A 55,837-nucleotide genomic window follows, 5' to 3' on the forward strand; every position below is an offset into this window, starting at 1 on the left:
CGGCCTGCCGCTTGAGCTTGTCGGCGCCGCCCATCTGCTGCACCATCCGGGCGCGTTCGGCGATCTGCTCGACCTCGGGGGACCAGTCCTGCTCCGACACTTAGCACTCCTTACGAAAGGGATGCCTCGTTCGTACCAGACCGGTCCGCCGGGTGCCTAGTGCGTCTCGCGGCGATGTTCCACGCCGCCCGTAGAGCACGGTGCCTCGTCCTGCATCTGGCAGAACGAGACACCGTGAGCCTGACGGCGCTCACCGGCTTCCTGGTGACGGCGCGCTGCCTTGTTCCCTCGTCGGCGGTCTGGACGTATGACGATCCGGTCCCCAGCAGCGCGCTCCCCAACGGCGTGCGTGAGAAAGAAGTTAGCCCACGATCGCGCATCGGGAAAGATTTCGGGTCGAGTGACTTTGTCGGTCGAAACACACCGCGATCTCCGTCGGATCGGGGGCCGTTGCGAAGACCCTGGTTAGAGGCGGATCTCGCCGCGCTCGGCCTTGGCCGCGATGTCGCTGCGGTAGTGGGCGCCCCGGAGATGGATCCTCGCGATCTGCGCGTAGGCCGCGGTCCGGGCCCCGGCGAGATCCGCGCCGACGGCGACCACGCTGAGCACGCGGCCGCCGGCGGATCGGATCTCCCCGTCGACCTCCGTGGTGCCGGCGTGCAGGATCAACGTCCCCGGGACCGGCGGCTCGTCGACGGTGATCGGGTCGCCGGTGCGCGGTGCCGCCGGATAGCCGTCGGCGGCGAGGACGACGGTCACGCTCGCGCCGGCGTGCCACTGCAGCGGCGGGTGGGCGGCGAGCTCGCCGTCGGCGGCGGCGCCGAGCAGCGCGCCGAGCGGGGTCTGCAGCATCGCGAGCACCGACTGGGTCTCCGGATCACCGAAACGCGCGTTGAACTCCACGACGCGGGTGCCCCGCGAGGTGAGCGCGAGCCCGACGTACAGCACCCCGGCGAACGGCGTGCCGCGGCGGCGCATCTCGTCGACGGTCGGCTGGGCGACGCTGCTCACGACCTCGTCGACGAGCCCGGTCGGCGCCCACGCCAGCGGCGTGTAGGCCCCCATTCCGCCGGTGTTGGGCCCGGCGTCGCCGTCGCCGACCCGCTTGAAGTCCTGGGCCGGCTGCAGCGGTACGACGGTGCGACCGTCGGTGATGCAGAACAGCGACACCTCCGGACCGTCGAGGTACTCCTCGACGACCACCTTCGAGCCGGCGTCCAGGCAGGCGCGCGCGTGCGCCATCGCCTCGTCGCGGGACCCGGTCACCACGACGCCCTTGCCGGCGGCCAGGCCGTCGTCCTTCACGACGTGCGGGGCGCCGTACTCCTCCAGCGCCGCCGCCACCTGCTCGGGGGTGGTGCAGGTGCGCGAGCCGGCCGTCGGGACGCCGGCGGCGGCCATGACGTCCTTCGCGAACGACTTCGAGCCTTCCAGCCGCGCGGCCTCGGCCGTCGGGCCGAAGCACCGCACCCCAGCGGCGGCCAGCGCGTCGGCGGCGCCGGCGACCAGGGGCACCTCGGGGCCGATCACGACGAGGTCGGCCGTCTCCGCGACGGCGAGCGCGGTGATCGCCGCCGGATCGCTCACGTCGACCGGCCGGGTCGCGCAGGCGGCCGCGATCCCGGCGTTCCCCGGAGCGCACACGATCTGGCTCACCGACGGGTCGCTCTGCAGGGCCGTGACGATCGCGTGCTCGCGCGCGCCGGATCCGATGACGAGAACCTTCACTGCTGATCACTCCATGCGCCGGTTGCCGAGCCTCGTGCGGCCGCGGTCCCTCGGGCACAGCCTCGCCCAGCGTACTGGGGCGCCCCGCCGGCCCGGACCGGGCGGGGGCGCGCCGGTCGCCCGGTGGGGCACACTGACGGCATGGGCAACCCGCTGCTGAGGGGTCCCGGTGCCGACCCGACGATCATTGCGCACCGCGGCGCGAGCGCCGACGCTCCGGAGAACACGATGCCGGCCTTCGAGCTGGCCTTCCGCTTCACGTCCTGGCTGGAGACCGACGTCCAGCCGACCGCAGACGGCGTCCCGGTGCTGCTGCACGACGCCGACCTCGACCGCACCACCGACGGGATGGGCCCGGTGCGCGAGCTGGCGTACGCCGACCTGCAGGCCCTCGACGCGGGATCGTGGTTCTCCCCGCACTTCGCCCGGACGCCGGTCCCCACGTTGCGGGGGCTGCTCGACGCGCTCCCGCACGACGGTCACGTGCTGCTGGAGATCAAGGGCCCGCACACCGACGCCCAGCTGGGCGCCGTGCTCGAGGTCGTCGAGCGCAGCGGCGTCGACGAGCGGGTTCTGCTGCAGTCCTTCGAGCGCGAGGCGCTCGCCCGGCTGCACGCCCTGCGCCCGGAACGCCCGCTCGGGCTGCTCACCGGGGCCTGGGACGACGACCCGGTGGCCGAGTGCCGGCGGTACGGCGCCGTCCTCTACAACCCCGACCACCGGTTGCTCGAGGGCCGCGACCTGCAGCGGCTGCACGCGCACGGCATCGCATCTGCGCCGTACACCGCCGACGCGCCCGCCGACTGGTCGCGCCTGCACGCCCTGGGCGCCGACGCGATCATCACCGACCGCCCGGGCGCCCTCGAGGACTGGCTGGCCGAGCGCCCCTGAACGCACTTCGGGCCGCCACTCCCGAAGGAGTGACGGCCCGAAGGGACGCGTGAACTAGTTGATCACGGTGATGTTCGACGCCTGCAGGCCCTTGGGGCCCTGCTCGACGTCGTACTCGACCTTGTCGTTGTCGTTCAGCGAACGGTAGCCGGCCGAGTTGATCGCGGAGAAGTGCGCGAACACGTCGGCCGAGCCGTCGTCAGGCTGGATAAATCCGAAGCCCTTGTCGGCGTTGAACCACTTGACGGTGCCAGTAGCCATGAAAATCCTGTCTTCCTTCGTACGTCGGAACCCGCCTTTCGGGCTCCTCGTGCAGCTGGTGATGCTTGTGTACGTCTTGCAGGAGAACAGCGCACCCGTCGGGCGTTACCGCTGAAACAACAAAACCGAAACCTCAACAACTACCGAGAACGCTACCGGTAGTGGTCAGGTGCGCGCCATGCCGGTGCGATGTTTCACATCGAGGTCGTACGCTGACCAGAGCGAACACCCTGGCCGGCGAGGAGGTGCAATGGGCGACGAACGCTCCCGCGACTTCGTGCAGTCGCTGGCCAAGGGACTCGACGTGATCGCCTCGTTCACCGCGGAGCGCCGCCGCCAGACGCTCAGCGAGGTGGCCCGCAACGCCGGCATGACCCGCGCGTCGGCGCGCCGTTTCCTGCTGACCCTCACCGAGCTCGGCTACGTGGAGCGCGACGGCGACCGCTTCTCGCTGCGCCCCACGGTGCTGCAGATCGGCCGCGCCTACCTGTCGATGCTGACCATGCCCGACATCGCCGAGCCGCACATGCGCGCCCTCGCGTCGTCGCTGGGCGAGGACGTCGGTCTGGTGGTGCTCGACGGGCTGGACGGCGTCGTGGTGGTCGAGTGCGAGCCCGGCCGCGCGGCCGACAACTTCGTGCACGTCGGCGAGCGGGTGCCCGCGCTGGCGTCCGCGTCCGGGCGCGTGCTGCTGGCGCAGCTGCCCGAGGACGAGCTGCGGGCGCGGACCCGCGGCCAGCTCGTGCCGCAGCTGACGCCGTCCACGCAGCGCGACCTGAGCGCGGTGCTCGAGACGGTCCAGGCCATCCGCCGCACCGGCTACGCGATCGTCGCCGACGAATACCGCCGCGGCGTCCAGTCGGTCGCGATGCCGGTGTACGCCGGGATCAACCAGCACCCCGCCGCGCTGGTGGTGTCCGTGCGGTCACGGTCGGTGACCCACGACGAGCTGGTGACGAAGGTGCTGCCGCAGCTGCAGCACACCGCGCACCGGATCGAGGCGGACTACACCCGCACCCTCGACGATCGGCTCTCCGCGCCGTCCGGCCGCCAGCGCGCCTGACGCCGCAGCCGCTCGGACGGCGCCTAGGGGGCCGCGGCTAGACGAGATCTCGGACGACGACGTTCTCCTCGCGGCCCGGGCCGACGCCGATCACCGACATCCGCGCCCCGGAGAGCTCCTCGAGGCGATGCACATAGGCCTGGGCGTTGGCCGGCAGCTCGTCGAACGTGCGGCAGTGCCGGATGTCCTCGAACCAGCCGGGCATCTCCTCGTAGATCGGCTTGGCGTGGTGGAACTCCGTCTGGGTCATCGGCATCTCGTCGTGCCGGACACCGTCGACGTCGTACGCCACACAGATCGGCACGGTCTCCAGCGAGGACAGCACGTCGAGCTTCGTGAGGAAGAAGTCGGTGAGGCTGTTGACGCGGGTGGCGTACCGCGCGACGACCGCGTCGAACCAGCCACAGCGGCGGTCGCGGCCCGTGGTGACGCCGACCTCGCCGCCCTGCTTGCGCAGGTACTCGCCGCTGTCGTCGAACAGCTCGGTCGGGAAGGGGCCGGACCCGACACGGGTCGTGTACGCCTTGAGGATGCCGACGCTGCGCTCGATCGCGCGCGGCCCGAGGCCGGATCCGGCGGCCGCGCCGCCGGAGGTCGGCGAGGACGACGTGACGTACGGGTAGGTGCCGTGGTCGACGTCCAGCAGGGTGCCCTGCGAGCCCTCGAGCAGGATCCACTCACCGGCCTCGTGCGCCTGGTTCAGCAGCAGGCGGGTGTCGGCGATCAACGGCTTGATCTGCTCGCCGACCGCGAGGGTCTCCTCGACGACCTGCTGGGGGTCGAGGGCCTTGCGGTTGTAGATCTTGGTGAGGATCTGGTTCTTCAGCTCGAGCGCCGACTCGACCTTCTGCGCCAGGATGCTCGGGTCGAGCAGGTCCTGCACGCGGACGCCGATGCGGGCGATCTTGTCCTGGTAGCACGGCCCGATGCCGCGCCCGGTGGTGCCGATCTTGGCCTTGCCCAGGTAGCGCTCAGAGACCTTATCGATGGCGATGTGGTACGGCATGATCAGGTGCGCGTCGGCCGACAGCCTGATCCGCCCGACGTCCACGCCGCGGTCGGCCAGGCCCTGCATCTCCTCGACCAGCACATGCGGGTCGACGACGACGCCGTTGCCGATCACCGGCGTACAGCCCGGCGTCAGGATGCCGGAGGGGATCAGGTGCAGCGCGTACTTCTCGCCGTCCGGCGTCACGACCGTGTGGCCGGCGTTGTTGCCGCCCTGGTAGCGCACCACGTGCGTCACCTTGCCGCCCAGCAGGTCGGTCGCCTTACCCTTGCCCTCGTCGCCCCACTGCGCGCCGATCAGCACGATTGCCGGCATGTGCACCTCACATCACCATCGACTACGGCGGATGCGTGGCGCTCCGCCGCGGTACAGCCTACGGCAGCGCCGCCTGTAGGTTTGCACCGCGAAAGATCTGCGCGAGAAGGGCCGTGCCACATGCTCACCGTCGTCGAGGACCCGTTCGCCGCACCGTCGCGCCGGTCCGGGGAGACCCGGGTGATCCGGTGGACCGCGGCGCCCGGCCGCGACGAGGTGCGCGCGGCGGTCAAGGCCGCCGGTGACGAGGGCCTCGCGGTGAGCGGTTCGCTGGCCTCGTTGAGCCTCCTCGTCGAGGGGCTGCGGCGCGCGGGCGCGCTGCCCGGCACGCCCGTGGCATTCCTGCCCGGCCCGAGCGCCGACGCCGCGACCCACGACCTCGCCGATCTCCTGGCGCTGCCCCGCACACTCGACGAGGCGCTCGCGAGCGCACCCACCGAGCTGCCGCTGGCCCGCAACGACATCGGTGGGGTGCTCCTGCACGAGGCGAGCTTCATACCCGCCGCGGGTCGCACCTTCGGCGTCCAGGCGTACCACGACGACGAGCGGATCGCGGACGGCACGGTCCGGCGCATCGACGTCCGGATCGACTATGCGGCGCAGGCCCGCCTGTTGGCGACCGTGACGCCGCCGAGCGGGCGGCGCCGGACGTCGACCACCGCCGGACGGGCCGTGCAGCTCGCCACCGACCCCGTCGCGATGGTCGTGGACGGGCGCGCGCCCGAGGAGGTGGACGGGCGCACCTGGTACGTCGACGACCGTGAGCACTGGCTGCTGCGCGGCGCCGTCCGGCCCGCGCTCCGCGAGCCGGACGGCGCTCGCGCGGCCGGCCCCCGGTGGAATCCCTTCCGGCGCCGGTAGCCGGCGCCGAGGCGGCGCTGGTCGTTGGTCGGATTCCCCGAATGCAGCGGGAACGCTGCATCGCGGGAATCTCACCGAGAGGACGTGGACGCGGCGACGCCATGCGCACCTCGACGGCCTGGGCGAAGATGTACAGGTGAGCGTCTCCGAATCCCGCGAGGTCGAGCGCAAGTACGCCGTCCCGCCCACCGCCCAGGTCCCGGACCTGCACGCCGTCCCCGGCGTGGCGCGGGTGCGCCACCTCGCTCCGGTGACCCTGCGCGCCCAGTACTTCGACACCGCCGACCTCGCCCTGCTGCGCGAGCGGATCACGCTGCGCAAGCGGAGCGGCGGAGCGGACGAGGGATGGCACCTCAAGCTGCCGGGGAGCGGCTTCCGGCGGGAGCTGCACGCCCCGTTCAGCGCATCCGACGACGTCCCTCAGGATCTCGCCGTGCGGCTGCACGCCGTGCTGCGCGGCCGTCCGGCCGAGCCGCTGGTGCGGCTGACGACGGTACGGACGATCCACGAGCTGCTCGACGAGGAAGGCGCGGTGCTCGCCGAGCTCTGCGATGACGAGGTCACCAGCGCGCCCGACATCGCCGGGCCGGACGCCGCCCGATGGCGTGAATGGGAGGTCGAGCTCGGCAGCGGCCCCGAGGACCTGCTGGATGCCGTCGAGCCGTCGTTGCTCGCTGCCGGGGCGTCCACCGATGCGGGCCCCTCGAAGCTGGCTCGGGCACTCGGCGAGCGCACTCCCCCGGCCCGGCCCGGCCCGCCCGAGCTCGGCCCGTCCCCCACGGCCGCCGCGGTCGCCCGCGACTACCTGCGCCAGGAGAGCGACCGGCTGAAGTCCCGCGACCCGGGCGCCCGGCTGCACGAGCACGATGCCGTCCATCAGATGCGGGTGGCCGCACGGCGGCTGCGCTCGGTGCTGTCGTCGTACCGCGCCATCGTCGGGCGAGAACGCTCGCGCGCGCTGCGCGGCGAGCTCAAGGCGCTCGCCGACGTGCTCGGCGGAGCCCGGGACAGCGAGGTCATGCTGGCCCGGCTCGACGAGCTGCTCGACGAGCAGCCGACGCGGGGTGTCCGCGGCCCCGTACGGGCTCGGATCGACGCCGCGTTGCACGAGCGGTACGACCGCGCCCACGACGCGGCCGTCAGGTTCATGAGCTCGGCGCGGTACTACCGGCTGCTCGACACGCTCGACGCGTTGGTCGATGACTGGCGGCCCGCCGGCGGCGACATCCCGGCCGACGACCTGGCCGAGGTCTTCGCGCGCGACTGGAAGCGGCTGCGGGCCGCCGTCCGCCTCGCCGACGAGCTCGACGACCCCGACGAGCACCAGGCGGCGCTGCACGACGTCCGCAAGGCGGCCAAGCGGGTGCGCTACGGGATGGACTCGGCGGTCGGCGTGCTGGGCAAGGACGCCAAGCGGATCGCGAAGTCGGCCTCGCGGATCACCGAGCTGCTCGGCGACCACAACGACAGCCTGATCACCGCGCAGCTGATCGGCGACCTCGCCGACGAGGCGTTCGCGCGCGGCGAGGACACCTTCACCTACGGACGGATGCAGGCCGTCGAGGAGTCGAACGCGGCACTGTCCCGCGACGCGCTGGCCGACGCCCTCGGCGAGCTCAGCCGGCGCCGGCTGGCGGGCTGGAAGAAGCTGTAGCTAGCCGAGGTGGCTGCGCGCCTCCGGGTCGCTGTCGTCGAGCAGCGTGCTGAGCCGCTCGACCTCGTCGTGCTCGCCGATCGCGCTGGCCGCCTGCGCGAGGTAGTAGAAGCAGCGCAGGACGCCGCGGTTCGGCTCGTGCGACCACGGCACGTGCCCCCAGCCCTTCCAGCCGTTGCGCCGCAGCGCGTCCAGGCCGCGGTGGTAGCCGGTGCGCGCGTACGCGTACGCGGCGATCGGGTCGTCACCGGCGAGCGCCTCGGCGGCCAGGTCGGCCCACGCCGCCGAGTCGGTCGGGTGGGCCGCCGCGATCGCTCGCGGCTGGGCTCCGGACGCGCGCATCGCCTCCGCGCCGGCGTCCGCCGGCAGGAGCACGGACGGCGGCTGGGCCAGGAGATCTTCACCGATAGGCATGCCCGCAATCCTTCCACGCCCCCGGTCGGCCGGCGCCGCGGACAGACGAAAGCGGGCTTCGTCGCCCAGGGCGGGGAAGTTTCCCCGCCTTGAGCGTCGAAGCCCGCTTGTGCGCCTGCGCTACTTGCCGGCGACGTCGTTCTTGAACGCGGTCGCGGCCTTGAAGCCGGGAACCGTCGTGGCGGCGATCTGGATCTCGTCACCGGTCTGCGGGTTGCGGCCGGTGCGAGCCGAACGCTCGCGGGGCTCGAAGGTGCCCAGGCCAGCGATCTGAACCTTGGCACCACCGGCGACAGCGCCACGGATGGCGGTCGCGACGGCCTTGATCGCGCGGTCGGCGTCCGCCTGGCTCAGGCCGGTCTCGGTGGCGACTGCGGCGACGAGCTCGTCTTTATTCATGTCAATTCACCTCAGGGTGCTAGTGGGATACCTCGGCCACGGTAGCCGGTCCACGCGGGGAAACCGCGGATTCGGCGTGTCCGGACGGCCATTTGTGTCCTCGGCGACACAAAAAACTCCCCAGGGCGCGGCAGCTTCCTCGTCTACCGCGACCTGGGGAGGTGCTTCAGAATACTATGCGTGGTAGCTCCCGCTCCAGGCCGCGGCCCACGTGAGCGGCCCGATGTAGCCGACCTGCTCGAGGCCGTTCTGCGCCTGTACGGCGAGGACGACGGCCGCGGTGTTGGGCCCGAAGTACCCCGTGCTGCTCAGCGGGGCGCCCTTGGCCACCATCTGCGCCTGCCACTGCCGCAACGCCTCGGAGTAGACGCCCTTGCGCAGCTGGCCCGGGTAGCCGGGCGCGGACGACGAGGCCGTCGTGGTCCCGGAGGCGCTCTGGCCGTTGTACGTGCCGGTGAACGCCGCCGCCCAGGTCTGCGGGCCGATGAACCCGACCTGCTCGAGGCCGTTCTGCCGCTGGACCTCCAGCACCAGCGCCTGGGTCAGCGGTCCGAAGTAGCCGGTCGCGGGGACGCCGGCGCCGCGGGCCGCCATCTGCTGCTGCCACACCTTGATCGCGGCGCTCGACTGCCCGTAGCTCAGCTGGCCCTGGTAGCCGGGGTTGTCGGAGGTGGAGGACTGGTTGGAGGCCGCACCGCCGATGCTGATGTCGCCGGTGACGCCCGACCGCGCGTCTGCGTCGTTGCCGAAGCCGAGGATGCTCGCGCACTCCCACGGCTGCCAGCCACGCATCCGGTAGAGCATCAGGGCGCGCGCGTCCTGCTCGGACGGCGATGCCTGGTGGGGGTATCCGCTGCCGCCGACCGAGCGCCAGGTCGCGAGGTCGAACTGATAGGCCCCGTAGTAGCCGTTGCCGGTGTTGATGGAGTAGTTGTTGCTCGACTCGCACTTGCGCAGCGCGAGCCACTGGTCGGAGCTGGGGTCGGCGACCGCGGTGCTGCCCGGCAGCAGGGCGGGTATCCCGACGACGACGGCCGCGCCGAGCGTGGCGACAGCGAACAGCTTCCTGGATCCGCGGCGAACCGCCGCGGCGGGAGTCCATGAGGGCACGATCTTTGCCTTTCCCGCGCGTACAGCACGGGCGAGGCGGCGCTCGCCAACGAGCGCCGTCCGGGGCCCCGGACACGGGCAGGCGATGCGACTTCCCCATCTCACGCCTGATTGCGACCGGTGTGCTGCTTCCGTCCTCGTTCACGTGTGCATATCCGTCGGACGCCGAACGATCCGGGACGGAATGCTGCGTCGGAGTCGTGCGGCGGGCCCCAGGGGGAGCTGTCGGCCGTATTCCACCGTATTGACGCGCCACAGCGTTCACAACAGAAACACCAAACCCGCCATTATCAACCACCTCATCGCTCCCACCCATGTAACGACACGCCGGTAGGCGCTACGTAATCACACGAATGTCGTTCCGCAGGTCAGAGGCGCGGCCGACGCCACGACCGCCGCCGTGGACGTCGGCGCGCCGGGCGGCTGTGATCCACGCCACATTCAGCCGGCAACGGGGCTGCTGCGGCGTACTTCGGTACGGAATCGCCGCCGGATCCGTACCGGAGTGCGCCGCGAACGCGAGCCGGCGGGCTACCGGCCGGCGACGGTCCGGGTGACCCCGATGCGACCGGGACCGTCGGTCTTCGCCCGGGCCCGCTCGAACGCGCGCTCGCGCTGCTCCTCGAAGCGGCTCGCCTGCTCGTCCAGGTCCTGCATGAAGGCGGCGAGCGCCTCGCGCGCCCGCTCCCCCTCCGGGCCGAGGTCCGTGCGCTGGAAGACCCGCCACTTGCGCAGCACGGGGGCCAGCACCTCGTCGCGGTGCTGGCGGAGGTCATAGATGCCCGCCTTGGCGATCGCCACCGACTTTCGGGCGAAGCCGGCCATCCCGGCGCCGGGCATCTCGAAGCCGGTCACCTCACGGGCGACCGCCTGCATCGTGGCATCGGGGAAGTGGTCGAACGCGGCGCTGACGAGATTGCGGTAGAAGACCATGTGCAGGTTCTCGTCGGTGGAGATCCGGGCCAGCAGCTGGTCGCAGATCGGATCCTCGGTCGCCCGCCCGGTGTTGCGATGCGATACGCGGGTGGCGAGCTCTTGGAAGGAGACGTAGGCGATCGTCTCCAGCGACGTCTTGGCTCCCGAGTCGTAGCCGGCGGTCATGTGCGCGAGCCGCTCGACCTCGAGCGCGACCGGGTCGACACCGCGGGTCACCACCAGATAGTCGCGCATCGCCGTGCCGTGCCGGGCCTCCTCCGCCGTCCACCGGCCGACCCACTGCCCCCACGCACCGTCGCGACCGAAGTTGGTGGCGATCTCGAAGTGGTACGACGGCAGGTTGTCCTCGGTCAGCAGGTTGGTGACCATCGCCGTCTGGGCGATCGGGTCCAGCGTGGACTGCCCCGGCTCGTAGTCCTGGCCGCCGAGGAAGGCGAAGTTACGTCCGTCGTCCCACGGCACGTAGTCGTGCGGGTTCCAGTCCTGCGCGGCGCGCAGGTGCCGGTTGAGGTTCTCCTCGACGACGGGCTCCAGCGCGTGCAGCAGGTGCTTCGGGTCTTCGGTGGGTTCCACGGCAGTACTCCTCGCTTCGCCGACAGCGGCAGTCCCACGCTACCGCCGCCGGGCGGCCCTCCGGCGAGGTCGGCGGTATGCCGCTACCGCTCCTCACGCCGCTCACGCGGCGTGCGCAGCACCCACCGCGCCACGACGTCGATCGCGAGCCCGAGGGCGCCGATCACCACGATGAGGGCGGTGATGTGGTGATAGGCGAGCTGGTCCTTCGCGTTCAGGATCTGGTAGCCCAGCCCGCTGGTCACGCCCAGCATCTCCGCCGGCACCAGCACCACCCAGCCCAGCGCCACCGCGCCACGGATGCCGCCGAGCACGTGCGGACGGACCGAGGGGGCGGTGACGGTGCGCAGCAGCTCCCAGCGGGTCGCGCCGAGCGCGCGGGCGACGGCCCGGTGACCCGGGTTGACCGCTCGTACGCCGGCGAGGGTCGCCAGCACGATGGGCCACACCGTGGTCAGGGCGACCAGGGTGATCACCGGCAGGTCCCCGATGCCGACGAGCACGATCACCAGCGGCGCCCAGGACAGCGGCGAGACCATCCGCAGGAAGCTCACGACCGGCCGGGTGGCCCGCTCGAGCCGGCCGACCGACCCGATCGCGACCCCGAGCAGCACGCCACCGACGACCGCGACGAGCAGCCCCGCGACCAGCCGCAGCACCGACGCCGCGGCGTCGTCGAGCAGCACGCCCGAGCGCCACAGCTCCACCAGGCCCGACCACGTCCGGGTGGGCGAGAACTCGCGCACCAGCGGTCGACCGGCGAGCAGGACGTCGGTGACCAGGAACCACAGCCCGATCGCGGCCGCGGTACCCAGCACGGCGTACCACGCCGCCGGACCCGGGCGCCGGGTGGCGCGCGCATCCGCCTCGGGGCCGGGCGCGGACGCCCGCCGGACGTCGGGACCGCCGGACAGCCCGGGTGCGGTCGTCGCGGTGCTCACGGTTGGATCAGCTCCTGACGGGTCAGCTTGGTGGCGGGGATCGTGCCGCCCCCGAGGGCCTGCTTGACGAACCGGTCGTCGACCAGCTCCTTGTGCACGGACTCCCCGGTGACGCCCTGCAGGAAGCCGGTGTCGCCGTCGATGGCCGTCGAGCGCATCGATTCGACGAGGGCCGAGGTGTAGCTGGCCAGGGGCAGCGCCGAGAAGCCGAGCCGCTCGCCGTGCCAGTCGGGGTGCTTGGTGACCGAGGTGTACGCCGCCGGGTCGCGGCTGAAGACCTTCTGCACCGGCGCCGCGGGCTGCGGCAGGTACTTGCCGTCGGCCAGCAGGCCGCCCATGTCGCCGCGGTGGCCGTCGATCCACTGCTGCGCCTGGACGAGCGCCGTCCCGATCGCCTGCGCGGTCTGCGGGTCGGACTCGATCAGGTCCTCGCGCAGCACGATCGCGCAGCAGGCGTGCTCCTTCCACACGTCACCGAGGAAGCGGTGCACGCGACCGACGTCCTTCGCCTCGGCGACGGCGCTGAACGGGTCGGCCACGACGTACCCGCTGACCTGGCCGGACGCGAGCGCCGGAACCATGTCGGACGGCGCCATGACGGCCAGCTGCACCGAGCCCTCGGACGCCGAGGGCGCCTGCCGGACGACCGGCTTGAGGCCGGAGGCCAGCAGCATGCGCTGCAGGACGATGTTGTGGATCGACCACCAGTAGGGAATCGCGACCGTGGTGCCCGCGAGCTGCTCGGTGGCGGTGATCGACTTGCCGACGGTCAGCGCGGACCCGTTCACGTGCCCCCAGCCGATCACCTTGAGCGGGATCTTCTTGGCCAGCCGCAGCTGGACGGCGAGCGGCATGAGGACGTGCGCGACGTCGACCTCGCCGATGGCGAAGGCCTGCGCGAGCGCCTCCCAGGAGCGGAACATGACGGGGGCGGGCGAGGTGATGCCTTGCCGCGCGAGGAACCCCTTCTCGTGCGCGAGCAGCAGGGCGGACGCGTCGGTGATCGGCAGGTAGCCGATGCGGACGGTCTTCTTGCCGCCGCTGGCCAGGGCCGGGGCCGCGGCGTCCCAGCCGCCCTTGAGCGCCAGGCCGCCGACCACGCCGGCCGCGGCCACCCGCCCGGTGAGCCGCAGCGCGCTACGGCGCGACAGGGTGTGCTCAGGCATCGACCAGCTCTCCTCGCGTCGGCGCGGCCGAAGCCGGCAGGTCGAACGCTGCGCGGATCGTGTCGCGCAGCGTCTCCCGGGCGGCGGTCTCGTCCGCGACCGTCCACCGGTGCTCGATGCGGCCGCCGTCGATCAGCACGATCTGGTCGGCCAGCAGCACCGCCTCGTCGATGTCGTGCGTGACGATGACCGAGGTCAGGTTCTCCCGCCGCGACTCCTCCCGCAGCCAGCCCTGCAGCGAGGACCGGGTCGCGGGATCGAGCGCGCTGAACGGCTCGTCGAGCAGCAGCAGCTCGGGCTCGACGGCGAGCGCCCGCCCGAGGGCCACCCGCTGCGCCTGGCCACCCGAGAGCTGATCGGGGTAGCGCTCGGCCAGCTCGGCGATCTCGAGCAGCTCCAGCAGCCGCGGGACCCGCTCGGCGTTCGCCGCGCGGTTGCGCCCGTAGCCGAGCCCGAGCGCGATGTTCTCGCGCACCGTCAGCCAGTCGAACAGCAGCGCCTGCTGGTAGACGACCGCCTGGCGCTGCGGGCGGCCGTCGGCGGCCAGCTCGATCGTGCCGGCGTCCGGCACGATCTGGTTCTCCAGCACCTTCAGCAGGGTCGACTTGCCGGCGCCGCTGCGTCCGAGGACGGCGACGCAGCTGCCCTGCTGCACGGTCAGGTCGATCCCGGTCAGCACCGGCGTACCGCCGAGGGTGACCTCGACGCCTACGAGGTGAGCGACGCTAGTTCCCATCGCAGCTGTCCTTCCGAAGGGGATTGCACGGGCAGGAACGCGGCCTCGCGGAACCGGCGCGCGGTGCCGCTGGAGGCGACATAGCCGCGGCCGCCGGCCAGCGCGGCCTCGAGGCGGGTCGCCTCACCGGCCGCCAGGCTGGCGTCGAGGCGCAGGCGGACGAACTCGACCAGCGGCGCGGCGGCGAGGTCGTCGGTCAGCCGGCGCCAGCGCTCGGTGACCTCCTCGACCTCGCGGCGCACCAGGTCGAACCGGTCGCGCAGGCCCTCGTTGCCGGACCGCTCGACGGTGGCCGCGGACTCCTCGAGGGAGCGGCGGGCGATGCCCACGCAGAACGACGACTGCAGCGCCAGGAAGGTCGGCCGGAAGGCCCGTGCCGTCTCCGCGAAGTCCCAGCTCAGCACGGCGTCCCGCGGGATCCGCACGCCCTCGAGGACGACGGACGCCGACGCGGTGGCGTTCAGGGCGAGCAGGCCGTCGACGTACCCCACCCGCACGCCGGGATCGCCCACCCGGAACCAGGTGATGATCCGACGCTCGTCGTCCAGCAGGACCGGGATGACGACGACGGCGCCGTCGACGAGGTTGGAGGCCCACCGGATCAGCCCGTCGACGACGAGCTCGTCGCCGTCCAGGCGCCCGGTGACGCCGAGCGGCTCGATGCCGGCCAGCGCCTTCAGGCCCGAGGCCATCGCCGTGGACCCGATCGCGTCGCCGGTGCGCAGCAGCGCGACGGTCGCCTCGTTGAGCGGCGTCCGCTCGCCGCGCGCGAAGTAGTCCAGGACCATGCGGTGCGCCCACAGGCTGAACGCGCTGCTCATGCACTCCTCGGCCAGCAGCGCGATGAGGCTCGCGCTGCCGCCGATGCGGGCCGATACCGCGACCGGGCTGTCGATGGAGTCCACACCGAGGTCGAGCAGCTCGCGACGGCCGAGGTCCCGCAGGATCTCTGAGGTCGGCACCGCACCGGCGTCCACGTCGCGGACGCTGGTGGCGACGCGCTCGCGCACCTCGTCGGCCTGCGCCGCGATCTGCTCGAAGCCGCTCGGCAGGTAGGCGGTGGTCATCGCGAGCCCTCGGCGACGGACGCTGCACCGAGGGCGTGCAGCCGATCGATCGGGGTCTCGACGATCGCGCGGGCGCGGACGACGGCGTCCTCGTCCGGGGCGTTGTAGAGGCACAGGCACTTCGCGGTGTCCTCGCGCACGTACGTCCGCAGGAACGAGACCTCGGGGATCTCGGCGTAGCGCGGCGACTTCTCCTTCTTGCGCGCGAGGTAGGTGTCCATGTCGATGTGCGCGGGAATGTCCCACTCGACGAGGTAGCCGGCCTCGGGGCGCACGGCCTTGATGTCGGCGAGGTCGGCACCGACCAGGCGCACCGGGTCGGGTCCCTCGACCTCGGCCACGTCGTCGACGCCGAGGACGGCGGTGCCGAGCGCCTGCTGGTCGGCGGTCTCGAAGACCAGGAAGATGCGGTCGGCGCCCGCGGTCACCTCGGCCTCGATCAGCTCGGCGCCAGCGGTTGCCGCGCGCTGCTTCGCCTGCTCGATCACGGCGGCGGCGGCGTCCTTGGTGGCGGTCGCGGGAACGATCTCGATGAGGGCCAGGATGGGCTCAGACATGGGTATCTCCTTGTTTCTGGGTAGGAAGATGCGCGCACGGGTGTCGTGCGCACAGCAGAAGGAGAGCCCCCTGGAAAAGGAGGCGGCGAAGGGCCGGGTGGGGGCTCTGCGGGACTAGCGACAGAGAGCGCTGTCAGTCATGACGTGATCGACGGTGAAACGGCGTACGGCGTAGAAGCTCGTCGGCACGTTCCACCTCCCGAGATCCTCGGCCACGCGACGCGCGTGGTCCGGTCTGTTCACGTCCGCCCGCAATAGTACAGCGCTCAACCATCCGGTGACAGGGCCGGGAGCGTGCGAGTGGTCACCCAGTGATGTGTCGGCGGCCCAAACCGAATACGATTCGGTCAGGAGCGCGGCGTACGCCACAGGTGCCCGCTAGCCCCGTCACCACGATGACGTCCAGATTCAGGAGCCCATCCATGGAGCAGCTGTACACCCCGGAAGAACGCGAGTTCGCCGAGAAGATGCGCGAGTTCTACCGCACGGAGATCCCGAAGGAGATCCGGGAGATGAACGCGCGCGGCGAGATCGACAGCAAGGAACCGATCGTCACCACCCAGCAGATCCTGAACAAGCACGGCTACGCCGTCCCGAACTGGCCGGTCGAGTGGGGCGGGCAGGACTGGACCCCCGTGCAGCGGCACATCTGGCTGCAGGAGATGGAGCTGGCGAACGTCCCCTCGCCGCTGGCCTTCAACACCTCGATGGTCGGGCCGGTCATCGCGAACTTCGGCTCGCAGGAGATCAAGGAGCGGTTCCTGCCCAAGACCGCGAACCTGGACATCTGGTGGTCGCAGGGCTTCTCCGAGCCGGACGCCGGCTCCGACCTCGCCTCGCTGAAGACCGCCGCCGTCCGCGACGGCGACCACTACATCGTCAACGGGCAGAAGACCTGGACGACGCTCGGCCAGTACGGCGACTGGATCTTCACGCTCGTGCGCACCAACCCGGACGTCAAGAAGCAGCAGGGCATCTCCTTCCTGCTCATCGACATGAAGTCGCCCGGCGTGACCGTCCGCCCGATCCAGCTGATCGACGGCGGCCGCGAGGTCAACGAGGTGTTCTTCGACAACGTCGAGGTCCCGGTCGAGAACCTCGTCGGCGAGGAGAACATGGGCTGGACCTACGCGAAGTTCCTGCTCGGCAACGAGCGCACCGGCATCGCGCGGGTCGGCGTCTCGAAGACGCGCATCGCGCGGCTGAAGGAGCTCGCGCGCAACACCCGGACCGCGCGGGGCACGCTGCTGGACGATCCGCTGTTCTCGGCCCGCCTGACCAAGGTCGAGGTCGAGCTGCAGGCGCTCGAGATGACGCAGATGCGCATCCTGTCCACCCAGGCCAAGGGCTCGGACAAGCCGGACCCGCGTTCCTCGGTGCTGAAGCTCGTCGGCTCGAAGCTGCAGCAGGACGTCACCGAGCTGCTCGTCGACGTCCTCGGCCCGGACGGCCTGTACTTCCGCGACAGCTACGACGCGCCCGAGGGCTTCTCGCCGGTGCCCGGCGGCGCCGTCGACGCGCTTCCGACGTACTTCAACTTCCGCAAGGTCACCATCTACGGCGGTTCGTCCGAGGTGCAGCGCGGCATCATCTCCAAGGCCATCCTCGGCCTCTAGCCGACCGACCCCTTACTTACCTGCATAGGAGCTTTCAAAGTGGATCTGGAACTCACTGAAGAACAGCGCGAGCTCGCCTCGACGGTCGGCCGCATGATGAAGCAGCACTACGACGCCGAGAAGCGCGACGCGATTCTCGCCTCGGAGCAGCGGTACAGCGACGAGATGTGGGGCCGGTACGCCGAGCTCGGCGCGCTCGCCCTGCCGTTCGCCGAGGAGCACGGCGGCGCCGGCATGGGCTTCGCCGAGGTCGGCGTCGTCCTCGAGGAGTTCGGCAAGGCGCTCGCGCTCGAGCCGTACATCTCCACGGTGCTGCTCGGCGGCGGCCTGGTCAACGAGGCCGGCACCGACGCGCAGAAGGAGGAGCTGCTCGGCGGTGTCGCCGAGGGCTCGACCAAGCTCGCGTTCGCGGCGCAGGAGCCCGGCGCCCGCTACGACCTGAGCGCGCCGCAGACCAAGGCGTCCGGCTCGGGCGAGCAGTACACCCTCTCCGGCGAGAAGACCGGCGTGCTGGGCGGCGACTCCGCCGACAAGCTGATCGTGTCGGCGTCCGTCGACGGCGAGGTCGGCCTGTTCGTCGTCGACGCCAACGGCCAGGGCGTCACCCTGATGCCGCTGAAGCAGGCGGACGGGTTCGGCGCGGCCAACGTGCTGCTCGACAACGCCCCGGCGCAGCGCCTGGGCTCCGGCGACGCGTCGGCGACCATCCAGAAGGTCATCGACATCGCGACCGCCGGCCTGTGCGCCGAGGCCGTCGGCGCCATGGACAGCGCGCTGAAGATGACCAGTGAGTACCTGCACACCCGTGTGCAGTTCGGCCAGCCGATCGGCGTCAACCAGGCGCTGCAGCACCGCGCTGCCGACATGTACGTCTCGCTGGAGCTGGCCCGCTCGATGGCGCTGTTCGCCCGCCTGGCGGCCGCGTCGTACGGCGAGAACAGCCACCGCGACATCAACGCCGCGAAGATCGAGATCGACAAGTGCGCCCAGCACATCTCGCAGGAGTCGATCCAGATGCACGGCGGCATCGGCATGACGATGGAGTACCCGATCGGGCACTTCGCCAAGCGGCTCACCGTGCTGATGCGCACCTTCAGCGACACCGATACCCGGGTCGAAGAGCTCGCCGCGGCGGGCGGCCTGATCGCGCCCAACGCCGAGGTCTAGCCGAGGCGCACCTCCCGGAAACGCCACCTGCGGCGTACTTCGGTACCGATCCACCAGCTGTTCGGTACCGAGGTGCGCCGCAGGTCGGCGTTGGGGGCTATTCGGCCAGCTTGGCCAGCAGCAGCGCCTCTGCCGTCGCGGCCTTCGCGAAGTCACCGAGGTCCAGCGATTCGTCGATGCCGTGCGCGCGGCTGTCGGGGTCACCGACGGCGGTGACCAGGACGACCGCGCCCGGGAACGTCTCCTGGAAGTCCGCCACCATCGGGATCGAGCCGCCCATGCCCATCTGCACGGGCTCGACGCCGAACGCCTCCCGCAGCGCCTCGGCGGCCTTCTCGCACACCGGCCCCTCGAACGGGATGATGCCGGGCTGCCCCGTCTCGCCGTCGGTGACGGTCACCTGCGCGCCCCACGAGGCGTGCGTCTGCAGGTGGGTCCGCAATGCCGCGAGCGCGGAGTCGGCGTCGTCCCCCGGCGCGACGCGCAGGCTCACCTTCGCGCGAGCGGACGGCGCGAGGGTGTTCGAGGCGTCCGCGACCGGCGTCGAGTCGATGGCCAGCACGCTGACCGACGGCTTGACCCACAGCCGCTCGACGGCCCGGCCGTCGCCGATCCACTGGACGCCGTCCAGCAGGCCGGACTCCGCCCGCAGCCGCTCCTCCGGGTAGTCCAGGTCCGCCGCCTCGCCGCGGCGCAGCCCCGCGACGGCGACGTTGCCCTTCTCGTCGTGCAGGGTCGCCAGCAGCCGGCACAGCGTCGTCAGGGCGTCGGGCACGACGCCGCCGAACAGTCCGGAGTGCAGCGCGTGGTCGAGCGTGCGTACCTCGACGATGCAGTCGGCCAGCCCGCGCAGGCTGGTGGTGACGGCCGGCGTCCCGACCTCCCAGTTGCCCGAGTCGAGGATGACGAACACGTCGGAGCGCAGCGCGTCGGCGTGCCGCTCGATCAGCGTCCGCAGGGACGGCGAGCCGATCTCCTCCTCGCCCTCGATGAACAGCGTGACCCCGACGGGCGGCTTGCCGTCGAACGCGCGCAGCGCCGCCAGGTGCGCGGCGATACCGCCCTTGTCGTCGGCCGTCCCCCGGCCGTACAGCCGCCCGTCGCGCTCGGTGGCCTCGAACGGCTTGGAGGTCCACAGGTCCGGGTCGCCCGTCGGCTGGACGTCGTGGTGCGCGTACAGGCACACCGTGGGCCTGCCCTGCGGCGCCGGGAAGTGCGCGATGACGGCCGGCTTGCCGCCCTCCTCGACGATCCGTACGTCGGGGCAGCCCAGCTCGCGCAGCAGCCGGACGACTTCCTGCGCCGACTCCCGCACCCTCTCCTCGTGCGTGGCGAGCGAGCTCACCGAGTCGATGGCCACGAGGGCCTTGAGGTCTTCGAGGCTGCTCGGGACGGCCCGGGCGACGGCGTCCTTGATCTGCGCGGTATCCATGCCCCGAGCGTATCGACCGCGCGCGGCTCCGTTCGGCGCGGCGCGCGGCCGGCTCAGCCGCCGGCCAGGCCGCGCAGCAGTGCCGCGCTCGTCGCGTCGGCCGGGTAGAAGGTCTCGATCGCGAGCTCGGAGACCGTGACGTCCCGCGGCGTCCCGAATACCGCCGTCATGCTGAACATCGCCAGCTCCGAGTCGCCGAGCCGGATCCGCAGCGGCACCACGATGGCGTCGGTGTCCGGGTCGGGGTGGTCGCTCGAGCCGGGGTATCCGTCGAGCTCGGCGCGCAACGCGATGAGCCCGGCGTCGGCGGAGGCGTCGATCTCGCGGTCGAGCCGGTCCAGCAGATGGGCGCGCCACTCGCCGAGGTTCGCGATGGCCGGCGCGAGGCCGTCAGGGTGCAGGCTCAACCGCAGGACGTTGATCGGCGGCTCGAGCAGGTGCGCCGCCGCACCGGCGACCAGCCGCTCGAGTGCCTCGTTCGCCGCGACGAGGTCCCATTGCTGATCGATCACCGCGGCGGGGAACGGATCGTGCGCGTCGAGCACCTTGGTGATCGCGTCGCTCACCAGCGACATCGACGGCTCGCCGAGACGGTGCTCCGGATGCGCCGGGGCGAAGCCGCCGGAGACCAGCAGCCGGTTCTGCTCCCGCAGCGGCACCTCGAGGTGGCCGGCCAGCCGCAGGATCATCGCGGACGTCGGCCTCGCGCGCCCGGTCTCCACGAAGCTCAGGTGCCGCGCGGAGACCTCGGCCCGCGCAGCGAGCTCGAGCTGGCTGAGCCGGCGGCGCTCACGCCATCGGCGCAGCAGCTCGCCGGCGACTACATCGCCATCTGGAACGAGACCGACCCCGAGGCCCGCATGGCGGCGATCGCGCAGGTCTGGGCCGACGACGCCCGGTACGTCGACCCGCTCGCCGACGTCGCGGGGCACGACGGTATCGCCGCGGTCGTCACCGGCGCCCAGGCGCAGTTCCCCGGCTGGCGGTTCCGGCTGCTCGGCCCGGTCGACGCGCACCACGACCAGCTCCGGTTCCGCTGGGAGCTCGGCCCCGAGGGCGCCGACGCACCGGTCGTCGGCTCCGACGTCGCGCTGGTCGACGCCGACGGGCGGCTGAGCCTGGTCCTGGGTTTCCTCGACAAGGTGCCCGCCCAGGTCTAGCCGGCGCGCGGCGGTGTGCCGGCATCCCCCACCGTCGCCGTGTCCGCAAGCGCTGATCGGCTCGTCGCGTCGTCGCGGCGGGCCGATCGGCTTGTATCGAGGATCATCACTATCATCGGCGACGACGACGTCGCCGTTCATGACTGGCAGTCATTCGTCCAAGCGTCACCGGGGCTTAACCGAGCGGTCGGACGAACCTTCCACCGGAGCACTCATCCTGGCAGCATGGCAACCACGCTCCGCGCAGAACCGGCGCTCCAGCCCGACGCCCACGCGACCGCCCCGGATGCCGCGAGCGCGCGTTCGTACTCGCTGCAGATCGTCCCCCCGGGGCCGGAGGCCGAGCTCGCGCTGCGTCTGCGCTACCGCGTCTTCGCCGAGGAGATGGGCGCGCGCCTCGCCGCCCAGGCCGGCCGGGACGTCGACGAGTGGGACGCGCACTGCGAGCACCTGATGGTCCGCGACGACCACACCGGTGACGTCGTCGGCACCTACCGGATCTTCCCTCCCCGGGCGGCCGCGCGGCTCGGCCGGTCGTATTCATCGACGGAGTTCGATCTCGACGGCCTGCGCGGTATCGGCGACAGCCTGGTCGAGGTGGGGCGCTCGTGCGTCGACCCCGCGCACCGCAACGGGGCGGTGGTGAGCCTGCTCTGGTCGGGGCTGGCCCGGTACATGCTGCTGTCGGGGCACCGCTACCTGGGTGGCTGCGCGTCGATCTATCTCGACGCCGGCAAGGGCAACGCGGCGGCGATCGTGCGCGAGGCGCTCGCGACGCACGCCGGCCCGGAGCACCTCGCCGTCACGCCGCACACCCCCTGGCACTACGACAAGTACCCCGAGCCGGTGAGGGTGTCCGTTCCCCCGCTGCTTCGGGCCTACCTCAGGCTCGGCGCGAAGGTGCTCGGCGAGCCGTCGTACGACCCCGGCTTCCACACCGCCGACCTCTACATCCTGCTCGACATGCAGTCGGTCGATCCCCGCGTCACCAAGCGTTTCACCGGCCGGTAGGAGCCCCCATGGCACCGTTCGAGTCCTGCCCGCAGCTGTGCGCGCGCCAAGGGATCACCTGCCGGCACGAGGTCGCGCCGACCGTCGTCGCGCGCCGGGCGCTGGCCGTGCTGCGGGTCGTCGTGCGCGGCGCCTGCGGCGTGCTCGCGCGCTCGGTGGCCGACCGGCTGCTGCGCCGCAGGCGCACCCCGGCCTATGTCGCGACCGTCTACCGTCGGCTGCTCGCGGCCAGCGGGATCACCGTGCGGGTCACCGGCGCACGGCGGACGTTCGCCGACCCGGGTGAGCCGGTGCTCGTCGTCGGCAACCACGTGTCGTGGCTCGACGTCATGGCGTTCGCCGCCGTCCAGCCGCTGACCATGGTCTCGAAGCGGGAGATCGGCGAGTGGCCGGTCGTCGGCTGGGTGGCCCGTAGGGCGGGGACCGTGTTCATCGACCGCGAGCGATTCCGCGCCGTCGACGAGACCCGCAAGGAGGTCGGGCGCCGGCTGCGCTCCGGCGAGGTCGTCGCGACGTTTCCTGAGGCCACGACCACCTGCGGGCGCGGCTTGGCACCGATGTTCCCGGCGATGTTCCAGGCCGCGATCGACGTCGGCGTGCCCGTGCAGCCCGTGGCGTTCAGCTGGCTGGATCGCCATGGGCGGCTCACGACGGCCGGCGCGTACGTCGGCGACCAGCCCCTGCTGGACTCCGTGCGCGCCATCCTGGGCCAGCGCGGCCTCGCGCTGCGGATCGACGTCCTGCCGCGGATCCTGCCCAAGCACGTGCGGCCGATCGACGACCGCAAGGCGCTGCGCACCGCCGCCGCCGAGTCGATCGCGGCCGCCCTGCAGGCCCCGGTCGGCGACTGGGCCGCTCACCTGCGGCCCACGACGTGCCAGGCGGCGCAGCTGCGGGTGCCGGTGCTCACCGACCCGCTGGTCGCGCTCGAGGAGCTGCCGAGCCTGTCCGGTCCCCGGCCGCGCAAGGCCGGCGCGGCCTGAGGCGTCACCGGTCACGAGCGCGGACCGGCACGGTACCGGTGTCCGGGGAGGGCCCGGCCGAATAGGGTGGAGCGCAACGGACCACACGTCGCCTACCGCCAAGGAGAAGCCATGCCCATCGCCACGCCCGAGGTCTACGCGCAGATGCTCGATCGCGCGAAGAAGGAAGGGTTCGCCTACCCCGCCATCAACTGCACGTCGTCCGAGACGATCAACGCGGCGATCAAGGGCTTCGCGGACGCCGGATCCGACGGAATCGTGCAGTTCTCCACCGGCGGCGCCGAGTTCGGCTCCGGTCTCGGGGTGAAGGACATGGTCACCGGGGCGGTCGCGCTGGCCGAGTTCGCGCACGTGGTGGCGGCGAAGTACGACGTCAACATCGCGCTGCACACCGACCACTGCCCGAAGGACAAGCTGGACGGCTACGTCCGGCCGCTGCTGAAGATCAGCCAGGAGCGGGTCGCGAACGGCCAGCAGCCGCTGTTCCAGTCGCACATGTGGGACGGCAGCGCCGTACCGCTCGAGGAGAACCTGGAGATCGCCAAGGAGCTGCTGGCCGAGTGCAAGAAGGCCAACATCATCCTCGAGGTCGAGGTGGGCGTCGTCGGTGGCGAGGAGGACGGCGTCGCCAACGAGATCAACGACAAGCTGTACACCACCGACGAGGACTTCCTGAAGACCTTGGAGGCGCTCGGCTCCGGCGAGAACGGCCGGTACCTGCTGGCCGCGACGTTCGGCAACGTGCACGGCGTCTACAAGCCGGGCAACGTCAAGCTGCGCCCGGAGGTGCTGCGCGACGGCCAGCGTGCGGCGGCGGACAAGCTCGGCGGCGGCAACGACAAGCCGTTCGACCTGGTCTTCCACGGCGGCTCGGGCTCCGATCCGCAGGAGATCAAGGACGCGGTGTCGTACGGCGTCGTGAAGATGAACGTCGACACCGACACCCAGTACGCGTTCACCCGCCCGATCGCGGGCCACATGTTCAGCAACTACGACGGCGTGCTGAAGGTCGACGGCGAGGTCGGGAACAAGAAGGTGTACGACCCGCGCTCCTACCTCAAGGGCGCCGAGGGCGCGATGGCGGAGCGCGTGGTGCAGGCCTGCGCGGACCTGGGCTCGACCAACACCTCGGTCTCGAAGTAGGCCGCCGTGAGCAACCTGAAGTTCGACTTCACCGGCCGGTCGGTCGTCGTCACCGGCGCCGCGCGCGGAATCGGGCTCGAGCTCGCGCGGTTCTTCCAGGACGCCGGCGCGCGCCTGTACATGTGCGACTTCGACGCCGACGAGCTGAAGAAGGCCGCTGACGAGATCGGCGCCACCGGGTTCCCGGTCGACGTCAGCAGCACCGAGCAGGTCGAGGCGCTCGTCGCGCAGGTGGTCGAGGAGACGGGCAGCCTCGACGTCGTGGTCAACAACGCCGGCATCCTGCGCGACACCGTGCTGTGGAAGATGACCGACGAGATGTGGGACCAGGTGCTGGCGGTGCACGCCGGCGGCACGTTCCGGCTCACCCGCGCGGCCGTGCCGCACATGCGCAAGCAGGAGTACGGCCGCATCGTCAACGTCACGTCGTACACCGGTCTGCACGGCAACACCGGCCAGGCCAACTACGCGACCGCGAAGGCGGGCATCATCGGCTTCACCAAGACGGCCGCCAAGGAGCTCGCCCGGTTCGGCATCACGGTCAACGCGATCTCTCCGAACGCCAAGACCCGGATGGTCGCCTCGATCCCGGACGACAAGCTCGCCGAGATCGCCTCGGGCATCCCCCTGGGCCGGTTCGCCGAGCCGTCGGAGATCGCCGCGGCGATCGGCTTCCTCGCCTCCGAGGAGGCCGGGTACATCACCGGCACGGTGCTGCCGGTCGACGGCGGCCTCGCGATGTAGCCACGCGCCACCTCGGCCCGCGTTCCGCGGCCCCTTGCACCGCGTTCTGCGGGGCAGCCAGAGACGATAACCACCTGGGATCGTGTCCGGCTGCCCCGCAGATGCGTTGCGCGACTAGAACACCTTGCCGGGATTGAGGATCCCCTGCGGGTCCAGGGCCTGCTTGATCTGGCGGTGCACCCGCAGGCCGAGCTCGCCGATCTCCTTGGCGAGGAAGTCCTGCTTGATCGACCCGACGCCGTGCTCGCCGGTGATCGTGCCGCCCATCGACAGGCCGAGGTCGAGGATCTGGCCGAAGGCGACCTTCGCGCGCTCGTACTCGGCGTCGTCGCCCGGCGTGAAGCAGATCGTCGGATGCATGTTGCCGTCGCCGGCGTGCCCGCAGGTGCCGATCACCGTGTCGGTGTCGACGCCGATCTGCTCGCAGCCGGACAGGAATTCCGCCATCCGCGAGCGCGGTACGGCGACGTCGTCCACCAGCGAGCCACCTTTGAGCGCCTCGAGCGCCGGCAGGGCCTGGCGGCGCGCGAACAGCAGCATCGAGCCCTCTTCCGCGTCGTCGGTGCGGTGCAGCTCGCTCGCACCGGCGTCCTGACACGCCCGCTCGATCCCGGCCATCTCCCGCTCGGCGCGGTCGCCGCCGCTGTCGGACTGCGCCAGCAGCAGGGCCTTCGTACCGAGGTCGAGGCCCATGTGGTGCTTGGCCTCCACCGCGGCGATCGCCGTGCCGTCCATGATCTCCAGCAGCGAGGGCACCAGCCCGGCGTCGATGATCGCCTGCACCGCGGCGCCGGCATGGTAGAGGTCGGTGAACGATGCGACGAGGGTCGCCGGCGGCTCCGGCAGCGGGCGCAGCATGAGCGTCGCCTCGGTGATGACGCCGAGGGTGCCCTCGGCGCCGACGAACACACGGGCCAAGTCGTACCCAGCGACGCCCTTGACGGTGCGCCGGCCGGTGCGCAGCACCTCGCCGTCCGCCAGCACTACCTCCAGGCCCATCACGAAGTCCGTCGTCACGCCGTACTTCACGCAGCACAGGCCACCGGCGTTGGTCGACAGGTTGCCGCCCAGGGTGCACCAGTCGTACGACGAGGGATCGGGCGGGTAGAACAGCCCGTGCGGCTCGAGCGCCTTGCGGAAGTCGAGGTTGACCACGCCGGGCTGCACCCGCGCGTACCGGTTGGCGGTGTTGATCTCCAGGATCTCGTTCATCCGCGCGAGCGAGAGGACGATCGAGTCGCGGGTCGCGTTCGACGACCCGGCGAGACCGCTGCCGGCCCCGCGCGGATGCACAGGGACGCCGTGCTGGGCGGCCGTCTTGATCACCGCGACGACGTCCTCGGTGCTGCGGGCGTGGACGACGGCGGCCGGCTGCTCGCTGGGTGCGAGCATGGCCATGTCGCGCGAGTACGCCACCGTCACGTCAGGATCGGTGACGACCACTTCCGGTGGAAGCAGATCCTTCAGGTCGGCCAGCGCCGCGGCGATATCGAAGCTCATTCTTCGACTGTAGTTGCGTCGTCAGCCCGCGGCGCATCCTCGCCCCTCGACCTGCGGTGGATGAGGGCACGCTATCCGGGTTGCAGCGTGCACTACTCCACCGCAGAACGCGGACGTCACGTGCACTGCTTCGAGACCGCGTCGGGCAAGGTGACCTGCTGTCCGAAGAAGGTGCACCGGCAGTTCTCGAAGCAGCTCGAGAGCTGATCTCGCTGCCAGTAGACGACACCGGCCAGGCCGATCAGGAGCACCACCAGCAGGATCTTCCCGACGACCGCGCGCACGATCGCCGCCATCAGGACGGCGAGCAGCACCAGGACGCCGATGGCGATGACCGAGACCGTCTTGACGGTGTTCAGATCGAGCGTCATGGCTACGGCGCGGTCGGCGGGTTCTGCGGCGGCTGCCCGGCGCCGCCGAGCCGGTCGTGAGGAGCCTCGACGTACTGCCCCGGAGCGGACGTGCCGAACTGCGGCGGCAGCTGCGGCTGGGCCTCTATCTGCGGCTGCGCCTCGGCCTGCGGCGGGACGCCGGTGCCGCTGGGCTGGCGGTACTGCTCACGGTCGGAGGGCCCGCGGCCGGTGAGCGAGGAGAAGTCGGCGCGGACGGAATCCCGCGCGCCGATGTCGTCGAGCTCGAAGTACTGCTCCTTCTTGAAGCCGAACATGTTCGCGATGATGTTCGCCGGGAACGACTCGACCCGGGTGTTCAGCGCCCGCACGTTGCCGTTGTAGAACCGCCGTCCGGCAGCGATCCGATCCTCGGTGTCGGTCATCTCGTTCTGCAGGTTCAGGAAGTTCTGGTTGGACTGCAGCGTCGGGTAGCTCTCCGCGAGCGCGAACAGCCGACCGAGGGAACCGCTGAGCTGCTGCTCCGCGTGCGCCTGGGCCTCCGGCGTCCGCCCGGGGGCGTCGTGCACGTTGACCGCGTTGGACCGCGCCGCGATCACCGACTCGAAGACCTGCCGCTCGTGGGAGGCGAACGCCTTCACGGTCTCGATCAGGTTAGGGATCAGGTCGTAGCGGCGTTTGAGCTCGACGTCGATCTGGCGCCACGACTCGGCAACGAGGTTGCGCTGCGAGACGAACCGGTTGTACATGGAGATGCTCGCGACGCCCGCGATCAGGAGGATCGCCACGACGATGATCAGGATGATGACGCCAGTGCTCACGGCGGAGCCTCCTCGCTCGGGTCAGTTGCCTTCACGGTAGCCGAGTAGGCGGGGCGGCGCGCCTCCACCGCGCGGCGCAGCTGTCGTGACGTCCGCGTAAGTTCGTCTCCGAGCCGCAGGCCGACCGGCGCAGCCCGCAGCAAGACACCGGCGACGAGGGAAGGGCGGGATGCGCGCACTCTTCAGGGACGGCGACGGGACCGGGCCGCGTCGACGCTCGCGCGGTGCACTCCTGGCCGTGCTGTTGGTGATCGGGCTGATATGCCTGCTCAGCCGACCGGGTCCCGACGACCCGGCGGCCAGTCCGGCCGGCCTCTCGCCCGCGCCGCGCTCGACGGGCCGGGCCGCGCCCTCGCCCGCCGGCACGGCCGGGGCGGGGCCGACAGCATCGGGCGAGCAGCCTCCCGGCGGCCCGGCCGGCGCGCAGGCCGTTGCACTGCTCGCGACACTGCCCACGAAGGGGCGCGCCCCCAAGACCGGGTACAGCAGGGACCAGTTCGGTGCTGCCTGGAGCGACGACGTGAGCGTCGACGGCGGCCACAACGGCTGCGACACCCGCAACGACATCCTGCGCCGCGACCTGGTCGAGATCGTCCTCAAGCCCGGCTCCCACGGGTGCGCCGTCCAGTCCGGCACGCTCCACGACCCCTACAGCGCGGCGACGATCGCGTTCGTGCGGGGCGCGACCACCTCGGCCGACGTCCAGATCGACCATGTCGTCGCGTTGTCCGACGCATGGCAGAAGGGAGCGCAGCAGCTCACCGCGCAGCAGCGGGCCGACTTTGCGAACGACCCCGTCAATCTGCAAGCGGTCGCCGGACCGGTCAACCAGGCCAAGGGCGCCGGCGACGCCGCGACCTGGCTGCCGCCGAACAAGGCCTACCGGTGCAGCTACGTCAGCCGCCAGGTCGCCGTCAAGGCGAAGTACGCGCTCTGGGTCACCCCGGCGGAACGCGAGGCGATCGCGACCGTGCTCGCCGGCTGCGATGCAGCGAGCGCCCCGGCCACGTAACCGCGGCGGGTTCCCGAGGCCGTACCGCGTCAGACCGCCAGGTCGTCGGTCGTGTACGCCGTCCGCAGCTCGAGACCGGCGTCCGTCACGGCCTGGCGCGCACCCCGCTCGACGATGAGCGCGACACCCACCACCTCGGCTCCCGCCTCGCGCAGCGCGTCGACGGCCTGCAGCACCGAGCCTCCGGTGGTGGACGTGTCGTCGACGGCCAGCACCCGGCGGCCCTCGACGCCCGGCCCCTCCACGCGTCGCTGCATGCCGTGCTTCTTCTGCTCCTTGCGGACGACGCACGCATCGAGCGCCCGGCCCTGCGCGGCCGCCGCGTGCAGCATCGAGGTCGCCACGGGGTCGGCGCCGAGGGTGAGGCCGCCGACGACGTCGTACTCGAGGTCGGACGTCGCCTCGAGCAGCACCCGGCCGATCAGCGGGGCGGCCTCGTGATGCAGCGAGACGCGCCGCAGGTCGACGTACCAGTCGGCTTCCTTGCCACTGGAGAGGATCACCTTCCCGCGGACGACGGCGATCTGGTTGATCAGCTCCAGCAGGCGGTCACGGTCAGACATGCGGCAGATCCCTTCGGTGGCGAGCGCCCCAAACCTATCCGGCGTCCGTCGGACGTCGCACGCCGGACGCCGCTACGCCGAGACCGGCGTAGCGGTGATCTGCGGGGCTGCGAGGCACGCTATGGCCTCGATAGCGTGCGCCACTGCCCCGCAGATCGGACGTTCGCGAGGGGTACGCCGGGTCGGGGGAAGCCCGTCGTCACCGGACCGCCGCGAACCGGGCCATGCCCGCCGCGTCGGCGGCCTCCCGGTAGGCGGCCGCGAGGGAGTCCACGGTGGCGTGCGCGTTCAGCCCGCTCGGGTTGGGGACGACGAACAGCGGGGTGGCGTCGAGGACGGCCTGCGTGTCCTCCGGATACGTCCCCGGCCAGCGCGCCTGGCGACCTTGCCGTGCGCGGCGCTCCCCGAACGCCGTCCGGTAGGCGGTGATCCCGGCGACGGCCACGGCGCCGGGCCGGTGCCGCAGTACCGTGCTCACCAGGCGGCCGGCGCCGGCGCGCAGCTCGGCGTCGGTCAGCTCGTCCGCGCGCGCCGTGGTGCGCGGTGCCAGGTTGGTGACACCCAGCCCGATGTCGCGCAGGTGGCGCAGGTCCGACGCGCGGTACCCGGCGGACGGGTCGACGAGCCGGTCGGTGATGCCGGCTCGCGCCAACGCCGGGTAGAACCGGTTCCCGGGACGGGCGAAGTGCGCGCCGGTGGCGCCGGTCCACAGCCCGGGGTTGATGCCGACGACGAGCAGCCGCAGCGGGTCCGGCAGCAGGTCGTCGATCACCGCGTCACGGGCGGCTTCCAGGTCGGCGCGGGTGGGGCGGGTCGTCATCTCTCCAGTGTGCCCGGGCCGATGCGGTGGGTTGTGCCCCGCTCTCGCCCCGATACCGGGGCACAACCCACCGCCAGAGCCCGACCCACCGCGGGAGCCGCTAGCCGAGATCCTCCAGCGCCTTCTTCGCGCCGTCGTTCAGCGGCACCGGATCGGTCTCGACCGCCTTCTTCGGGTCGAACTCGTTGGCCGACGGGTGCACCTTGGCGAGGTCGGCCTTGTTCTCGAAGATGGTCTTGGTGATCGCGCAGGCGTTGCTGTCGGGGAAGTCCGCCGACACGACGAGCAGGTTGGGCACCACGATCGTCTTGACGTCGGCCGGCAGGTTGTACGTCGCCTTCGGGATGGTGCCCTCGGCGTACACCTCGTTGATCTCCTGCATCTTCTTCAGCGCCGGCATGATGTCCAGGAACTCCACCGCGTCGCCCTTCGACGTGAACAGATCGGTGAGCGCCGGCGTGGGCAGGCCGCCGGACCACACGAAGCCGTCGAGCGAGCCGTCCTTCATGCCGTCGATGGTCTTGGTGAGATCCAGCCGCTGCGCGGTGAGGTCGCTGTCGATGTTGATGCCCGCGGTCTGCAGCAGGCGGGTGGCGATGACCTCGGTGCCGGACTTCGGCGAGCCGGTCGAGATCTTCTTGCCCTTCATGTCGGCGATCGACTTGATGCCGGCGTCCTTGCGCACGACCACCTGGGTGTAGTTCGCGTACGTCGAGGCCAGGGCCTTGATGTCGGCCTTCTTGCCCTCGAACGCGCCCTTGCCGTTGACCGCGTCGGCCGCGGTGTCGGCGAGGGAGAACGCGATGTCGTAGTCGCCGGTCACGATCTGCTGGATGTTCTGCACCGACGCGCCGGTCTCGGCCGCGGTGACCTTGAGCTTGCCGCCGGACTTCTCGGTCAGCAGGTTGGCGATACCGCCGCCGAGGAGGTAGTAGACGCCGGTCGAGTTGCCGGTCGCCATCGACAGCTGGCCGTCGGAGAACTCGCACGAGATCGACCCGTCGGATGCGGCCTTCGACTCGGTCTTCTGCTTGCCGCCGCCGCAACCGGTGACGACGAGGGCGACGGAGCTGGCCAGCGCGACGGCTGACAGGCGGGTTCGGGTGAGCATCATGCGGTTGCCTCCTGCGTGGTGGTGCGGGCGTGGATGGGGGTACTGCCGGGATCGGTCGGGGTGTTCCGCTTGGTGCGGAAGAAGTTGAGGGCGAAGGCGGCCGCGAGGAACGCCAGGCCGATGCCGATGGACAACGGCTGCAGGTACAGCAGCAGCAGCGCCGCCGGGACGCAGAGGCTTCGCTCCAGCCAGGTGGCGTCGCCGTACAGCCAGCCACCGGTCACCGCGGCGAGCGCCGCGACCGCCAGCATCGACACGGCCGTGGTCCACACGACCCCGATGAAGCTGCCCTGCATCAGCAGGTGCGAGCCGTTGTCGGTGATCACGAACGCGATCGGGGCGAGGAAGGCCGGCAGCGTGTACTTCCAGGTCTGCCACATCGTCTTGATGGCGTGGCCGCCGGTGATCGCGGAGGCCGCGACCGCGGCGAGGGCGGTCGGCGGCGAGACCTCCGACAGGACGGCGTAGTAGAAGATGAACATCGCCGCCTCGGCTGCGCTGATGTCCAGCCCCTGCAGCGTCGCGCCGAAGATGACCCAGCTGATGATGAACGACGCCGTCACCGGAACCGCCAGGCCGAGCACCGTGACACCGATGGCCGCGAAGACGACGGTGATGACGAGGACGCCGGTGGGGTTGCTGGTGATCGCCTGGGCCGCGTCGACGAGCATTCGCCCGAGGGTGAGCCCGAGGCCGGTCTTCTGGATCACGGACGTGATGATTCCGGCGGCGGCGCAGACGGCGGCGACCGGCAGCACCGAGCGGATTCCGGCCGCGAGCGCGTGGTACATGTCGTACAGGTAGCCGCGCAATCCGTCGATCGGCGTGGGCCGCTCGGCGGCCGGCACCGACGCTGGGTCGACGTAGTCGGGGTCGAGCGGGTCGCCCTTGGAGACCAGCCGTTCGATGAGCCCGAACACCGCGGCCACCGCGGTGGCGTAGACGACGGCCTTGAACGGCGGGATGTCGAGCGCCAGGAAGATGACGATGACGAACAGCGAGAAGAAGTGGTAGCCGAACCGCTTCACCAGCTGCCACGCCGAGCGCTTGGGCAGCGCGACGGACTTCGCGCCGAACCGCCGGCTGTCGATCTCGACCGCCAGGACGATGCCGAGGTAGTACAGGATCGTCGGGATGGTCGCCCACAGCAGCACCGTGAGGTAGTTGACCTGCAGGATCTCCGCGATGATGAACGCCGCGGCGCCGAGGGTGGGCGGTGACAGGATCGCGCCGATGCCGGCGGCGGCCAGCAGGCCGCCGGCGTTCTCCTTCGGGTAGCCGGCGCGCTTGAGGATCGGCCACGCGACCGCGCCGAGCGAGACGGCGGTCGCGGTGCCGGAGCCGGAGACCGTGCCGAGGAGGAAGCCCGAGAGCGTGACGGTGCGGCCCGGCGCGCTGCGCGACTTGCGGAACGCCGCGAAGCTCACGTCGATGAAGAACCGCCCGGCGCCCGTGCGGTCCAGGACCGCTCCGTAGATGGTGAACAGCACGATGTACGTCGCGCAGACGTCGAGCGGGGTGCCGAAGAAGCCCGAGGCGTCGTTGTAGAAGGCGTTGATGATCTGCGGCCAGTCCTGCCCCGAGTGGCTGATCGCCCACGTCTGCGGCAGCAGGCCGCCGTAGTACGCGTACAGGATGAACAGCAGGCAGACCAGGGGCATCACGATCCCCGACGTACGCCGGGTCGCCTCCAGGATGAGGATCGTCAGCGCGAAGCCCATCACGACGTCGACGGAGCCGAGGATCCCCTGCCGGTTGAGGAACTCGTCGAATCCGCCGCCCCCGTCGCCGATCGTGAACGGCAGGAGCGGGTAGACGCACACGAGCAGGGTGAGTCCCGCGAGCACCCAGTCGACGATGCCGGGGTTGTCGCTGCGCCGTCTGCGCCGCCAGAGGCCGCGCGGCTCGGCGGTGACCGCGAGCGCGGCACCGGGTTCGGTAGCGGCCTCGGCGGTGGCGCCCTCGGCGGTATCGGCGCCCGGGGCCGGCGCGGTCTCGGTGCCGTCGCTGGTCCGGTCGGTGGTGCGACGCTTGCCGAAGCGGTACAGCACGAAGACCAGCGGCAGCACGCACGCCAGGAAGATGATCAGGTAGTACTGGTTGCCCTTGCTCTGGGGGAAGAACACCTGCCACAGCACGAACGCGGACACGCAGAACGTCACGAAGGTGACGACCTGGTCGAGGCGCTTGGAGAGGTGCCGCTGGGGCTTCTCCTCGTCGTACTCGGCGATCAGCGCGTCGACCGAGGGCGTCGAACCGTCGCGGTGCGCCAGCGCGTCGGTGGCCAGGTCCCCGGTCGCCCCCTCGTCGCGACGGGCACCCACCGGCGTAGTGGGGCGTTCAGCAGTCATTTGCCGAACCCTATGGGGCAACCCGGGCCGCTACGGGTGTCGTCCACAAGACAGTTAAGCGATCGTTACTTTCTTCCGCTGGTTCTGCGGATTTCCATTGGCTGCGCGGCGGACGGCACGGCCGCGCCGATGCGGTGGGTGGTACCCCGCTCTGGGCGCGACAGCGCGGTGCATCCCGCCGCGAGCGCAGGAGCCCACCGCGGCAGCGGCCGGCTCAGGCGAGCAGCGCCTCGATGGCGCCGGTCACCTGGGGGTCGTCGGGCGTCACCCGCGGCCCGAAGCGCCCGACGACGCGCCCGTCGGCGTCGATCAGGAACTTCTCGAAGTTCCACTGGATGTCGCCGTCGCGCCCCTCGGCGTCCGCGGCCTCGACCAGCTCGGCGTAGACCGGGTGGCGGCCCGGGCCGTTGACCTCGACCTTCTCGCTCATCGGGAAGGTGACGCCGTACGTCGCGCTGCAGAACTCCGCGATCTCCTCGGCGCTGCCCGGCTCCTGGCCGCCGAACTGGTTGCACGGGAGCCCGACGACGGTGAAGCCGTCGCTCGCGTACTGCTCCTGCAGCTGCTCGAGCTGCGTGTACTGCGGAGTGAGGCCGCACTTGCTGGCCACGTTGACCAGCAGCGCCGGCCGGCCGCCGGTCAGGTCGCGAAGGGTGCCCGGCGTGCCGTCGAGCCGGGCGAGGTCTGCGTCGAGGATGCTCATGAGCACCGACGATATGCGCTGCTCAGGAGCTCGGCAGCAGGACCCGGTCGGTGAGGTACAGCAGCCCGCCGCCGAAGGCCACCGGTCCGCAGATCACGGTGGCCACGCCGTTGAGCACGATGCTGTCCCCGTTCCGCCCGCCCGCCAGGGTGGCCCCGACCGCGCGGTACGTCGGCATGGCGCCGGTCTTGCCGGCGGCGACGTCCTCCGGCAGGACGGTCTGCGGCACGAGCGCGTACTCGACCGCGGCGCCCTGCCACGCCGGGTCGGCGAGCTGCTGGGCCTGGGTCGCGTCGACGGCGCTCCACGCGCTGTCGACCGGGACGAACGCCGTGACGCCCTGGAGCGCGTTCAGCTTCTTGGCCCGCGTCGGATCGAGCGCGGCGTACGTCGCGAAGGTGGACGTCGTCGGGATCTTCTTGAGGGCGTCCACGAATCCCTTGTCGGCGAGGTCGCCCAGCTCCCCCGCCTCCGCGCAACCGGCACCCGATGCCGGCGGGGCCGACCGCGTCGGCGTGCCGGACGTGGTCGCGGCGGACGACACCGCTCCTCCGGGGCCGCCGCAGGCGGAGAGCACACCGAGCAGCATGAGGCAGCCGACCACTCGGCGTACGAGGTAGGTCACGGTTGCTCCGTTCGCGCGGGGACGCTGGACTTCACGATAAGGGTGTGCGGGCGGGTGAGCGGGTAGGCTCAGCCCTCCACCAGGTAGCGCGGGAGGCGCGAGACGATCGCGTCCAGGTAGGCGATCTCCCCGTCGACGTACCGCAGGTCGATCCGCCCGTCCACGGTGACCGCGATGTGCGGCCCGTTGATGCAGAAGCCCCCGGCGGCGTTGTCGAGCATCCATTGCATGAACGGCGGATTGAGCACGTCGTACGCGAAGCGCCGGTCGCCGCTGATCCGGTACTCGTCGTTGAAGCTCTCCGACTCCAGCTCGATGTCGCGGACGCCCAGCCGCCGCGCCGCGCGGCTGAGCAGGCCCTCGGTGCGCACCTCGACCCGGGGGAATGCGCGCGGAAGGCCCATCACGGTCACCCGAGCGCTGTGCGAGCTCCGTTGCTTGCCGCTGCCGGTGCTCCACTGATGCTCGAAGACCGCGATGGGGCGGCCGTGGTGCACGCCGGTCAGGACGTGCCGCGCCTTGTGCGAGTCGCCGATGCCGTGCGGGTAGCCGAGATCCAGCCGCGCCCAGCCGTCATTGCGGCTGGTGTAGCCCATCCCGCGCGACGCGGCGAAGGCCTGGATGCGCCTGGCCCGCCGGTGCTCGAGCCACAGGACGAGGCCGAACGCCGAGAGGATCACCACCAGCCCGAGGAGCGGGGCCCAGGACAGCAGGTGGGAGCCGCTGTCGCTGCTCGCGAGCATCCGGCGTTCGACTCCTTCGGGCAGGGAATGTGCTCAAGGGGCCCGCCGCGCTCGGCGGCGAGCCCCTCGGCGGCTCTGGGTGCGCGCCTAGACCAGGCGGCGCGCGGAGGTGAAGTCCATGTAGCTCATCGGCATGGTGCGGACCGGCGAGCCGAACGTCGGCGCGTGGACGACGGTGCCGTTGCCGATGTAGATCGCCACGTGGCCCGGCGCGAAGACCAGGTCGCCCGGCTGCAGGGCGCTCAGCGAGACCGAGGTGCCGAAGCCCTGCTGACCCGAGGACGAGTGCGGCAGGCTGATGCCGATCTGCTTGTACGCCATCATGGTCAGGCCCGAGCAGTCGTAGCCGTTGGGTCCGGCGCCGCCCCACACGTAGGGCTTGCCGCGCTGCGACATCGCCCACGAGACGACGGTCGCGGCCGAACCGGACGCGGCGGCCGGCGTCGCGGCGGCCTCGGTCGCGGCGGCGGCCTGCGGGTTGGCGGCAGCCTGCTGCGCGGCGGGGGTGGTGCCGCCCTGCGCGGCGTCGAGCGACGCCCGCTCCTGGTCGGTCAGCGATGCGAGCTTCTCCTGCAGCTTGGGCAGCTCGGCCTCGATGACCGCCTTCTTGTCGCTGATGGTCTGCGCGGCCTGGGCGGCGGCCGACTGGGCGGCGTCCGCCGCGGCCTTCGCCGACTCGGTCGCGGACTCGGCGTTGGCCAGCGCCGCGATCTTGTCGTCGTTGTAGGTGTCGACGTTCTGCTTCGCGTTGGCCTTGTCGATGAAGTCCGCGGGCGACTCGCCGACCAGCAGCAGCACGCTGGTCGGGAGGGTGCCCGACTTGTACTGCTCGGCACCGAGGTGGGCCACGGCCGCCTTGGCCGTCTGCAAGTCGCTCTGCGCGGAGGAGAGCTTCGCGTCGGCGTCGGCCTTCGCGGCGTTCTGCTTGTCGAGCTCCAGCTTGGCGTCGAGGTACTCCTCGTTGACCGTGCTGAGCTCTTCCTGCTTGGCCGCGACCTGCTGCTGGACGTCGGCGGCGGACTCCGTGGACTGGCCGGTCGCCGGGTCGGCGTACGAGGGGGCGGCGAGCCCGGCCAGCGAGATCAAGATGGTGGCCGAGGCGGCCACCAGGTGCTTTTTCGAGGGCGCCATGTTCGGGGGCCGCTCTCCTTCTTCCATCTCACCCGCCTACCGAGTTAGCTGACGGGTTCGGGCTAGGAAGGTTGCCCTACGCGCGGCCGAGGCCGTTCGATTCACCCCAAGGAATACCAAGTTGGTTCCCCGGCACCTCGCGCGCCCGGCAGGGTCTGCGATGAGTTTCGGCGGTGCCCTACCCGTCGCTCTGGTCGACCGACTCGGTGGCAGGACGGTGCCACATTACCGTCGTGACCCTTTCGTGACAATGCTCGCCGCGCCGGTTGTGCACAACTGGCGGGCGGGGTTTGTCACACCGGTGTCATCGGCCACACCGGCGCCGGCGACGGCCGCTCACGCGCTGCCTTCTCCGGAAAACGACGCCCTGACGGCCCGCTGTCCGTTCGGGATGGACACAGGCCTTCTGGTGCGACGTTCTGGGGAAGTGCCGGCGGCGGTTCGGTGCGCGCGTCAGGCGCGATCGATGTGCGGGGTGGACGTCGCGAGCACTCGGCGCAGCAGTGGCCGCGGGACCGCCCGGGCCAGCGCCATCGCGACCTTGTACCGGGCGGACGGGACGCTGCGCGTTCGGCCGGCCCGCAGGTCCTGCAGCGACGCCCGCACGACGTCCTCGGGCCGCAGCCAGGCCCATCGCGGGATCCACGAGGTGTCCATGCCGAGCCGAGGATGGAAGGCCGTGCGCACGAATCCCGGGAAGACCGCGAGCACGCGGACGCGCGTCCCGTGCGCCTTGAGCGCCAGCGACTCGGTGAACATCGCGACGTACGCCTTGCTGGCGCTGTAGCCGGGGCCGCCGTCGCTCGGGGTGAAGGCCGCGACCGACGCGATGTTGACGATCGCGCCGCGATCGCGCCGCAGCATTCCGGGGAACGCCGCGTGGCACAGCCGCATCACCGCGGTCACGTTCAGATCGAGCATCGCCTGCTCGGTGTCGGCGTCCGAGGCGACGAACTCGCCCGGTGTCCCGACTCCCGCGTTGTTGACCAGCACCGAGATGTCGTCACCGGCCGCGCGGGCGCAGACCCGCTGCAGGTCGGCCGGCACCGTCAGGTCGGCGGCGAGCACCTCGGCGCTCCGCCCGCTCTCGCCGACCCGGGCCGCGACCACCTCGAGCGCGGCGCGGTCGCGTCCCACGAGCACGACGTCGTAGCCGAGGGCGGCGAGCTGGACGGCGTACTGCGCACCGATGCCCGACGACGCCCCGGTGACCAGCGCCGTGCTCATCAGCGGTTACTCCGCCGGCCGGTTGCGGGGTCCGCGCGGTGCGAACAGGCTGCCGAAGCCGCCGAAGCCACCGCCTCCCGGACGCGGCGCGGGCGGGTCCTCGAGGCGGCCCTTCATGAAGAAGTAGAAGGCGGCGATCGCGGCCAGCGTGATGACGATGCCAGGGATGTTCAGCGCGCCCTGCACCACCTGCATGACGTACATGACGGCGATGAACCCGCTCACGAACATCCCGATGTAGCGCGCCCAGGCCTTGCCGCGCTGGTAGAACAGCGTGCCCGCGGCCATCAGCAGCCCGGTGAGGGTGAACAGGATGATCTGGCTGCGCAGCCCGCTCTGCAGGGCCTCGACGGTCTGGAACTGGGCCTTCTTCTCGGCCAGCACGTCCTTGATCTGACCCGCCGTGACGGAGTCGGGCTTGCCGGCGTTCAGGGCGGCGGCCGCCGACTCGTTCGTCATGTCGCGGGTGGCGCCCTCGTCGGCGAAGGACTGCTGGGCGGTCTTGATCTCGGCCGAGGTGTAGTCGGCGACCTTCTCGTCCTTCAGGACCTGCGCGACGCCCGCGATCTGCTGCTTGTTGATCTCGCTCATGTACGACTTCGGGTCCTGGAACGCGGCGAGGATCGCCAGCGCGAGCAGCACCGCGGCCAGGATCGCGCCGGCGATGACGGCCGGGCGGGACGGCGGGTACTTGGTGGCCGAGGCCGCCACCGGCGCGTCGTCCGCGCCGGCGGGCCACGCCAGGTCGTCGTGGCGAGCCTCAGGCGCGCCCACCGGGTCGAGCGGCGACTCGACGCCGCTGGCGCGGCCGGCGTCCAGCTCTTGCTTGGACGGCTCGCGCGGTACGTCGTCCGGATCGGGCGTGCTCGCGGCGGTGTCGCGATCGGTCACTTGGGTGTGCTCCTTGTGCGGTGGTGATGCTCCGGCGAGCGCCGGTCAGCTGGAGGGGTCTTCGGGGCGGCGGTCGGCGCCGTCCACCGGCGGGAACTGCGACGTGTCCCGGGGCCGCTCCGGCCGCTCGCCGTGCGGGGGCTGCGCGGTGTACGGCGGCCAGGTGCTGCTCGGCGGCTGCTCGCCGTGCGGGGGCCAGGGCGCGTTCGAAGGCTGCTGGTCGTGCGGTGCCCAGGGACCGTTGGGCGGCTGCTGGGCATTCGGGGGCCAGGGGCCACCGGGCGGCTGCGGCCCGTTCGGCGGCCCGGGCGGGAACGGACCCGGCACGTAGGGCCGCGCCTTCGGGAACGGCCGCAGGTAGTCGCGCACCTGCGGCTTGGCCAGCGCGAGGATGCCCGACAGCCCGGCGACCAGGTAGAACAGCGTCTGGATGTTGACCGCTCCGCCGATCGTGCCGAGCACGGCGACGCCGGCGAGGATGCCGGAGAAGGTGAACCCGACCGGACGCGCCCAGGGCCGGCGGTCGCGCAGTGCCTGCGCGGTCAGCCCGTGCCCGATCGCGACGACGAGGACGGCGCACGCGAGGAAGATCAGCAGGCTGCGGATCACGCCGGGCTCCGCGAGCGCGGCCGAGGCCGGCTCGCCCGGCAGATCGGTGAGCTGCTTGCGCAGCTCGCGCTCGGTGTCGCTGAGCATGAACAGGCTGGTGACGCCGATGAACACCAGGAACGCCGCGGTCGCGGTGTACAGCGTCGTCGCGCGCTTCACCTCGAGGGGACGCTCGGCCTGGGGCGGATCGGAGCGCTCCGGCGGTGCTGGAGCGGGCACGCCAGGCGGTGTCGGCTCGCTCACGCGCTGGACCTTTCGAGTTCTCGGATGCGGGACCGCCGGCTCAACGGCGGCGATGCCGCACCAGCCTACGTGACCACGCTCGGGACTGCGGGGGACGTGGAGAACAACGTCCGGCGTCGCGACTTGGTGCCCGGCGGCCCGGTGCCGACGGCAGAAGGGTGTGCCCGGGCTCCCTCGAGAGCCCGGGCACACCCGCACCGGCCGGCGACGCGGCTACACGTACGCCGGTTTCTTGCTGATCACCAGACCGTCCTCGCCGCGGTCCACCTGCACGGTGTCGCCGTCCACGACGCCGCCGGACAGCAGCAGCTTCGCCAGCGGGTCACCGATGGCCGACTGGATCAGCCGCCGCAGCGGCCGCGCGCCGTACAGCGGGTCGAAGCCGTCGATGGCCAGCCACTCGCGGGCGGCGTCGGTGACCTCGAGCTCGAGGCGACGGTCCTCGAGGCGCTTGGCGAGCACCCGCAGCTGGATGTCCACGATCTTGCCGAGCTCGTCGGTGCCGAGGCTCGCGAACACCACCACGTCGTCCAGCCGGTTGAGGAACTCGGGCTTGAAGTGCCCGCGCACCACCGCCATGACGGCGTCCTTCTTCTCCGCGTCGCTGAGCGTCGGGTTGCTGATCGCTTGCGAGCCCAGGTTGCTGGTGAGGATCAGGATGGTGTTGCGGAAGTCGACGGTCCGGCCCTGGCCGTCGGTCAGCCGGCCGTCGTCGAGCACCTGCAGCAGGACGTCGAAGACGTCGGGGTGCGCCTTCTCGACCTCGTCCAGCAGCACCACCGTGTACGGCCGGCGGCGGACCGCCTCGGTCAGCTGGCCGCCCTCGTCGTACCCGACGTACCCGGGAGGGGCACCGACCAGCCGCGCGACGCTGTGCTTCTCGGAGTACTCGGACATGTCGATGCGGGTCATCGCCCGCTCGTCGTCGAACAGGAACTCCGCCAGCGCCTTGGCCAGCTCGGTCTTGCCGACGCCGGTCGGGCCGAGGAACAGGAAGCTGCCGGTCGGCCGGTTGGGGTCGGCGATGCCCGCGCGGGCGCGGCGGACGGCGTCCGCGACGACCTGCACCGCGGTGCTCTGCCCGATCACGCGGCCGGTGAGCGCCTCCTCCATGCGCAGCAGCTTCGCCGTCTCGCCCTCCATCATCCGCCCGGCCGGGATACCGGTCCACGCGGCGACGACCTCGGCGATGTCGTCGGCCGACACCTCCTCCTTGAGCATCACGTCGGTGCCGGCCTCGGCGGCGCTGGCCTCGGCGATCTGCTTCTCGAGGGCCGGGATCCGGCCGTAGCGCAGCTCGGCCGCCTTCGCCAGATCACCGTCGCGCTCGGCGCGCTCCTCCTCGCCGCGCAACGCGTCGAGCTGCTCCTTCAGGCCACGGGTCGCCTCGAGGGCGCCTTTCTCCTGCTGCCAGCGCGCGGTGAGCGCACCGAGCTGCTCCTGCTTGTCGGCCAGGTCCTTCTGCAGCGCCTCGAGCCGGGTCTTCGACGCGGCGTCCTCCTCCTTCGACAGCGCCATCTCCTCGATCTCGAGGCGTCGTACGACGCGCTCGATCTCGTCGATCTCGACCGGCCGGCTGTCGATCTCCATGCGCAGCCGGGACGCGGCCTCGTCGACGAGGTCGATCGCCTTGTCCGGCAGGAACCGGCTGGTGATGTAGCGGTCGGACAGCGTCGCGGCCGCGACCAGCGCCTGGTCGAGGATCCGCACGCCGTGGTGCACCTCGTACCGGTCCTTCAGGCCGCGGAGGATGCCGATGGTGTCCTCGACGCTCGGCTCGCCGACCAGCACCTGCTGGAAGCGGCGCTCGAGCGCGGGGTCCTTCTCGATGCGCTCGCGGTACTCGTCGAGCGTGGTCGCGCCGACCATCCGCAGCTCGCCGCGGGCCAGCATCGGCTTGATCATGTTGCCGGCGTCCATCGAGGAGTCGCCGCCGGCGCCGGCGCCGACGATGGTGTGCAGCTCGTCGATGAAGGTGATGATCTCGCCCTCGGACTCGGTGATGTCCTGCAGCACGGCCTTGAGCCGCTCCTCGAACTCGCCGCGGTACTTGGCGCCGGCGACCATGCCGGCCAGGTCCAGGCTCATCAGCCGCTTGCCCTTGAGCGACTCGGGGACGTCGCCGGCGATGATGCGCTGCGCGAGCCCCTCGACGATCGCGGTCTTGCCGACGCCGGGCTCGCCGATCAGCACGGGGTTGTTCTTCGTACGGCGACTGAGCACCTGGATGACCCGGCGGATCTCGGTGTCCCGGCCGATGACCGGGTCCAGCTTGCCGTTGCGGGCCTTCTCGGTGAGGTCCACGGCGTACTTCTGCAGCGCCTGGTAGGACCCCTCCGGGTCGGCGCTGGTCACCCGGCGGTTGCCGCGCACCGTCTTGAAGGCGTTGATCAGCGAGTCGGGCGTCGCGCCGTTGTCGGTCAGGCTGGTGCGCGCCTCGCCGCCGGACTGGGCGATCGCCACGAGCAGGTGCTCGGTCGAGACGTACTCGTCGTTGAGGCTGCTCGCGAGCTTGGTCGCGGCGTTCAGCACGTCGAGCAGCCCCCGGCTCGCCTGCGGCGCGCTGGTGGTGGCGCCGGTGGCGCTGGGCAGCCGGCCGATCTTGGCCTGCGCGTCGGTCAGCACCGACTGGGGGTTGGCGCCGACCGCGTCGAGCAGCGGGCGGGCGATGGCGTCGGAGGGCTCGATCAGCGCGACCAGCAGATGCACGGGCTCGAGCTGCGGGTTACCGCCCTCGGCCGCCAATCGCTGCGCGGCGGCGAGCGCTTCCGAAGACTTGGTGGTGAGCTTCTGCTGGTCCACAGTGGTCCCTTCTCCGAGAGTCGCTAGCTGGTTGACCGGCCGCGTGCTGCGGCCACGAAGATGCAACGCCGAACAAAGTTGAGCGTATTCCGCTCAACTTCAGGTTTCGGTGAGGGCCTGCCGCTCGCGGTGGCTTCTGCCCCGGTGTCGCGGCCCGCGGTGGGTTCTGCCCCGCTATCACGCCGGGAGCGGGGTGGAACCCACCGCCAGAGTCAGAGGTCAGGGGCGGGAGGAGCGGCCGCAGACGGCGGGCGGCGGGCGAGGCGCCGGGGGCCGCCGCCGGTCTAGGGTGGGTCGCATGGCCCGAGCACTTGTCGGCGTGTCCGGTTGGCGCTACCCGTCGTGGCGCGGCGACTTCTACCCGAAGGGGCTCCCCCAGCGGCTCGAGCTGACGTACGCCGCCGAGCGGATGACCTCCATCGAGGTCAACGGCTCGTTCTACTCGCTGCAGCGTCCCAGTTCGTACGCCGCGTGGCGGGACGCCGTCCCCGAGGACGTGGTGCTCGCGATCAAGGGCGGTCGCTACATCACCCACCTCAAGTCGTTGCGCGACGTCCGCACGCCGCTCGCCAACTTCCTCGCCAGCGGCGTCCTCGCGCTCGGTGAGCAGCTCGGTCCGCTGCTGTGGCAGCTGCCCGCGCGGTTGCACTTCGATCGCGACCGGCTGGCCTCGTTCTTCGAGCTGCTGCCCAGGACCACCGCGGAGGCTGCGCTGCTCGCCGCCGCGCACGACGAGAAGCTGCCCGACGAGCGCAGCCTCACGACCTGCGCGGTCGATGTGCCCGTGCGGCACGCTCTCGAGCCGCGGCACGCCAGCTTCGACACCGACGAGGCACGGGCGCTGTGCGCGGAGTACGGCGTGGCCGTCGTCATCGCCGACAGCGCCGGGAAGTGGCCGGTCATGCACGATGCGACCAGCGACTTCCGATACGTCCGCCTGCACGGCGAGACCGAGCTGTACGCGAGCGGATACACCGACGAGTCGCTCGACAGGTGGGCCGACATCTGCCGGGGATGGCTCGGCGAGGGCCACGACGTGCACGTGTACTTCGACAACGACATCCGCGGGCACGCGCCGCACGATGCGGTTCGGCTGCTCGACCGGCTCGGCATCCGGAGGGGTGAGCAGGCATGCGGCGCGTCCGGCTGACCGTCACCGGCCGCGTGCAGGGCGTCTACTTCCGCGCCAGCACGGAGCAGCGGGCTCGCCGGCTCGGGCTGACCGGTTGGGTGCGCAACCTGCCCGACGGGTCGGTGGAGGTCGAGGCCCAGGGCGCCGAGCAGGACGTCGCGGCCCTGATCGACTGGTGCCACGAGGGGCCGGCGTACGCCCGGGTCGACGACGTCGACGCGTGCGACATCGACGTCACCGACGACCGGCGCTTCGAGGTGCGGTAGCCGGCGTCCGTCCTGGAGCGCGGCCCGCACGCCGAGCCCGGCTCGGGACCCGAAGCGGGTTTCGTCGGGGAAAGCGGGCAAGTTTCCCCGCCTTGGACGACGAAACCCGGTTCGTCCGCGAGGGCCAGGTCAGCGCGGGGGACGGCGCGGCGGGTCAGCGGCGGCAGGCCAGCGCGGCAGGCCCGCGCCGGGGCCCCGCGTCAGTCTCCGGACAGGCCGCCGAGGTCGTAGACGCGGAAGCCGACCGCGTACTCGGTGCCCAGCGCCGCACCGTCGCCGCGCAGGATCGTCGGGATGAAGTCGCGCGGCGCGGGGTGACCGGGCAGGTCGGCGAGGTACGCGGTATGCGCCTCCAGCGAGGCGACGGCGGCGTCGACGTCGGCCTGGGACACCTCGACGGCGTGCGTCTGCCGGTCGTGTCCGCTCACGAGGAGCGCCTTGGTGTGCCACTTGTCCAGCCCCTCGTCGCGGGCCAGCTCGGGAAAGACCCACGTGTTGTCGGCGTCGCGTACGGCGTCCAGGGTCGCGAGCCCGGCGGCGCGATGGTCGGCCTGGTTCAGCCCGCCGAACGCCTCGACGTCCCAGACCGCGGTGACGACGGCGTCCGGACGGCGCTGGCGGACGACGCGCGCGATGTCGCGGCGCAGCTCCAGCGAGTAGACCAGGTGCCCGTCGGGGTGGTCGAGAATCGTCAGATCGCGGACGCCGACGGTCTCGCACGCGGTCCGCTGCTCGGCGGCCCGCAGCGGACCGACCTCCTGCGGCGGTCGCTGCATACCCGCTTCGCCGCTGGTGAGCAGCAGGTACGAGACCTCGATGCCGCGGCGGGTCCAGCCCGCGACCGCGGCCGAGGTGCCGTACTCGAGATCGTCGGGGTGCGCGACGACGCACAGCACGCGCTGCCACGCCGCGTCGTCGAGCCGCTGCAGGATGGGAGTCTGGTCCGGCGCCGGGGAAGTCGTCATCCGCTCATCGTCCCCGACCGCGGCGCCGGACTCACCAACGAAGCGGGTTTCGTCGGCGAAAGAGGGCAAGTTTCCCCGCTTTCGGCGACAAAGCCCGCTCTCGGTCCGCGGCGGTGGTGCCGCTCCGCAGTGCTCGCCTCCCCCGTCGGCGGCGGCTGCGGCTACTGCTTGCGCAGCAGGTAGCGCTGCACCTTCCCGCTGGGCGTCTTGGGCAGCTCGTCCACGAAGTTCACCTTCCGCGGGTACGCGTGCTTGGAGTACTGGTCGCGGACCAGCTTCTGCAGCTCCGCGGCGAGCGCCGGCCCCGGCTCCGCACCCGGCATCAGGACGACGAACGCCTCCACCATCTCGCCGCGTACGCCGTCCGGATCGGGACGGCCGACGACGGCGACCTCCGACACGGCCGGGTGGGTCACCAGGACGCTCTCGACGTCGAACGGGCCGATCCGGTAGCCGGCCGCGAGGATCACGTCGTCGTCGCGCGCGTTGAAGAAGTAGTACCCGTCGTCGTCCACGCGCCCGGTGTCGGCGGTGAGGTACCAGGCCCGGTCCTCGGTGAACCGCTCGGCGGACTTCGCCGGATCGTCGACGTAGCCGGTGAACCACAACGCGGGGCTGCCCGCGACCTCGATGGCGATCTGGCCGTCGACGAGACCCGCCGTGATCCCGGGCAGCGGCACGCCCATCGATCCCTCCTTGAGCGGCCGGGCGACGTCCGGGTGCCAGAGATTGCAGATCACCATGCCGAGCTCGGTCTGCCCGTAGTGGTCGCGCACCTCGATGCCGAAGCTCTTCCGGCTCCACGTCACGACGTCCGGCGTCAGCGGCTCCCCGGCGGACGACGCCCGCCGCAGCGGGTGGGTCGCATCGGCGGCGGTGGCGCGCATCGCCCGGTACATCGTCGGCGCGCCGCAGAAGTTCGTCACGCCGAAGCGGCGCATGATCTGCAGGCACTGCGCCGGCTCGAACGCCGCGCGGACGAGCAGGCCCGGACGCCCGGCCAGCAGGGGCGTCACGAGGGCGTAGAAGAGGCCGTACGCCCAGCCGGGGTCGGCCGCGTTCCAGAACACGTCGTCCTCGCTGACGTCGAGCGCATAGTGCAGGTAGGAGTGGAAGGAGGCCAGCGCCCGGACCGGCACCGGGACGCCCTTCGGCTTGCCCGTGGTGCCGCTGGTGTAGATCTGGATGAACACGCCGTCGCCGCCGACCGCGACGTTGTCGGCCAGCGGCTCGGCGTCCGCCGCCCGGGCCATCAGGTCGTCGATGTCGAGCACCCGGACGTCGAGCGGGTCGACCTTCTCCCGCTGCCCGGCGTCGGTGATCACGTGCTCGGCGTGGGAGCCCTCGACCCGCAGCGCGATCGCCCCCGTCGCGAACGCCGTGAACAGCGGGACGTGCACCGCGCCCAGCCGCCACAGCGCCAGCAGCGCCACGACCAGCTCGGGTCGCTTGCCGAGCAGCACCGGGACGCGGCTCCCCTCGCCGATGCCCTCGCCGGCCAGCACCGTCGCCAGCCGGCGCGACCGGTCCGCGAGCTCGCCGTAGGTCAGGGTGTACGAGGAGAGGTCGGGCTCGACCACGGTGAACGCGGGGCCGCCGGAGGGGTGCCGGTCGCACAGCAGGTACGCGACGTCCGCGTCCGGAGCACCGTAGGTGTCGATCCACTCCTGCAGCTGCTGGTCGGCGCCGGGCATCGTTGTCTCCTCGCATCGTCGGGTAGTCAGCCAATTCTGCGTCATACCCGCCGGTATCGGCAGCCATCGGACCCTCCCCGCCGCGCGAGACCTGCGCGGCGACGGCCGAGCCTGCGTGGTTGGATGGATCAGATGAGCAGGCTCGACCAGCACCTGGGAACCGGCACGTCGCCCGACGAGGTGTACGCCGCATTCGTCGCCTGGGCGAGCGAGAACGGCATCGAGCCGTATCCCCATCAGGACGAGGCGATCCTCGAGCTGCTCGGCGGCGCGAACGTCGTCCTCGCCACACCTACCGGCTCGGGAAAGTCGCTCGTGGCGGCCGCCGCGATCCTCAACGCGCTGGCCGCGGACCGGGTGAGCTTCTACACCGCGCCGATCAAGGCCCTGGTCAACGAGAAGTTCTTCGACCTGTGCGCGCTGTTCGGCCCGCAGAACGTCGGGCTGCTGACCGGCGACTCGTCGGTGAACGCCGACGCCCCGATCATCTGCTGCACCGCCGAGGTCCTCGCCAACATCGCGTTGCGCGAGGGCCGCGCCGCGGACGTCGGGCTGGTGGTGGCCGACGAGTTCCACTACTACGGCGACCACGAGCGGGGGTGGGCGTGGCAGGTGCCGCTGCTGGAGCTCACCGGCGCGCAGTTCCTGCTGATGTCGGCGACGCTCGGGGACACCCACGAGATCCGCGCCGACCTCACCCGGCGCACCGGGCGCGAGAGCGCGCTCGTGGACGACGCCGAGCGGCCTGTCCCGCTCACGTTCACCTGGGCGATGACGCCGCTCGCCGAGACGGTCGAGGAGCTGGTGAGCACCCACCAGACGCCGGTGTACATCGTGCACACCACCCAGGCCGCGGCGATCGAGCACGCGCGCTCACTGCTCACCCTCCCGATCGCGACCCGCGCCGAGAAGGACGCGATCGCGGAGCGGATCGGCGACTTCCGGTTCGCCGCCGGATTCGGCAAGGTGCTCTCCCGCCTCCTGCGCAGCGGGATCGGCGTCCACCACGCCGGCATGCTGCCGAAGTACCGCCGCCTCGTCGAGCAGCTCGCGCAGGCCGGCCTGCTGAAGGTCATCTGCGGCACGGACACTCTCGGCGTCGGCATCAACGTGCCGATCCGCACGGTGCTGTTCACCGGGCTCGCCAAGTTCGACGGCACCCGGGACCGGGTCCTGCGGGCGCGCGAGTTCCAGCAGATCGCCGGCCGCGCGGGCCGGGCCGGCTACGACACCATCGGGTACGTCGTCGTCCAGGCCCCCGAGCACGTCATCGAGAACGAGCGCGCCAAGGCCAAGGCGGACGCCAAGAACGCGGCCAACCCGAAGAAGAAGAGCAAGGCGCAGCTGAAGAAGCCGGCGCCGGGCACGGTCGTCTGGAGCGAGGCCACCTTCGAGAAGCTGGTCGGTGGCGAGCCCGAGCAGCTGCGGTCGCGGATGAAGGTCGACAACTCGATGCTGGTCAACGTCATCTCCCGGGACGAGGACGCGTTCCCCGTCATGCGCCGGCTGCTCACCGACAACCATGAGCCGCGCGCCACCCAGCTGCGGCTCGCGCGCCGCGCGTTGCGGCTCACCCGCAGCCTGGTGCGCAGCGGCGTCGTACGCCGCCTCGACGAGCCCGACGCGCACGGCCGGCGCTATGTGCTGCCCGAGGACCTGCCGCACGACTTCGCCTTGAACCAGCCGCTGTCGCACTTCGCCCTGGCGGCGCTGGAGATCCTGCCGCCGGACTCCCCCACCCACGCGCTCGACGTCGTCTCGGTGATCGAGTCCGTGCTCGAGGCGCCGCGCGCGATCCTGTTCGCGCAGCAGAACGCCGCGCGTCGCGAGGCGGTCGCCGAGCTGAAGGCGGACGGCGTCGACTACGACGAACGGGTGCGGCTGCTGGACGACATCACCTGGCCCAAGCCGCTCGCCGAGCAGCTGGGTGCGGCGTACGAGATCTACCGGCAGGGCCACCCGTGGCTGCGTGAGGACGCCGTCGACCCGAAGTCGATCGTGCGCGAGATGTACGAGCAGGCGATGGGCTTCAACGACTTCATCAGCCGCTACCAGCTCGCCCGGTCCGAAGGGCTGCTGCTGCGCTACCTGACCGACGCGTACCGCACGCTGCGGCAGACCGTGCCGGCCGACGCCCGCACCGGCGAGCTGGACGACATCGAGCACTGGCTCGGCGAGGTGATCCGGCAGATCGACTCCAGCCTGCTCGACGAGTGGACGGCGCTGACCGACCCGGACGCCGTCCGGCGACGCATCGAGGCGCAGGAGTCCGCGGGCCCGCCGCCGCTGTCGACCCAGGAGCGCGCGCTGAAGGTGATGGTGCGCCGCGCGATGCTCGCGCGGGTGCAGCACATCGCGCTGGAGCGGGTCGACGCGCTCGTTGCGCTGGACGCCGCGGCCGGCGCCAAGTGCGATCCGGCACGCGAGCCGATCCTGGGCCACGACGCGTGGGACGACGCCCTCGATCGCTACTTCGCCGATCACGACGAGGTGCTGACCTCCGGCGACGCCCTCGGGCTGAGCAACCTCTCGATCGAGAGCGCCTCCGGGCCGCCGCCCGGCGGCGACCCGGAGGCCACCGCGCGGCTCTGGCTGGTCACCCAGACCCTGCAGGACCCGGCGGCCGACCGCGACTGGGTCGTCGAGGCGACGGTCGATCTCGACGCCACCGACGAGGCCGGCGAGCTGGTGCTGCTCGCGACGGCGATGCGCCGCCTCTGACCGGTTCGGCGGTGCAGTAGCGCACGCTGATCGCGCGATAGCGTGGCCTACTCCCCCGCAGAATGCCTAGGCGGTCGGTTCTTCGGGCGCCCGGACGACGACGCGGCCGAGAACCTTGCGCTCGCCGATCAGCCGCAGCGCCTCGGGCAGGTCGTCGAAGGCGTACGTCGTGACCAGGGGACGGATCGCGCCGTCCTGGTACATGCCGACCAGGGTGTCGTGCACGTGGCGCCGGTAGGCGGCGTCCTCCCGGAACGGGCGCATCCGCACGCCGACGACGTCGTAGTTCTTCAGCAGCACGTGGTTCGCCGGGGCCGACGGGATGGTGCCGCCGGCGAAGCCGATGATCAGCAGCCGGCCCTCGACGGCCATGATGCGGCGCGACCGGTCGAACACGTCCCCGCCGACCGGGTCGTAGACGACGTCGACTCCCCGGCCACCAGTCAGCTCCTTGATCACCGCGACGAAGTCCTCCGCGTGGTGGTCGATGACGACGTCCGCGCCGAGCTCATGGGCGACCGCCGCCTTCTGCGGGCCGCCGACGACCGCGATCACCCGGGCACCGAGGGCCTTCGCGATCTGGACCGCGGCCATCCCGACCCCGCCGGTCGCGCCGTGCACGACGACCGTCTCGCCGGCCCGCAGCCGACCGCGACGCACCAGGCCGACGTACGACGTCTGGTAGGCGGCGAACAGCACGGCGACGTGCTCGGCGGGCATGTCGCCGGGGACCGGCAGCAGCCGGTCGAGCGTGGCCGCGACGCGGGCGGTGAGCATCGTCCCGCCCTTGCGACCCGCGAGCGCCAGCACCCGCTGCCCCTCGCGCAGGCCGCTGCCGGACGGCGCCCGTAGCACCCGCGCCGACGTCTCGCCGCCGATCGCGAACGGCAGCTCGGGCTTGTCGTGGTACAACCCCTGCGCCATCAGGTAGTCGGGGAACCCGAAGCCGGTCGCCTCGACCTCCAGCAGCGCCTCGTCCTCGGCCGGCACCGGCTCGGGTATCTCCACCTGACGGATGACCGAGGGAGGATCGCCGAGCTCTGTGACGTGCCATGTCCGCATCGGGCCACCGTAGCGGGCGGACCCACCGAGGACGCACGCAGCGTCGGCTCGCGGCGCCGGGGCCCGGGCCGGACCCGGCATCATGATCACCATGACGACATTCGGCATCGTGGTGGTCGGGCTGCTCATGCTGATCGGCCTGTGCGGGGTCGTGGTGCCGGTGCTGCCCGGCGTGCTGCTGATCGCCGGGGCCGCGCTGTGGTGGGCGATCGGGGACGGCGCGAGCGCCGTGCACTGGACGGTCTTCGCCGTGCTCACGGTGATCGGCGTCGTGGGCACGTGGCTGAAGTACGCCGTGCCGGCCAGGCGCACCTCACGCGCCGGTGCGAGCGGCGTCTCGATGCTGTCGGCGTTGGTGCTCGGCGTCGTGGGCCTCTTTGTCATCCCGGTCGTCGGCGGCCCGATCGGCTTCGTCGTCGGGATCTACGCCGCCGAACGGGCACGGCTGAGATCGCACGCGCCGGCATGGGCCGCGACGAAGGCCGCGCTCGGGGGCTTCGCGCTGTCGATGCTGATCGAGTTCACCACCGCCGTGCTGATGGTCGGGACGTGGGCCGTCGGCGTCGTGCTCACCCGCTGAGCGCGGCGGACCTTCGACCCTGGCGCCCACCGCCGATCCGGCGCATCGTTTCCAGCCATGACAGGCATACGCACGCTGCTGCCGAAGCGGCGCCTCTCGCCCGAGGGCACCGGCCACCGGTCCTGGCGGACGACGTCGCTCGGCGGGTTCTTCATGGTGACGGGCGGGATCCACGTCGGTCTGGCCGCGGCCGACCCGAGCATCTACCGGACGTTCGCGTCCGGCTCGTACCTCGGCTTCGTCCGCGAGAAGTGGGCGACCGTCTTCATGGCCCGGCCCCGCACCTGGGCGCTGCTGCTGGCCGGCGGCGAGATGGCCATCGGCGCCGGGCTGCTCGGCGGCGGGCGGGCGGCCGAGCTGGGCTGGCTCGCGGCCATCGGCTTCCACCTCCTGCTGATGCTGTTCGGCTTCGGCTTCTGGCTGTACGCCGTGCCGGCCCTCGCGGTGATCGTCCGGGCCGCGCGGCACGACTGGCCGCACCTGCGCGGGCCGGCCGGGGCGTGATCGGCCGCCGCCCGCCCCGGCGCCTAGGATCGGCCACGTGACCAGTCTCGACGAGGACCTCGCCGCCGCCCTGCTCGCCCACGACGCCACCGTCGCGACCGCGGAATCCTGCACCGCGGGACTCGTCGCCGGCCGGATCGCCGACCGGCCCGGCTCGTCGGCGTACCTGATCGGCGGGTTCGTCACCTACGCGAATCGCGCCAAGACCGAGGAGGTCGGGGTGGCCGCCGACGTGCTCGACCGCGTCGGAGCGGTGAGCGAGGAGGTCGCTGTCGCGATGGCGCAGGGCGCCCGCGCCCGGCTCGGGACGACGTACGGCTTGTCGACGACGGGGGTGGCCGGTCCCGACGGCGGGACGCCGCAGAAGCCCGTGGGCCGCGTGCACATCGCCGTCGTGTCCGCCGACCGCACATGGCATCGCCGGCTGCAGCTCGACGGCGACCGGGCGCAGGTGCGCGCCGACACCGTCACCGAGGTCCTTCGGCTGCTCCTCGAGGCGGTCGCCACCGGCTGACGCACGGCGGACGCCGGGTCAGCGGGCGAACCGCGCCTCGCTGCGGGCGCGCGCCTTCGCCGCCTCCACGTCGCGGTTCTTCGGCGCGGCGGACGTCGTCAGCCCGTCGAGAAGCCGCTGGGTGGCGGCTGCCACCTCGGCGACGGCCTGGTCGAACACCGCCTGGTTCGCGGCGGACGGCGCCGTCGCGCCGCTGATCTTGCGCACGTACTGCAGCGCCGCGGCAGCGACCTCGTCGTGCGTGGCCGGCGGGGCGAAGTTGTGCAGGACCTTGATGTTTCGGCACATGCCAGCAACCGTACGACGGGTCGCGCGGGAGGGCCATGCCGCGACCGGCCCGCCTCGGCGATGGGACGTCTCGGGGCGGAAGCGCTGGGCTGTCGGCGCGATGGGGGACGATGGGGTCATGGGTGAGCCAACCTCCACCGCCGACGTGCACGCGGTGGTGTCCGCCTACCGGCTCGCGGCCGACCGCGGCAACACCGGTGATCAGCTGCGGGCGGCGCGCGCGGCCCAGGAGATCGGCCCGCACGACGCGCGGCTCCTCGAGCCACCGCTGGCCGCATCGCTGGTGGAGGCGCGCGCCGTCGTGGCGATGATCGAGATGCGATTCTCGGCCGCGGCGCGGCTGGCGGCCGCCGCGGCCGACGCCTGGCGGGACGCCGGCGAGCACGCCCGCGAGATCGGCCTGCGGATGGCCCGGCTCACCGCGCAGATCGCGGAGGAACACGATGCTTTCGCGGTGCTGCCGATGGCGGAGAAGACCGAGCACTTTCTCACCGCGTTGCGGGCCGCGGAGCCCGGCCGCCGGCGCCTGGTCGACGGACTGCTGACGACGGGGTTCGCCGTCCTGCGCATCGAACGGTTCGATCAGGCGCGCCGGTACTTCGCCGAGGCGCTGTCGCTGGCCTCCGACGACGGTGAACGTGCCCGGGCGCTCGGGGCGCGGGCGATCGCCGAGCTGCAGGCCGGGAACGAGCGGCGCGGGGTCCGGCTCGCAGAGCAGGCCGCGGCGCTGGCTCGCTCGGTGCGCGATGAGCTGCAGCTCGCGACGATGCTGCGGGTGCTCACGGCCGTCCGCGGCGCCGACGGCGATCGGCTCACCGAAGCGCTGGAGCTGGCGGAGGAGGCCGCCGACCTGGCGGAGCCACTCAGCGACGTCCTCCTGGCCTCGATCCTCGAGGTGCGCGGCCGGCTGCGCGTCGCCGCCGGCCGGGTGGACTCCGGCATCACCGACCTGCAACGAGCGATCCGGCTGCAAGGCGACAGTGCCTGGCAGCAGTCGCTCGCGGCCGAGGCCGGCGCGCTGGCCAGGGTGCTGCTCGACGTCGGCAGGGTGCACGACGCGCAGCAGGTGCTCGACCGGTATCGGGCAGCCCTGGACGACACCGTCGACGACGCGCGCATCGAGATCGACCAGCTGCGCTACGCCGTCGCGCTGCGCGGCGGCGACCACCGGCGCGCCGCGGCGTACGCCGAGTCGGTCGCGACGCGCATGGCGGCCGCACACCACAAGGACGCCGCCGCCGGTTACGAGGCGGCGGCCGACTCATGGAGCGTCGCCGGCGACGAGCCGCGGGCGCGGCTGATGCGCGACGAGGCCGCCCGCCACCGCCGGTGACGGACGGCGCCTATCGGAAGAAGCCGTGCGGCACGATCGACATCGACTTGAACGGCACGAGGTCGCGGCGGTAGGAGGCGTGCACCGCCGCCTCCGCCGCCTGTGCGCGGACGTTGGTCTCGGCGACCTCCACCAGCAGCTCCTCGACCCGCTCCTGCAGCGCGCTGACCTGGTTCTCCAGGTCGATGATGCGCTTGATCCCGGCGAGGTTGATCCCCTCGTCCTGGCTCAGGCGCTGCACCATCCGCAGCACCGCGACGTCCCGCGGCGAATAGCGGCGGCCGCCGCCGGAGGTGCGGCCGGGACGCACGAGCCCGACCCTGTCGTACTGGCGCAAGGTCTGCGGATGCATCCCGGCGAGCTCGGCGGCCACCGAGATGACGAATACCGGCGCATCCTCCGCCAGATGGTCGACCGGGACGCCGGCGAATCCGCCGCGGTTATCCCGCCCAGCCATGTCCACTCCTTCCGATCACTGCCATCGGTCCGTCCGCTACACGCCGAGGTGCGCGCGCGGATCCCCGCTCTGCAGCGCGGCGTATTTCTCGAGCGCCTCCTCGGCCTCGGCGGAGAGGTTCTGCGGGACGACGACCTCGAGGGTGACGATGAGATCACCGGCGCCCTTCTTGGTCTGGATGCCCCGGCCCTTGGCGCGCAGCTTGGCGCCGTTCTGGGTTCCGGCGGGGACCCGGAGGGTGACCGGCGCGCCGAGCGTCGGCACCTTGACCTTGGCGCCGAGGACCGCCTCGGCGTACGTGATCGGCACGGTGAGCGTCAGGTCCCGGCCGGCCAGCCCGAACAGCGGGTGCTTGGCCACGCGGGCCTTGACCAGCAGGTCGCCGGGCGGACCGCCGCCGACCCCGGGCTGGCCCTTGCCCTTCACGCGGAACTTCTGGCCGTCGTTGATCCCGGCCGGGACGTTGACGGTGACGGTGCGAGTCCCGGATGGACCGGTCATCCGCAGCGGCAGGCTGACGCCGTTGATCGCGTCGTCGAAGCTCAGGTCGACGCTTGCCTCGGTGTCGGCGCCCTTCTGCGGGCGGGGCTGGCCGTAGCCGTCGCTGAACCCACCGCGGCCGCCGGCGCCGCCGAACATGCCGCCTAGGAGGTCCGACAGGTCCGGGCCGCTGTCGTAGCCGCCCCGCCGCGCGCCCGCGCGGCCGAACAGGTCCGACAGGTCCTCAGCGTTGAAGGTCTGCGAGTACCCACCGGGGTGGCCCCCGCCGAAGCCGCCGGGGAACCCGCCGGCGCCGGAGAAGCCGCTGGCGGCCAGCCGCTGCGCCTCGTCGTACTCGGCGCGCTTCGTCGCGTCACCGAGCACGCCGTACGCCTCGGAGACCTCCTTGAACCGTTTCTCCGCGGCAGCGTCCCCAGGGTTCTTGTCGGGGTGCAGCTCGCTGGCGAGGCGGCGGTAGGTCTTCTTGATCTCCGCGGCACTGGCGTCCTTGGCGACGCCGAGCGCGCCGTAGTAGTCCTTCTCGAAGTAGTCCTTCTGGCTCATCGATCCTCCTGTCGTTCCAACGTGACGCGAGGCGAGGATGAGCGACGCCTACGTGGCCGCCGGCCGAGACCGGCCGGCGGCGCGATCGAGTGGGCAGGGGCGCCGGGCGCGGCGCGCACATCGAGCCACGCACGTTCGTGCTCACGCATGCCGTTCACCCGGACGCTCCTTCTGCTTCTCGTTCACTCAGGTACGACGACCGCAACCATCGCCTCGCGCAGCACGCGGTCGCCCTGCCGGTAGCCCTTGCGCATCACCGCGCCGATCTGCTCGGCGTCGACCTCGGCCGACGAGTGCTGCGCGACGGCCTGGTGGATCTGCGGGTCGAACGGCTCGCCCTCGGCGCCGAACGCCTCGAGGCCGGCCTCGCCGAGCACCTTGCGCAGGGCGTCGGCGACGGTCTTGAACCCACCGGTCAGGTCACCGTGCTGGTCGGCCCGGTCGATGTCGTCGAGCACCGGCACCAGCTTCGAGATCAGCGCCGCCTGCGCCACCGGCACCATCGTCTCGCGCTCGCGATCGGCGCGCCTGCGGTAGTTGGCGTACTCCGCGCTGACTCGCTGCAGGTCGCTGGTGCGCTCGGCGAGCTCCTTGGTCAGCCGGTCGATCTCGGTCAGCTGCTGCTCCGTGGGGACGTCGGCCGGCCCGCTGTCCCGGCCCTTCTCGGGGCTCGCGTCCGCGGCGGCGTCGGCGGACGGCGCGTCGGTGCCCTCCCGCGCTCCGCCGCCCTGCTGGGACGGCGTACGGGGGGCGCCGCTCTCGTCGTTCACGCGGCGGTTGTCGCGGATCACGATCGGCTCCTGCTCGTCACGATTCTGCTCACTCATTGACAATC

At 71.7% G+C, this 55,837-nt stretch carries 55 protein-coding genes and 1 riboswitch; of the genes, 19 read left to right on the plus strand and 36 right to left on the minus strand.

Annotated elements, in window-relative coordinates; translation table 11 throughout:
* Window positions 1-465: 465 nt before the first annotated feature.
* Window positions 466-1,728 (minus strand): phosphoribosylamine--glycine ligase, encoded by a 1,263-nt coding sequence (purD, locus tag F8A92_RS06915; RefSeq protein WP_153504431.1) that lies wholly within the window; start codon window positions 1,726-1,728, stop codon window positions 466-468.
* A 141-nt stretch (window positions 1,729-1,869) separates the two neighbouring features.
* On the opposite strand from purD, the gene F8A92_RS06920 reads away from it, so the two are divergent.
* On the plus strand, window positions 1,870-2,619 hold the full coding sequence (locus F8A92_RS06920; RefSeq protein ID WP_153504432.1) for a glycerophosphodiester phosphodiesterase: 750 nt from the start codon (window positions 1,870-1,872) through the stop codon (window positions 2,617-2,619).
* 54 nt (window positions 2,620-2,673) lie between these two features.
* On the opposite strand, the gene F8A92_RS06925 is transcribed toward F8A92_RS06920, so the two are convergent.
* Window positions 2,674-2,880 carry a cold-shock protein gene (locus tag F8A92_RS06925; RefSeq protein ID WP_153504433.1) on the minus strand — a complete coding sequence of 69 codons (207 nt, stop codon included), beginning with the start codon at window positions 2,878-2,880 and terminating at the stop codon, window positions 2,674-2,676.
* 250 nt (window positions 2,881-3,130) lie between these two features.
* Here F8A92_RS06925 and F8A92_RS06930 point away from each other — a divergent pair, with 250 nt between their 5' ends.
* On the plus strand, window positions 3,131-3,943 hold the full coding sequence (locus F8A92_RS06930) for an IclR family transcriptional regulator domain-containing protein (protein WP_194291393.1): 813 nt from the start codon (window positions 3,131-3,133) through the stop codon (window positions 3,941-3,943).
* 37 nt (window positions 3,944-3,980) lie between these two features.
* On the opposite strand, the gene F8A92_RS06935 is transcribed toward F8A92_RS06930, so the two are convergent.
* Window positions 3,981-5,267, minus strand: a complete 1,287-nt coding sequence (locus tag F8A92_RS06935; RefSeq protein WP_153504497.1) for an adenylosuccinate synthase — start codon at window positions 5,265-5,267, stop codon at window positions 3,981-3,983.
* Window positions 5,268-5,387: 120 nt separating this feature from the next.
* On the opposite strand from F8A92_RS06935, the gene F8A92_RS06940 reads away from it, so the two are divergent.
* Together F8A92_RS06940 and F8A92_RS06945 are read left to right on the plus strand one after the other, a co-directional pair.
* A complete protein-coding gene (locus tag F8A92_RS06940; protein ID WP_153504435.1) occupies window positions 5,388-6,128 on the plus strand; it encodes a hypothetical protein in 741 nt (246 codons plus the stop codon).
* Window positions 6,129-6,264: 136 nt separating this feature from the next.
* The gene (locus F8A92_RS06945; protein ID WP_194291394.1) at window positions 6,265-7,782 is read left to right on the plus strand and encodes a CYTH and CHAD domain-containing protein; all 1,518 of its coding nucleotides are present in this window, start codon (window positions 6,265-6,267) and stop codon (window positions 7,780-7,782) included.
* On the opposite strand, the gene F8A92_RS06950 is transcribed toward F8A92_RS06945, so the two are convergent.
* From F8A92_RS06950 to F8A92_RS06990, 9 genes are all read right to left on the minus strand, one after another.
* Window positions 7,783-8,196, minus strand: a complete 414-nt coding sequence (locus tag F8A92_RS06950; protein WP_153504437.1) for a DUF3151 domain-containing protein — start codon at window positions 8,194-8,196, stop codon at window positions 7,783-7,785.
* 120 nt (window positions 8,197-8,316) lie between these two features.
* Entirely contained in the window at window positions 8,317-8,595 is a 279-nt protein-coding gene (locus F8A92_RS06955) for an HU family DNA-binding protein (protein ID WP_153504438.1), read from the minus strand.
* Between the two features lie 174 nt (window positions 8,596-8,769).
* Entirely contained in the window at window positions 8,770-9,705 is a 936-nt protein-coding gene (locus F8A92_RS18945; protein WP_323368427.1) for a transglycosylase family protein, read from the minus strand.
* Window positions 9,706-10,236: 531 nt separating this feature from the next.
* Window positions 10,237-11,214, minus strand: a complete 978-nt coding sequence (locus F8A92_RS06965; protein WP_153504440.1) for an acyl-ACP desaturase — start codon at window positions 11,212-11,214, stop codon at window positions 10,237-10,239.
* A gap of 83 nt (window positions 11,215-11,297) precedes the next feature.
* Window positions 11,298-12,155 (minus strand): ABC transporter permease, encoded by an 858-nt coding sequence (locus F8A92_RS06970; RefSeq protein WP_228389269.1) that lies wholly within the window; start codon window positions 12,153-12,155, stop codon window positions 11,298-11,300.
* Window positions 12,152-13,321, minus strand: a complete 1,170-nt coding sequence (locus F8A92_RS06975; RefSeq protein ID WP_153504441.1) for an ABC transporter substrate-binding protein — start codon at window positions 13,319-13,321, stop codon at window positions 12,152-12,154. Before F8A92_RS06975 ends, F8A92_RS06970 begins: the two co-directional genes overlap by 4 nt.
* Window positions 13,314-14,057: an ABC transporter ATP-binding protein gene (locus F8A92_RS06980; protein WP_153504442.1), complete on the minus strand. Its 744-nt coding sequence runs from the start codon at window positions 14,055-14,057 to the stop codon at window positions 13,314-13,316. The genes F8A92_RS06975 and F8A92_RS06980 overlap by 8 nt, the downstream gene beginning before the upstream one ends.
* Window positions 14,030-15,124, minus strand: a complete 1,095-nt coding sequence (locus tag F8A92_RS06985; RefSeq protein ID WP_153504443.1) for an acyl-CoA dehydrogenase family protein — start codon at window positions 15,122-15,124, stop codon at window positions 14,030-14,032. Before F8A92_RS06985 ends, F8A92_RS06980 begins: the two co-directional genes overlap by 28 nt.
* Window positions 15,121-15,681 carry a DUF4242 domain-containing protein gene (locus F8A92_RS06990; protein WP_153504444.1) on the minus strand — a complete coding sequence of 187 codons (561 nt, stop codon included), beginning with the start codon at window positions 15,679-15,681 and terminating at the stop codon, window positions 15,121-15,123. The genes F8A92_RS06985 and F8A92_RS06990 overlap by 4 nt, the downstream gene beginning before the upstream one ends.
* A 422-nt stretch (window positions 15,682-16,103) precedes the next feature.
* Here F8A92_RS06990 and F8A92_RS06995 point away from each other — a divergent pair, with 422 nt between their 5' ends.
* Both F8A92_RS06995 and F8A92_RS07000 read left to right on the plus strand, forming a co-directional pair.
* Window positions 16,104-17,297, plus strand: coding sequence for an acyl-CoA dehydrogenase family protein (locus F8A92_RS06995; RefSeq protein WP_153504445.1), 1,194 nt, complete (start codon window positions 16,104-16,106; stop codon window positions 17,295-17,297).
* A gap of 39 nt (window positions 17,298-17,336) precedes the next feature.
* Window positions 17,337-18,464: an acyl-CoA dehydrogenase family protein gene (locus F8A92_RS07000; protein ID WP_153504446.1), complete on the plus strand. Its 1,128-nt coding sequence runs from the start codon at window positions 17,337-17,339 to the stop codon at window positions 18,462-18,464.
* Between the two features lie 97 nt (window positions 18,465-18,561).
* Here the strand turns inward: F8A92_RS07000 and F8A92_RS07005 are convergent, their stop codons facing one another.
* Both F8A92_RS07005 and F8A92_RS18955 read right to left on the minus strand, forming a co-directional pair.
* Complete coding sequence (locus tag F8A92_RS07005; protein ID WP_153504447.1) at window positions 18,562-19,896, minus strand: dipeptidase; 1,335 nt, start codon at window positions 19,894-19,896, stop codon at window positions 18,562-18,564.
* Window positions 19,897-19,949: 53 nt separating this feature from the next.
* On the minus strand, window positions 19,950-20,705 hold the full coding sequence (locus F8A92_RS18955; RefSeq protein WP_228389279.1) for a helix-turn-helix domain-containing protein: 756 nt from the start codon (window positions 20,703-20,705) through the stop codon (window positions 19,950-19,952).
* Between F8A92_RS18955 and F8A92_RS18960 the strand changes: the two genes are divergently transcribed.
* From F8A92_RS18960 to F8A92_RS07030, 5 genes are all read left to right on the plus strand, one after another.
* Window positions 20,628-21,056: a nuclear transport factor 2 family protein gene (locus tag F8A92_RS18960; RefSeq protein ID WP_228389270.1), complete on the plus strand. Its 429-nt coding sequence runs from the start codon at window positions 20,628-20,630 to the stop codon at window positions 21,054-21,056. The two genes, F8A92_RS18955 and F8A92_RS18960, sit on opposite strands and share 78 nt — an antisense overlap.
* 225 nt (window positions 21,057-21,281) lie before the next feature.
* Entirely contained in the window at window positions 21,282-22,067 is a 786-nt protein-coding gene (locus tag F8A92_RS07015; protein WP_153504449.1) for a GNAT family N-acetyltransferase, read from the plus strand.
* Window positions 22,068-22,075: 8 nt separating this feature from the next.
* Window positions 22,076-23,050 (plus strand): lysophospholipid acyltransferase family protein, encoded by a 975-nt coding sequence (locus tag F8A92_RS07020; RefSeq protein ID WP_153504450.1) that lies wholly within the window; start codon window positions 22,076-22,078, stop codon window positions 23,048-23,050.
* A gap of 111 nt (window positions 23,051-23,161) precedes the next feature.
* A complete protein-coding gene (gene fbaA / locus F8A92_RS07025; protein ID WP_153504451.1) occupies window positions 23,162-24,193 on the plus strand; it encodes a class II fructose-bisphosphate aldolase in 1,032 nt (343 codons plus the stop codon).
* 6 nt (window positions 24,194-24,199) lie between these two features.
* Window positions 24,200-24,937, plus strand: a complete 738-nt coding sequence (locus F8A92_RS07030) for an SDR family oxidoreductase (RefSeq protein ID WP_153504452.1) — start codon at window positions 24,200-24,202, stop codon at window positions 24,935-24,937.
* A gap of 114 nt (window positions 24,938-25,051) precedes the next feature.
* On the opposite strand, the gene F8A92_RS07035 is transcribed toward F8A92_RS07030, so the two are convergent.
* From F8A92_RS07035 to F8A92_RS07045, 3 genes are all read right to left on the minus strand, one after another.
* On the minus strand, window positions 25,052-26,437 hold the full coding sequence (locus F8A92_RS07035; protein ID WP_153504453.1) for an FAD-binding oxidoreductase: 1,386 nt from the start codon (window positions 26,435-26,437) through the stop codon (window positions 25,052-25,054).
* 116 nt (window positions 26,438-26,553) lie between these two features.
* Window positions 26,554-26,808, minus strand: coding sequence for a hypothetical protein (locus F8A92_RS07040; RefSeq protein ID WP_153504454.1), 255 nt, complete (start codon window positions 26,806-26,808; stop codon window positions 26,554-26,556).
* A gap of 2 nt (window positions 26,809-26,810) precedes the next feature.
* Complete coding sequence (locus F8A92_RS07045; protein WP_153504455.1) at window positions 26,811-27,608, minus strand: LemA family protein; 798 nt, start codon at window positions 27,606-27,608, stop codon at window positions 26,811-26,813.
* A 238-nt stretch (window positions 27,609-27,846) separates the two neighbouring features.
* Between F8A92_RS07045 and F8A92_RS07050 the strand changes: the two genes are divergently transcribed.
* Window positions 27,847-28,620, plus strand: a complete 774-nt coding sequence (locus tag F8A92_RS07050) for an HNH endonuclease family protein (RefSeq protein WP_228389271.1) — start codon at window positions 27,847-27,849, stop codon at window positions 28,618-28,620.
* Between the two features lie 29 nt (window positions 28,621-28,649).
* Here the strand turns inward: F8A92_RS07050 and pyrE are convergent, their stop codons facing one another.
* From pyrE to clpB, 12 genes are all read right to left on the minus strand, one after another.
* Entirely contained in the window at window positions 28,650-29,183 is a 534-nt protein-coding gene (gene pyrE, locus F8A92_RS07055) for an orotate phosphoribosyltransferase (protein WP_153504457.1), read from the minus strand.
* Window positions 29,184-29,382: 199 nt separating this feature from the next.
* Window positions 29,383-30,003, minus strand: a complete 621-nt coding sequence (locus F8A92_RS07060) for a mismatch-specific DNA-glycosylase (protein ID WP_153504458.1) — start codon at window positions 30,001-30,003, stop codon at window positions 29,383-29,385.
* A 100-nt stretch (window positions 30,004-30,103) separates the two neighbouring features.
* Complete coding sequence (locus F8A92_RS07065) at window positions 30,104-31,117, minus strand: TAXI family TRAP transporter solute-binding subunit (RefSeq protein ID WP_228389272.1); 1,014 nt, start codon at window positions 31,115-31,117, stop codon at window positions 30,104-30,106.
* Window positions 31,114-33,468: a TRAP transporter permease gene (locus F8A92_RS07070; protein WP_153504459.1), complete on the minus strand. Its 2,355-nt coding sequence runs from the start codon at window positions 33,466-33,468 to the stop codon at window positions 31,114-31,116. Before F8A92_RS07070 ends, F8A92_RS07065 begins: the two co-directional genes overlap by 4 nt.
* Window positions 33,469-33,682: 214 nt before the next feature.
* Window positions 33,683-34,171, minus strand: coding sequence for a glutathione peroxidase (locus F8A92_RS07075; RefSeq protein ID WP_153504460.1), 489 nt, complete (start codon window positions 34,169-34,171; stop codon window positions 33,683-33,685).
* Window positions 34,172-34,193: 22 nt separating this feature from the next.
* A complete protein-coding gene (locus F8A92_RS07080) occupies window positions 34,194-34,796 on the minus strand; it encodes a fasciclin domain-containing protein (protein WP_194291395.1) in 603 nt (200 codons plus the stop codon).
* A gap of 68 nt (window positions 34,797-34,864) precedes the next feature.
* Window positions 34,865-35,539, minus strand: coding sequence for a hypothetical protein (locus tag F8A92_RS18560; RefSeq protein WP_194291396.1), 675 nt, complete (start codon window positions 35,537-35,539; stop codon window positions 34,865-34,867).
* An 87-nt stretch (window positions 35,540-35,626) separates the two neighbouring features.
* Window positions 35,627-36,670: a C40 family peptidase gene (locus F8A92_RS07085; protein WP_153504462.1), complete on the minus strand. Its 1,044-nt coding sequence runs from the start codon at window positions 36,668-36,670 to the stop codon at window positions 35,627-35,629.
* 18 nt (window positions 36,671-36,688) lie between these two features.
* A riboswitch (cyclic di-AMP (ydaO/yuaA leader) is annotated at window positions 36,689-36,853 on the minus strand.
* Window positions 36,854-37,123: 270 nt separating this feature from the next.
* Window positions 37,124-37,897: an SDR family NAD(P)-dependent oxidoreductase gene (locus F8A92_RS07090; RefSeq protein WP_153504463.1), complete on the minus strand. Its 774-nt coding sequence runs from the start codon at window positions 37,895-37,897 to the stop codon at window positions 37,124-37,126.
* A 6-nt stretch (window positions 37,898-37,903) separates the two neighbouring features.
* Window positions 37,904-38,788 (minus strand): hypothetical protein, encoded by an 885-nt coding sequence (locus F8A92_RS07095; RefSeq protein WP_153504464.1) that lies wholly within the window; start codon window positions 38,786-38,788, stop codon window positions 37,904-37,906.
* Between the two features lie 45 nt (window positions 38,789-38,833).
* Window positions 38,834-39,640 (minus strand): hypothetical protein, encoded by an 807-nt coding sequence (locus tag F8A92_RS07100; protein WP_153504465.1) that lies wholly within the window; start codon window positions 39,638-39,640, stop codon window positions 38,834-38,836.
* 213 nt (window positions 39,641-39,853) lie between these two features.
* Entirely contained in the window at window positions 39,854-42,442 is a 2,589-nt protein-coding gene (clpB, locus tag F8A92_RS07105) for an ATP-dependent chaperone ClpB (RefSeq protein WP_153504466.1), read from the minus strand.
* A 298-nt stretch (window positions 42,443-42,740) separates the two neighbouring features.
* On the opposite strand from clpB, the gene F8A92_RS07110 reads away from it, so the two are divergent.
* Window positions 42,741-43,592, plus strand: a complete 852-nt coding sequence (locus F8A92_RS07110; protein WP_153504467.1) for a DUF72 domain-containing protein — start codon at window positions 42,741-42,743, stop codon at window positions 43,590-43,592.
* Window positions 43,574-43,840, plus strand: a complete 267-nt coding sequence (locus F8A92_RS07115) for an acylphosphatase (RefSeq protein WP_153504468.1) — start codon at window positions 43,574-43,576, stop codon at window positions 43,838-43,840. Before F8A92_RS07110 ends, F8A92_RS07115 begins: the two co-directional genes overlap by 19 nt.
* A 200-nt stretch (window positions 43,841-44,040) precedes the next feature.
* Here F8A92_RS07115 and F8A92_RS07120 read toward each other — a convergent pair whose 3' ends face one another.
* Both F8A92_RS07120 and F8A92_RS07125 read right to left on the minus strand, forming a co-directional pair.
* Complete coding sequence (locus F8A92_RS07120; protein WP_153504469.1) at window positions 44,041-44,805, minus strand: PIG-L deacetylase family protein; 765 nt, start codon at window positions 44,803-44,805, stop codon at window positions 44,041-44,043.
* A 161-nt stretch (window positions 44,806-44,966) separates the two neighbouring features.
* Window positions 44,967-46,499 (minus strand): AMP-binding protein, encoded by a 1,533-nt coding sequence (locus tag F8A92_RS07125; protein ID WP_153504470.1) that lies wholly within the window; start codon window positions 46,497-46,499, stop codon window positions 44,967-44,969.
* Between the two features lie 132 nt (window positions 46,500-46,631).
* Between F8A92_RS07125 and F8A92_RS07130 the strand changes: the two genes are divergently transcribed.
* Window positions 46,632-49,220: a DEAD/DEAH box helicase gene (locus F8A92_RS07130; RefSeq protein WP_153504471.1), complete on the plus strand. Its 2,589-nt coding sequence runs from the start codon at window positions 46,632-46,634 to the stop codon at window positions 49,218-49,220.
* A gap of 66 nt (window positions 49,221-49,286) precedes the next feature.
* Here the strand turns inward: F8A92_RS07130 and F8A92_RS07135 are convergent, their stop codons facing one another.
* Complete coding sequence (locus F8A92_RS07135; RefSeq protein ID WP_153504472.1) at window positions 49,287-50,282, minus strand: NADPH:quinone oxidoreductase family protein; 996 nt, start codon at window positions 50,280-50,282, stop codon at window positions 49,287-49,289.
* A 91-nt stretch (window positions 50,283-50,373) separates the two neighbouring features.
* Between F8A92_RS07135 and F8A92_RS07140 the strand changes: the two genes are divergently transcribed.
* From F8A92_RS07140 to F8A92_RS07150, 3 genes are read left to right on the plus strand one after another with little or no spacing between them, the layout of a single operon-like run.
* A complete protein-coding gene (locus tag F8A92_RS07140; RefSeq protein WP_153504473.1) occupies window positions 50,374-50,862 on the plus strand; it encodes a DUF456 domain-containing protein in 489 nt (162 codons plus the stop codon).
* A 57-nt stretch (window positions 50,863-50,919) separates the two neighbouring features.
* Window positions 50,920-51,366, plus strand: coding sequence for a hypothetical protein (locus F8A92_RS07145; protein WP_228389273.1), 447 nt, complete (start codon window positions 50,920-50,922; stop codon window positions 51,364-51,366).
* A 37-nt stretch (window positions 51,367-51,403) separates the two neighbouring features.
* Window positions 51,404-51,880, plus strand: coding sequence for a CinA family protein (locus F8A92_RS07150; RefSeq protein WP_228389274.1), 477 nt, complete (start codon window positions 51,404-51,406; stop codon window positions 51,878-51,880).
* Window positions 51,881-51,898: 18 nt separating this feature from the next.
* Here F8A92_RS07150 and F8A92_RS07155 read toward each other — a convergent pair whose 3' ends face one another.
* The gene (locus tag F8A92_RS07155; protein ID WP_153504475.1) at window positions 51,899-52,168 is read right to left on the minus strand and encodes a DUF2277 domain-containing protein; all 270 of its coding nucleotides are present in this window, start codon (window positions 52,166-52,168) and stop codon (window positions 51,899-51,901) included.
* 118 nt (window positions 52,169-52,286) lie between these two features.
* Between F8A92_RS07155 and F8A92_RS07160 the strand changes: the two genes are divergently transcribed.
* A complete protein-coding gene (locus F8A92_RS07160) occupies window positions 52,287-53,501 on the plus strand; it encodes a hypothetical protein (RefSeq protein WP_153504476.1) in 1,215 nt (404 codons plus the stop codon).
* Between the two features lie 10 nt (window positions 53,502-53,511).
* On the opposite strand, the gene F8A92_RS07165 is transcribed toward F8A92_RS07160, so the two are convergent.
* From F8A92_RS07165 to grpE, 3 genes are all read right to left on the minus strand, one after another.
* Window positions 53,512-53,958 carry a heat shock protein transcriptional repressor HspR gene (locus F8A92_RS07165; protein ID WP_153504477.1) on the minus strand — a complete coding sequence of 149 codons (447 nt, stop codon included), beginning with the start codon at window positions 53,956-53,958 and terminating at the stop codon, window positions 53,512-53,514.
* 36 nt (window positions 53,959-53,994) lie between these two features.
* Window positions 53,995-55,002 carry a DnaJ C-terminal domain-containing protein gene (locus tag F8A92_RS07170; RefSeq protein ID WP_153504478.1) on the minus strand — a complete coding sequence of 336 codons (1,008 nt, stop codon included), beginning with the start codon at window positions 55,000-55,002 and terminating at the stop codon, window positions 53,995-53,997.
* 182 nt (window positions 55,003-55,184) lie between these two features.
* Window positions 55,185-55,829 carry a nucleotide exchange factor GrpE gene (grpE, locus tag F8A92_RS07175; RefSeq protein ID WP_153504479.1) on the minus strand — a complete coding sequence of 215 codons (645 nt, stop codon included), beginning with the start codon at window positions 55,827-55,829 and terminating at the stop codon, window positions 55,185-55,187.
* Window positions 55,830-55,837 lie beyond the last annotated feature (8 nt).

Source organism: Cumulibacter manganitolerans (assembly GCF_009602465.1).
GTDB classification, from domain to species: domain Bacteria; phylum Actinomycetota; class Actinomycetes; order Mycobacteriales; family Antricoccaceae; genus Cumulibacter; species Cumulibacter manganitolerans.

Coding starts and splice junctions, on each gene's coding strand:
- F8A92_RS07155 (WP_153504475.1), bottom strand. CDS start 52,168: ATGTGCCGAAACATCAAGGTCCTGCACAACTTCGCCCCGCCGGCCACG.
- F8A92_RS07115 (WP_153504468.1), top strand. CDS start 43,574: ATGCGGCGCGTCCGGCTGACCGTCACCGGCCGCGTGCAGGGCGTCTAC.
- F8A92_RS06980 (WP_153504442.1), bottom strand. CDS start 14,057: ATGGGAACTAGCGTCGCTCACCTCGTAGGCGTCGAGGTCACCCTCGGC.
- F8A92_RS06995 (WP_153504445.1), top strand. CDS start 16,104: ATGGAGCAGCTGTACACCCCGGAAGAACGCGAGTTCGCCGAGAAGATG.
- F8A92_RS07040 (WP_153504454.1), bottom strand. CDS start 26,808: ATGACGCTCGATCTGAACACCGTCAAGACGGTCTCGGTCATCGCCATC.
- F8A92_RS06990 (WP_153504444.1), bottom strand. CDS start 15,681: ATGTCTGAGCCCATCCTGGCCCTCATCGAGATCGTTCCCGCGACCGCC.
- F8A92_RS07135 (WP_153504472.1), bottom strand. CDS start 50,282: ATGCGGACATGGCACGTCACAGAGCTCGGCGATCCTCCCTCGGTCATC.
- F8A92_RS06955 (WP_153504438.1), bottom strand. CDS start 8,595: ATGAATAAAGACGAGCTCGTCGCCGCAGTCGCCACCGAGACCGGCCTG.
- F8A92_RS06975 (WP_153504441.1), bottom strand. CDS start 13,321: ATGCCTGAGCACACCCTGTCGCGCCGTAGCGCGCTGCGGCTCACCGGG.
- F8A92_RS06920 (WP_153504432.1), top strand. CDS start 1,870: ATGGGCAACCCGCTGCTGAGGGGTCCCGGTGCCGACCCGACGATCATT.
- F8A92_RS07020 (WP_153504450.1), top strand. CDS start 22,076: ATGGCACCGTTCGAGTCCTGCCCGCAGCTGTGCGCGCGCCAAGGGATC.
- F8A92_RS07160 (WP_153504476.1), top strand. CDS start 52,287: ATGGGTGAGCCAACCTCCACCGCCGACGTGCACGCGGTGGTGTCCGCC.
- F8A92_RS07070 (WP_153504459.1), bottom strand. CDS start 33,468: ATGACTGCTGAACGCCCCACTACGCCGGTGGGTGCCCGTCGCGACGAG.
- F8A92_RS07110 (WP_153504467.1), top strand. CDS start 42,741: ATGGCCCGAGCACTTGTCGGCGTGTCCGGTTGGCGCTACCCGTCGTGG.
- F8A92_RS07125 (WP_153504470.1), bottom strand. CDS start 46,499: ATGCCCGGCGCCGACCAGCAGCTGCAGGAGTGGATCGACACCTACGGT.
- F8A92_RS06985 (WP_153504443.1), bottom strand. CDS start 15,124: ATGACCACCGCCTACCTGCCGAGCGGCTTCGAGCAGATCGCGGCGCAG.
- F8A92_RS07165 (WP_153504477.1), bottom strand. CDS start 53,958: ATGGCTGGGCGGGATAACCGCGGCGGATTCGCCGGCGTCCCGGTCGAC.
- F8A92_RS07090 (WP_153504463.1), bottom strand. CDS start 37,897: ATGAGCACGGCGCTGGTCACCGGGGCGTCGTCGGGCATCGGTGCGCAG.
- fbaA (WP_153504451.1), top strand. CDS start 23,162: ATGCCCATCGCCACGCCCGAGGTCTACGCGCAGATGCTCGATCGCGCG.
- F8A92_RS07120 (WP_153504469.1), bottom strand. CDS start 44,805: ATGACGACTTCCCCGGCGCCGGACCAGACTCCCATCCTGCAGCGGCTC.
- F8A92_RS07170 (WP_153504478.1), bottom strand. CDS start 55,002: ATGAGCCAGAAGGACTACTTCGAGAAGGACTACTACGGCGCGCTCGGC.
- F8A92_RS06950 (WP_153504437.1), bottom strand. CDS start 8,196: ATGCCTATCGGTGAAGATCTCCTGGCCCAGCCGCCGTCCGTGCTCCTG.
- F8A92_RS07060 (WP_153504458.1), bottom strand. CDS start 30,003: ATGACGACCCGCCCCACCCGCGCCGACCTGGAAGCCGCCCGTGACGCG.
- F8A92_RS07085 (WP_153504462.1), bottom strand. CDS start 36,670: ATGGCGCCCTCGAAAAAGCACCTGGTGGCCGCCTCGGCCACCATCTTG.
- F8A92_RS07035 (WP_153504453.1), bottom strand. CDS start 26,437: ATGAGCTTCGATATCGCCGCGGCGCTGGCCGACCTGAAGGATCTGCTT.
- F8A92_RS06925 (WP_153504433.1), bottom strand. CDS start 2,880: ATGGCTACTGGCACCGTCAAGTGGTTCAACGCCGACAAGGGCTTCGGA.
- F8A92_RS07005 (WP_153504447.1), bottom strand. CDS start 19,896: ATGGATACCGCGCAGATCAAGGACGCCGTCGCCCGGGCCGTCCCGAGC.
- F8A92_RS07015 (WP_153504449.1), top strand. CDS start 21,282: ATGGCAACCACGCTCCGCGCAGAACCGGCGCTCCAGCCCGACGCCCAC.
- F8A92_RS06935 (WP_153504497.1), bottom strand. CDS start 5,267: ATGCCGGCAATCGTGCTGATCGGCGCGCAGTGGGGCGACGAGGGCAAG.
- F8A92_RS07130 (WP_153504471.1), top strand. CDS start 46,632: ATGAGCAGGCTCGACCAGCACCTGGGAACCGGCACGTCGCCCGACGAG.
- F8A92_RS07065 (WP_228389272.1), bottom strand. CDS start 31,117: ATGATGCTCACCCGAACCCGCCTGTCAGCCGTCGCGCTGGCCAGCTCC.
- F8A92_RS07145 (WP_228389273.1), top strand. CDS start 50,920: ATGACAGGCATACGCACGCTGCTGCCGAAGCGGCGCCTCTCGCCCGAG.
- F8A92_RS07140 (WP_153504473.1), top strand. CDS start 50,374: ATGACGACATTCGGCATCGTGGTGGTCGGGCTGCTCATGCTGATCGGC.
- pyrE (WP_153504457.1), bottom strand. CDS start 29,183: ATGTCTGACCGTGACCGCCTGCTGGAGCTGATCAACCAGATCGCCGTC.
- F8A92_RS06930 (WP_194291393.1), top strand. CDS start 3,131: ATGGGCGACGAACGCTCCCGCGACTTCGTGCAGTCGCTGGCCAAGGGA.
- F8A92_RS06940 (WP_153504435.1), top strand. CDS start 5,388: ATGCTCACCGTCGTCGAGGACCCGTTCGCCGCACCGTCGCGCCGGTCC.
- grpE (WP_153504479.1), bottom strand. CDS start 55,829: ATGAGTGAGCAGAATCGTGACGAGCAGGAGCCGATCGTGATCCGCGAC.
- F8A92_RS07075 (WP_153504460.1), bottom strand. CDS start 34,171: ATGAGCATCCTCGACGCAGACCTCGCCCGGCTCGACGGCACGCCGGGC.
- F8A92_RS18560 (WP_194291396.1), bottom strand. CDS start 35,539: ATGCTCGCGAGCAGCGACAGCGGCTCCCACCTGCTGTCCTGGGCCCCG.